This window comes from Bacteroidetes bacterium SB0662_bin_6 (assembly GCA_009839485.1).
Lineage (GTDB): Bacteria > Bacteroidota > Rhodothermia > Rhodothermales > VXPQ01 > VXPQ01.
This window is the reverse complement of sequence record VXPQ01000001.1, coordinates 1-57,671: the sequence shown is the minus strand read 5'-3', so window position 1 is coordinate 57,671 and position 57,671 is coordinate 1. Positions and strand designations below refer to the sequence as shown.

The window sequence follows — 57,671 nt, the reverse complement described above, 5'->3', positions numbered from 1 at the left end:
GACGGCGATAACAATCTTGTCATCGAGTTCGACGCGAACGGCAACGGCATGATCGACAGCGGCGAGGCGATGACAAAGAACGAGTGGTTTATGACGGCGCGCGATTCGTTGTTCGATACGTTCCAGCGAGCCATGAACACGTACAATGGAGGCCTGAATGCGCCGCATCCGCCGGCGCCGCCCACGTCGTTTATCGTGACGTCCGGTACGGATGAAATCGTTCTGGACTGGACTGCTTCGTCGACCCCGGCTGCGTGGCAGGTGTGGCGGGCGCAGAAGCACTATTCCGGGATTGTTTCGGTGCTTGAGGAGGGCCCCGGCGGAGTGGGCGTTCCGGACATGGCGCGCGACTATTCGCTCGCTGCGGAACTGCCGGGCAATGCAACGAGCTACCGGGACACCGAGGTGGTCCGTGGCGGTTCGTACTACTATTACCTGACAGGGATAGGAAGCGACGGCTCGAGGACCAGCCGCTATTATGCGCAAACCTACAACCCGGCGACGCTGAAGCGTCCACCCGGACAGTCGCTGAGCGAGGTGCGCATCGTGCCGAATCCTTATCATATCGACGCCGACCCCGCTGTGCGTCTCGATGTGCAGGATCGGATGGCTTTTTACGAGCTTCCGGGCGAAGCGCGCATCCAGATATTTTCCGAGTTGGGCGAGTTGATTCGGACGATCGATCACCTTGACGGAAGCGGCGACGAGTTCTGGGATCTGACGACTTCTTCGCGGCAGGTGGTGGCAAGCGGCATTTACATTGCCGTGGTTACCGATCTGGCCTCGGACGAGCAGACAATCCAGAAATTTATCGTCATTCGGTAGACACGCCACGAAGCGCTCCCCGGCCGCTGCCCTTTGCGGCGGTTGCCGGGGGTGCTCTCAGGAGCCTTAACCAAAAAGGATGCAATGACTTATCACCGCTACACAACCCTGATCGCCATTGCGGCGCTTGCCGTGTTTACCGCGTCCGGAACGTTCGCACAGATCACGACGGAAGATGTCGGCACGGACAAGCTTGCGCAGACGAACTTCAAGTTCCTCGAGATATCTGTTCATCCGCGCGCGGCGGCGCAGAGCGACGCCATGACCGCCAACGAATTCAATTCGTCGGCAGCCATGTTCTATAACCCGGCGGCAATGGGCTGGATGGAAAACCGGTTCAGTGCGGGCTTCGGGATTACGAACTGGATTGCGGATGTGACCTACAACAGCGCGAGTGCCGCCATTCGTACGAATTACGGGGTGTTCGGGGCTTCGCTCCTGTTTGCCGATTACGGGGGGGGTATCATCGGCACCATCGCGGCGACCAACGAGAGGGGATACCTGGAATACGGTGACCTGGGCCTGAGCAACCCCGAGCCTTCCGCCATGGCGATCGGCCTCGGGTATGGGGTCGGCGTAACGGACCGGTTCAGCGTCGGCGGCAACGCCAAGTACGTCTTGCAGGACCTGTCCGATGCGGTTGTATCGTCGGACGGCACGACCGAAGCCAATTCCACGTCTACGGTGGCATTCGACTTCGGCTTGATGTACAGGACCGGTTTCCGCAGCCTGAATCTTGCCATGAGCGTTCGGAACTTCGCGCGGGAGTTGCGCTACGTGCAGGAAAACTTCGAGCTTCCGCTCACCTTTAACGTGGGCGTCTCCATGAACATGCTCGATCTGACCTCCATGGATCCGAATGTGCATGCCTTGCGGGTTTCGCTGGAAGCGGAGCGTCCGCGTGACTTTTCGGAGCAAGTCAAGGCGGGCGGAGAGTACACGTTTATGAACATCGTATCTCTGCGCGCGGGATATACGTATCCGACGGATGAGCAGGGCGTCAGCTTTGGGGGCGGTCTGAAGTACGATACATCGGCTATAGGTTTCGCTGCAGACTATGCCTTCACGGAGTTCGGGATTTTTGGCGCCGTCCATCGCATGGGAGTTAGTCTGTCCTTCTAAGCGCATTGCATCTTGTGCATTTGCGTTGCTGTTGGCTGGTGGCTGAGCGTTTCCCGAAGAATGCATTTGCACAATGCTGCTGTTGGAGCGCTTGTCGCCGTTGCCGTGACCTTTGCGGGCGGGTGCGGGGGCAATGAGCAGGGAAATCCGCCCGAGGAGCTTCAGCCCATTGCATTTCATAACGTAGCGCCGGAGGCCGGTCTGGGCGATTTCCGGCACGAGAATGGAAGCGAAGACCGTTTCTGGTTTCCCGAACAGATGGGCGCCGGGGGCGGTTTTGTGGATTACGACGGGGACGGCTGGGAAGACATCGTATTGGTGGGCGGGGGCAGTTTGTCGCCGACGGGACCGGCGGATGTGCGCGCCCTGCGCCTTTTTCGAAACAATCAGGACGGGACGTTTACGGACGTTACTCTCGAAACGGGGCTGGACGATGCCCGCGCCTGGGGAACCGGGGTAACCGCTGCCGACTACGACAACGACGGCGATCAGGATATTTTTCTTGCGACCTTCGGAGAGAATCTGCTTTTCCGCAATGATTCCGGTCCGTCGGGCGCGCGTTTTTTTACGGAGACAGGGCGTACCGCAGGCGTGGCGGGTCCCGCCGGATGGCGCAGTTCGCCGCTCTTTTTTGACGCCGACCGGGACGGGCATCTCGACCTCTATGTGCCCGGGTATGCCTTGTGGTCGGTTTCCAGTGACATGGAATGTTTTCGGGCGGACGGACGACCGGATTATTGTCGTCCCGCCATGTACCCGGGCGCGCAGAGTCATTTTTACCGTAACAACGGAGACGGTACGTTCACCGAGCGTACGAACGAAAGCGGTTTGTCGATTAATCCCGGCAAGTCGCTGGCCGTTGCCGAATGGGATTTTAACGAGGACGGCTGGTCTGATCTGGTGGTGGTGAACGACGGGGAGCCGGACCTGTTGTATATCAACGACGGTCGCGGCGCTTTCACCGAGCAAGGGGTTTCCAGTGGTATTGCGTATGGGGAACACGGGGAAGCCCGCGCCGGGATGGGTGTGGACATCGGGATCGTGGATACGACAGGCATGCCATCGGTTTTCGTGGGTAATTTTTCCAGTGAAATGATCGGGGTATACCGGCGTACGGCGAGCGGGTGGTTTACGGATCGTGCAGCGGCGTCCCGTATCGGAAGGCCCAGTCTGACCACGCTGGCTTTCGGGGTGCTGCTCCTTGACGCCGAACTGGATGGCGACCTTGATCTGTACGTCGCGAACGGGCATGTGTACCTCGATCCGATCGATGGGTCGGCATACAGGCAGCCGCCGCACCTGTTTGTAAACGAGGGGGGCGGAACGTGGGTGGATATGGCCGATTCCATTGGCGGCGTATTCAGGGAAGCCATGGTGGCCCGGGCTGTGGCAAAGGCCGACTATGACCGGGATGGGGATGTGGACCTGCTGGTGACCGAGAACAATGGCCCGGTTCGCCTGTTGCGCAACGATTCGTCCGGTGGGGGCCATGTGCTGCGCGTACGCCTCGAAGGGCGTCCGGAGCATGGGACGAGCAGCCGCGACGCGCTGGGCGCCGAGGTGACGATCACGGCGGGCGGTGTGCGGCAGATGCGCCGGGTGCGGACAGGTTCCGGGTACCTCTCACAATCGGAAAAGACCCTGACGTTCGGCCTGGGGCCGGCGAATCAGGTGGATACGCTCACAGTGCGTTGGCCGGATGGTCGGATGGCGCGTTATACCGGACTGGAGGCCGGTCATGAGGTATATTTGCTTGAGGGCGAGGGCATCGTGTCCCGGACTGCATTGCCTGTGGTCCCGTAGCAACCGTCTCCGTAGCGTCTGCGTTTGGATATGCAACGACCGGTGGGCGGCAGGTTGATTTTTCCGAAGGAGTCTCATGCGTAACGCAAGTACATGGACAGGAATCCTGGGATTCTGCATTGTCTTTACGGCAGGAGGGTGCGGCCCCGAGGCGGATGCCCCGTCCCGGACGGAACTGGTGCGCCGGGACACTGACCCGAAAGCCGTGGGATTCCTGCTCGACGCCCAGCAGGCATTCGAGACAGGGTATTACAGCGCGGCGCTTGTGCTGGCGGACAGTGCAGCCGGCTATGCACCCGACCTTGCCGATATCCCATTCATGCGCGGCCGGATATTCACGGCGCTCCGGCAGCTCGATCTGGCTACCGAAGCCTATGAAAAGACGCTCGAACTGGACCCGGAGTATCCGGGCGTGTGGTTCAATAGGGGAAATAGCGCCTATATGTACGGAGAACCGGCAGAGGCCCTTGCGCTCTACCGCAAGGAGCGCGGCGTAGCGGAAACGACGGATTACCTGACGCAGCTCGGGCGGGCCTATGCGGACACGGGTAAGCCTGACAGCGCCCGCTGGGCGTACGAGCGGGCCATTGCAGCGGATTCCTCCAATCCAACGGCGTACATGTGGCTTGGGCAACTCTATGAAGACGCAGGGGACTTCACAGAAGCCCTTTCGTACTCCGAACAGGGCATTGCACTGGATCCGGACAATCTGAACTATGCCTATGTGTATGGGGTACAGCATTTGCGCAACGGAGAGCTCGAAGCTGCTGCAGAAATCCTGACACGCGTGGCCGATGGGATTCCATGGCACTATCCGGCGCATTATAACCTCGGACAGGCGCTGAACGGCCTCGGGCAAACGGAACGGGGCGCGCAGTACCTTGCCCGCGCCGATACGCTGCTTGCCCTCCAGCGGGACGTCGAGTTGTGGGTGGAACGGATCAAGACCCATAGTATGGAACCCCTGCTCTGGGTGCAATACGGCGAGTCATTGCACCGATCGGGTCGTATGGAAGAAGCTATCGAGGCGCTTACGGTAGCGATTTCCCTGCGTCCGGGCTGGCTGGAACTGCACAATAACGTTGCCAATCTGTATCTTGCGACCGGGGATACCACCATGGCGCTTGAGCGGTACGAAGCGCTGTTGCAACTCGCCCCCACCCAACCCGATGTCTGGCTGAATCTGGGTACGCTCCACGCACTGTCAGGGAACTACGAAGAAGCCCGTACAGCCTGGGAAACGGTGCTCCGACACGCCCCCGACCACGAGGAAGCCATCTACTATCTGGCGCAACTTCCTTCTCCGCACCGTACGCCGTGACCGTTTGCTCCCGTATGATGCTGTTCGCCGCGTGCATGCTCGCCACGGGCGGGTGCGGGACGGACAATGAGGCCCCTGATGGGCAAACGGATATTTCCGGGTCTCCATCGGATGCGCTTCGGTTTACCCGTGTTACGCAGGAAGCGGGGCTGGGGGCATTTCAGCATGTTACCGGCGCATTCGGCGAAATGTGGTTTCCCGAGACAATGGGCGGCGGGGCAGGTTTTCTGGATTACGACGGGGACGGCTGGCAGGATATTGTACTGGTTGCAGGTGGCGTATGGCCGGATCGCGGCGATGCCGGGCTGCCTGCACTCCGCCTGTATCGGAACGAAGGAGGGCATTTTACGGAAGTCACGGAAGAAACGGGCCTTGCCGGTTTGCGAGCCTACGGCATGGGTCTCGCCATTGCCGACTACGACAACGACGGCGATCCGGATATTTTCCTCACCGCGGTTGGGCGGAATCTGCTGCTTCGAAACGACCGGGAGGCGGCCCCCGGGGGGCGTGTCGTGTTTACGGAGACAGGACAGGCTGCAGGTCTTTCGGACGATGCCGCGTGGAGTACAGCGGCCATTTTTTTCGATGCCGATCGGGACGGATATGTCGATTTGTACGTGGGGAATTACGTCGAGTGGTCCCCGGAAAAAGACATGTGGTGCACTATTAACGGGGAAGACAAAACCTATTGCACGCCAAAGCTTTACGAAGGCACTCCAGGTCGTTTTTACCGTAATGAGGGAGGCAAATTCAGCGATCGTACCGCCGAAGCCGGATTTCTGCCTGCTCCCGGCAAGACATTGGGCGTGACCGAATGGGATTTCAATGAGGATGGCTGGTCGGATCTGGTGGTGGCGAACGATACGCAGCGCGATTTGCTGTACATGAACGACGGGACGGGCGCATTCGTCGAGCAGGGAGTGGCGAGCGGCATTGCGTATGACGAGGAGGGACAGGCGCGCGCGGGCATGGGCGTGGATGCCGGGATACTGGATCACACGGGTGCTCCGTCGGTCGTTATCGGGCATTTTGCAAACGAACCGGCGGGTTTATACCGTCAGATATCTCCGGGTCTTTTTTTGGACCGGGCAGCCCAGTCTCAGGTGGGGCTGCCGTCGCTTCCCACGCTTACTTTCGGGCTGTGCCTCTTCGATGCCGATCTGGATGGGGATATGGATATTTTTCTGGCGAACGGGCATATTTCGCCGGATGTGGAAGGCACTGCGGAAGGATTGTCTTATCGGCAGGAGCCGCAGCTTTTTCTGAATGCCGGGGATGGGCATTTTTCCGAATACGAGTACCCGATCTCCGAACCGATCATTGCCCGTGCGGCGGCCATCGCCGATTATGACCGGGACGGCGATGAGGATGTCCTGATTACGGAGAATGCCGGGCCGGTCCACCTCTTGCGTAACGAGGCGCAGGGAGGCGCTTTTTTGCGCGTGCGCTTGCAGGGTGTACACGGGAACAGGGATGCCCTTGGCGCCCATGTGACGGCTGTGGCAGGCGATCGACGGATGCAGCGGCGTGTGCGGACAGGTTCGAGTTACCTTGCTTCTTCGGACAAGGCGCTGACGTTCGGGTTAGGAGAGGCTGCGCAAGTGGATACGCTTGTGGTGCGCTGGCCCGGCGGAGAGACCGCGCGGTATGTGAACTTGCCCGCTGGCAGCGAGGTACATATCGTGGAAGGGTCGGATGCCGTAGAAACCATTGTTTTGGGAAACCAACCTCGTCCGTAACACCCCGGTATGTATACTCCAGAGACGCTTCCAGCAAACGCAGAGTGTGAGAGATTGCGCTCATACATACACAACAGCAAGGTGTTCGATGTAATGCCCTTATTTTGACAGGATCCCTGTCTGCAGGGATATCCCACAGAGGATCGTTCCCGCGAGTCCATTCGTTATGCCCGAATCTTCCCCGATCATATCTGTAACAGGGTGCTTGTTTGCATTGCTGGTGCTCGCAGGGTGCGGGAAACCGGCGCAGACGCCAGCGGAACGCCTGCAGGCGGCCGATGAAGAAGTTCGAAGTCTGCTTGTGAAGGCGCGAGAAGAAGAAGAGGCAGGGCGGTATACGGAAACTCTTGCACTGGCGGACAGTCTGCTGAGTCGGGCGCCCGACCTGCCGGAGGCGCACATGCTTCTGGGGAGCCTTCTGATGCATACATACCAGCTTGCTTTAGCCGACGAAGCCTTTGCGCAAGCGGTATCCCTGGATCCGTACCTGCGCGACGGCTGGTTTCGGCGCGGGCATGTCGCGTTTGAAGAGGGTCAGTACAGTGAGGCAATCCGCCGGTACCGGCTTCAGCGGGAAGCTATCCTGTCCTCGCCGGAGCATATCCGGGCGTTTTACCGGCGAACGGATGCCGCCATGTTGTCCCAGGCATGGGCGCAGACGGGCCGCACCTACGAATTGCTGCACCTGCCCGACAGTGCGGCATGGGCATATGATGAGGCGCTTATGCATGATTCGACCAATGCGCAGGTCCACGCCTGGCTGGCTGAGTTGTACGATGAAGAGGGGCGGACAGAAGAGGCGCTTCCCCATGCGCGCAGGGCATGGGATTATGATGGGGGAAATGCCGACTTTGCATACCGGCTCGGCGCGTTATTGCTCAAAACCGGCGATGCGGAGGATGCGCTTCCCTTGCTGGAACGTGCGGCGTATGCGAAACCCTATGAGTCCGCTTTCCGGTACAACTATGGCCGTGCGCTGATTGCGCTTGGTGATGTGGAAGAAGGCCAGCGGCATGTGGACGCCACGGAAGCTTTGCAGGAACTGGATAGCCAGATCGGGTTGGCCCGCGCCGCTGCCGCATATTCTCCCGACGATCCGGCCAAGTGGCGTGCACTCGCCAATTGGCTTGCTCTTGCCGGGCGTCACGCCGAACAGCAACAAGCGCTTGCGGTGGCCCGGGTCGCCTCCCGGGCCGCTGCTGCCCGGAAGCGTGCGGAAGAAGTGACGATGGAAGAACCCCCCTGATTGTGGAATCACGAATGGGTTCGGAGGGTCTAACCCCCGAACCTCGCCGGAAATCCGGAAACGATGCAGCTTCGCCCCCTACGGTCATTCATCTCCTGGGAATCATCCGCACTTGACGCCGCGAACAGATAACATTATGCGAGGCATCGTATCCTTGAGTGCGTCGCGCAGCCGGTGGATTGCATCGTGCCTTGCTGTGGTATGCTGTCTGCTATGGGCAGGAGGATGCGCGAACGAACCGCGCCCGGAGGAAACCCTGAACGGGCAGGGGGCGAATGACGCCCAGCCGATGTCCCCCGCCGCCGCGCATTTTATCCGGTTGAGCAGCGAAGCGCTGGAACGGAACGATTTTGCACAGGCTTTTGCCTTTACGGACAGCGTGGCCGCTTTGGCCCCGGAACTTGCGGACATTTCGTTTTTGCGCGGCCGCATTTATGCCGGATTGCATAGACCCGACCAGGCGGATTCGGCGTATCGGGTAGCGCTTTCGATTCGCCCTGCCTATCCTGGCGTATGGAATAATCTGGGCAATACGGCCTGGCTCCGGCAAGAGTATGGGAAATCTGTGGGATACTACCGTCGCGAGCTGGAGATCGCCCCTGATCCGCGTCCCTGGCTGGGCATTGCCCGCGCATATATCGAGTTGGGCAAGGCGGACAGCGCCCGCTATGCTTTCGGACAGGCGCTTGCTCTCGACAGCACCTTTGCCCAGGCCCATTTCGGGGTGGCCCTGTTACTGGACGACTTTGGAGACTTCGAGGGGGCGCTCCGCAGCGCCCGGCGTGCGCTCCGTCATGCGCCCGATAACCACGAATATCGGTACCATGCAGCTTCCTTTCTCGTCAAACTCGGGCGGTGGGAGGAGGCGCTGGCTCCGTTGGAAGCCGTTGCCCGGGAATGGCCCTGGCATCAGGGCGCGCATTACAACATGGCCCAGGTTCTGATGCGCCTTGGTTATGCGGAAGAGGCAGAGGAGGTTCAACGATATGCCGAGGAACTCCGTGCGCTCCAGGCGGAAATTACGAACCTGACGACGGCCTCCCAAACGTATGCCGAGGACCCGTATGCGCATGCCAGACTGGGGGCGTCCCTGAGGAAAGCCCGCCGGTACGACCAAGCCATGCAGGCCTACAGCGTGGCGCTGTATCTGGCTCCCGGTAATCTCGATTTTCGGAACAATGTGGCCGTGCTGCATTTGTTGCAGGGGGATACCCTTTCCGCGATCCGATCGTTTCAGACGATGGTGCAGGCGGATACCACGAATGCCCATGCTTTAATCAATCTGGGAAGTTTGTATGCGTTGTCCGGGGATCCGGAGAATGCGCGCCGGGCATGGGAAGCCGCCTTGCGTATCGAACCGGACAATCGCATGGCGCGCAGTTCGTTGGCCAGCCTCTCGTCCTCCGGACGATCTTCCCAACCTTAGAGCCTTCGATCATGACGTTACGCGGCATGAACAGCAGGTATATTCGCCGGTGGATACTGGTGGCTGTGGTGCATGTCATCATGGCGGCGGCTCCGGGGCTGTTGCTTGAAGCTAGGGCGCAATCCGCTTCTGTGCGCGGTTTCGTTACGGCGGATCCGGGTGGAGAATCGCTTCAGGGCGTCAATGTGTCGATCGATAACATGACCGGCGGGTTGACAGGAACGGTTTCCAACGGGGACGGATTTTTTCTCATAGGCCGCATCTCGCCCGGGCAATACATACTCCGCGCTTCCTTTATCGGGTTCGTTACGTATGTGGATACGCTGGATATCCAGGCCGACGATCGCTTACTGGTCAATATCGTGCTCCGGGAAGATGCGGTGGAGATGGAGGGCATTTCCGTGGAGGCGGAGCGTGAAGATGGCGCAGCGCGCGTGACCGCCGGACAGCAAACCATCCGCCCCGAGGATATCGATCTCATTCCCTCGCCGGACGTTTCGGGCGATCTGGTTTCCTACCTTTCCACGATTCCCAGCGTAGTGCTGATGGGAGACCGGGGTGGACAAGTGTTCATCCGGGGCGGTGAGCCTACGCAAAACCTGACCCTGCTTGACGGGATCGAGATTTACCAGCCCTTTCACGTGCTGGGCTTTTATTCGGCCTTTTCTTCCGAAATCGTCAGCCGGGCCGATGTGTACGCAGGCGGATTCGGAAGTGAATTTTCGGGGAGAATATCCTCGGTCATCGATGTGCATTCTCGGAACGGAAACAAGCGTGGATTCAATGCTTCTGCGGCGTTGTCGCCGTTCACGAGTGCAGGACATCTCGAGGGCCCCATCCTTCCCGGTTATATATCTTTTCTGGCCGCCGGCCGTTTTTCGATGCTGGACCAGTTGGCCTCCAGGTACATGTCCACAGCGCTTCCCTATGTGTTCAATGACGCATTCGGAAAAATACATGTGCGCCTGGGGCCGAACCGGCAGCTTGCCGTGACGGGATTGAAGACGTTCGATCGCGGCACGCTTACCCCCACGGACGATGTATTCCGGCGGGACGATGAGGTCAGTTGGAGTAACACGGCGCTCGGCGTACGCTACCTTGTAGCGCCTCGGATTCTTCCCATTCTGAGCGAGGTGCTTGTGTCCGTTTCACGTCTTGAAAGTTCCTTCGGCCCCCGGGGGGAACCGACACGGATCTCCGACCTTGAGCAGTTCAACCTCGCCGTCAATATGACGAATTATGCCCGGAGCTCGGAAGTCAAATGGGGCTTTTTCCTGCGTACGCCGCTTACGGAAACCGTGCTGGGCGGCCTGTTTCAGAATCTCACGGTAGGCCGGGGCGCTCCTACGAATGTGGGCGCATATATCCAGCCCGAGATATACACGGGCGGCGGGCTGTACGTGCGGCCCGGGCTTACCGTCCAGACGATGGGGAGCACAGGCGATTATTTCGAACCCCGGTTACGGCTGCGCCTGCAGCGCGGTATCCATGAGTGGAGTGCGGCGGCGGGCATCTACCGGCAGGTGACCGTGGGTCTGAGCGATCGCCGCGACGCGACCAATATTTTCACCGCCTGGGTGCAAACACCCTCCAGCGAAGCCATGCGCTCCATGCATGCGTTGCTTGGATACCGGGTGGAACCGTTCCCCTGGCTGGAATGCTCCATCGAGGGGTTCTACAAGAACATGGACAACATCTTCATTGGGGAGTGGACTGCGTTTCCCGGCTTCACCACACGGTTGCAGGAGGCCCATGGCGATGCATTCGGATTTGATCTGCGCATGGAAGTGCGGCGGCCCCGTTTTTACGGGTTTGTGAACTACGGGTTGTCTTCCACCCGGTACGAGATCGATCCGGAAAGTCCGGCGGTAAGGAATCCCGGGCGATTCCGTCCGCCCCACGACCGGCGCCACCAGATCAATGTGCTGGGCAAGGTGGTCGTGTACGGTTTCGATATAAGCGCCCGGTGGCAATTCGGGTCCGGATTGCCGTTCACGCCGGTCGAGGGTTTCGATGGATTCGTGCTGATGGACGGTCCTGTTGCCGTCAGAAATGTGCGGGGATTTCCCCGTGTTATCTACGAGAGCATTCCCTATCGGGCGGTGCTCCCGACCTATCACAGGCTGGACGTTACCGTGGAACGGGTGTTCGATATGCCCCTGGGAGTGGAAATGACCGTGCAGGCCGGGGTAATGAACGCCTATGACCGGGCGAATCTTTTTTCTCTGGATTTGCTTACTGCCCAGCGTACCGATCAATTGCCTGTTGTGCCTATCGTTGGCCTGAAGGTCGCGTTTTAGGATATTTCCTTGAATGATATGCGAAACAGGGTGTTTATCCGGCTTTTCGCCATGGTAGTGTTGCCGGGCTTGCTGCTGGCGACTACCGGTTGCGAGGAGAGTGTGGATGCGATTATCGGGACCGAAATCCCCTTCACGGTCTGGGGCTTTCTGGATGTCGCCGCCGACACCCAGTATGTACGGGTCTTTGAAGTTACGGATCAACTGATTCCCGACCGGGATAGGAAGATCGATGCGCGTGTATTCTCCACGAATCGCACGACGGGCGAGCGCCTCGAATGGACGTATCAGCGCGTGCATTTCGACAGCCTGATCACCGGACATTTCTTCATGGCTCCGTTCCGCCCGGAGCATGAGGTGCGCTATCTGCTCGAGGTGGTACGCTCGGATGGGGAAACGGCCAGTGCTGAAGTGACCGTGCCGCCCGCCGCAAATTTCACCCTCGAAACCGGCGAGTCGAGTGTCCTCATTCCTGTCTTTATCGACGGCGACGTGCCGAACCTCATCGGGTTGCGTGTGACGTACCATGCGATCAATGTTCCGCCGCCCCAGGCCTGGCCGCAGGGTACGCCGGTGGCCCCGGCTGTGCAATTGCCGGTGATTGTTTCGTACGATGATCGAGTCGAGCGCATCCCGGGGGGGTGGCGTTTCACGATAGATATGGAGCGGGATTTTGAGATCGTTCGGGCGGCCTATCAAATCAATTGCCTGATTACCGATCCCGAAGAAAGCGCCCCCTACGTATGGCTCCGGAAGATGGAATTCTCGGGCCTGCTTGCGGATTCGTCCTGGTCGCCGCCCGGCGGGGTGTTCGATGCGAATCTGCTTGCGGTGCCGGGTACGTTTTCTAACGTGAAGAACGGTTACGGTTTTTTCGGGGCCGGAGAGGGGATAGGCAGGGAATGGACCCCTGCAACGGAAACGAGTCTTGAGGCCGGCTATAATTTTCAGCCCAGATGCACCGGGCTGTTCGCCACGGACACACCGGAGTGTCACAATCCCCCTGTGCCCTGCATTAGCGAGATATTTCAGGGGATTGAGGGATTTGCCCGGGGAAAGACCGGAAACGTGTTGTATCCCGGCGGCCAACGCCGTTAACTATACGCCGAGGAACCTCTGATTAAATCCGCATGGGCGAGAACCTTGGGACGCGCATTCTCTCAAAACATAAACGTGCGGTTGGCCGCGAGTTTGCAGGATATCCCGGGCCCTATGTTTTGTTCGAATGCGCGTCCCAAGGTCCCTTTTCCCGGTTGCGATTTTGCGGTTCGGCGTTGGATGGTCTTGTTGCGCGCTCCAGGACTCAATCATTGCTTAAGCAGCCTCTGAACTTTGCGGATTTAATCAGAAATTCCTTAATTGGACGGGCGGTATGGTCGCCGCCCGATCTGTTTTTGCGTTGGGTCTGTTTACGATTCGTATGAAACATATCCTTAACCCCGATATCTACGATGTTGCTGTGGTCGGTTCAGGCGCCGGAGGGGGCATGGCGGCGTACGTGCTCGCCGAGGCGGGCGCTAATGTGGTGATGCTGGAGGCCGGCCCGATGTGGAGCGCGGCCACGGACGGCGACATGTTTACCTGGAACTATGCTTCGCCGAGGCGCGGAGCCCGTTCGAAAGAGAAGCCGTTCGGGGAATTCGACGGGTGCATCGGCGGCTGGGAAATCGAAGGCGAGCCGTACACTCACGCACCCGGCACGGAATGGGATTGGTTCCGGGCGCGCATGTTGGGCGGTCGTACGAACCACTGGGGGCGCATTTCATTGCGGTTCGGTCCGGATGATTTTCGCGGATACAGTCTCGATGGCCTTGGAGACGACTGGCCCATAGGGTATGAAGACATTGCGCCGTGGTACGACAAAGTGGATCGGCTCGTCGGGATTTTCGGCAACCGGGACGGTTTTTACAACGAGCCCGACGGCGACTTTTTGCCGCCTCCGGCGCCGCGTTTGCACGAACTGCTCGTGATGCAGGGGGCGGCGAAGATGGGTATCCCTGTTCTGGCGAACCGCCTTTCTATCCTGACAAAAACGCACAATGGCCGACCTGCTTGTCACTTCTGTGCGCAATGCGGCCGCGGCTGCGCCACGGGTTCGAATTTTTCCTCGCCGACGGTGTTGTTGTCTCCGGCTCTGGGTACAGGGCGGTTGACCATTGTGGACCATGCCATGGCGCGGGAGATCACCACGGATCAGGAGGGGCTGGCCACCGGCGTGTCGTACGTTAACCGGAACGACATGCAGGAATACACCGTCCGTGCGCGCACCGTGGTGCTGGCGGCCAGCGCATGCGAAACGGCCCGGTTGCTTCTGAATTCGACATCGCCCCGGCACCCGGCCGGCCTCGCCAATTCAAGCGGCGCCGTAGGGCGGTATCTCATGGATTCCACGGGCGCCAGCGTGGCAGGCATCTTTCCTCAGCTTGTGGGGCGTATGCCGTACAATGAAGACGGCGTCGGCGGGGCGCACATCTACATTCCCTGGTTCGGGTATGACCAGCAGCGCGATTTTGCCCGCGGATACCATCTCGAGATATGGGGAGGACGCCAGCAGCCCGGCTATGGCTTCATGGGCGGCATTCACACAGTCAATAACCTGTTCGAAGATCGTCCCCGGGGCGGGGGCGGCTATGGAATGCAACTCAAGCAGGATTACCGGGATTTGTACGGGTCCGTAGTGGGTTTCTCTGCCCGGGGCGAGATGATCGCGCGGTACGAAAACTATTGCGAAATCGACCCTGATGTGGTGGACAAGTACGGCATCCCCGTGCTTCGTTTCCATGTGCGCTGGAGCGACGAAGAGTATCTGCAGATTAAACATGCCCAGGAGGCGAGCCGCAGCCTTGTGGAAGCGATGGGGGGTGAAGTGCTGACGCCCATGCCGTCCAGAGAAGAGGGGTACGGCATTCTGGCTCCGGGGCAGATCATCCATGAAGTGGGCACGGTGCGTATGGGAGACGATCCGGCAAAGGCCCCGCTCAATGCATGGTGCCAGGCGCACGATGCAAGGAACGTCTTTGTAACGGATGGAGCACCGTTCGTGTCCCAGGCGCACAAAAACACGACATGGACCATTCTGGCGTTGGCATGGCGCACGGCGGATCATATTGTCGGACTCCGCAACGCAGGCGCCTTATAGCTCGGAAACATTGTTATTGACCCGATAGAAGTTGCCCTATGGATCGCCGCGAATCGCTTAAATTGCTGGCCCTGGCCTTGTCTGCCACCGCACCTGGCGTACTGACGGCAGCCGGATGCCGGTGGACCGCTTCCGATGTCGAACGTGCTGCTCGAGAGGCCGAAGAGGCCCGTGCGCGCGGGGATTTTTCCCTGCAGTTTTTTACGGACGAGGAGTACGGGACGGTGCGTATTCTTGCGGACATGATTATTCCGGCGGACGACCATTCGGGCAGTGCGACAGATGTGGGGGTGCCGGAATTCATGGACTTTATTGTGACGGATATGCCGGATATGCAGGACCCCATGCGCCAGGGATTAGCCTGGCTGAATGCCTGGTCCCGGGAACGGTTCGGGGCATCGTTTGCGGCGTGTTCCGATCCACAGCGCGTTGAGCTGGTCGATGCGATCGCCTGGCCCGAGGATGCCGACCCGGCGCTTCAGGATGGCGTAAACTTTTTCAACTTCTTCCGCGATCTGACGGCTTCGGGATTCTGGACGACGGAAGCGGGGATGGCCGATCTGGGCTATATGGGGAACGTGTTTGTGGCCGAATGGACGGGCGCCCCGAAATCCGAGATCGAACGGTTGGGCTTGTCGGAAGCGTCTTGGGAGACATTGTGACGAGGCCGGCGGGGGATAGGAGAAGGCCGGATGGCTTCCGGACCACTTGAACGTTTTTTGAACCGAAATCCATACAACCATGCAACGACGTCGTTTTCTGCGTTCCTTTGCAGCTGCCTCGGCGGCGCTTCCTTTCGCCCATGCGGGCCTCGCAGCCGGTTTATCAGGGGTGTCCACACATTCCGGTTTTTCTGGAACCCGCCCCGAATTCACGCTCGACTATGCCCCGCATTTCGGCATGTTCAGGCATCATGCAGGGGACGATCTGCTCGATCAGCTTCGTTTTATGGCGGAGATGGGGTTCCGGTCGATGGAAGACAACGGCATGTCGGGCCGCACCCCCGAGATGCAGGAGGCTATTGCGCAGGAAATGACCCGGCTCAATATGCGGATGGGCGTGTTCGTTGCACACAGGATCGATTGGCAGCAAGCCAATCTGGCGGGTGGCGATCAGGCCAGACGAGAGGAATTTCTGGATGACATCCGTGGCGCCGTGGAAGTGGCGAAGCGCGTCAACGCTACATGGATGACGGTGGTGCCCGGTCGGGTTGACCAGCGCCAGGAAATGGAATACCAGACCGTGCATGTGGTGGAATCGCTGAAGCGCGCGGCGGAGATTCTGGAGCCGCATGGTTTGGTTATGGTCCTGGAACCCCTGAACTGGTGGTCAAACCACCCCGGCATGTTTCTAAGTCGGGCGCCCCAGGCATACATGATTTGCAAGCATGTAGACAGTCCTGCCTGCAAGATCCTCTTCGATATCTACCATCAGCAGATCAGTGAGGGGAACCTGATCCCGAACATCGAAAAATCATGGGATGAGATCGGCTATTTCCAGATCGGCGACAATCCGGGCCGGAAGGAGCCGACGACGGGCGAAATCAACTACCGCAACGTGTTCAAATATATCCACGAACGGGGGTATACGGACATCCTCGGGATGGAGCACGGGAATGCCGGGCCCGGCAAGGAAGGGGAGCAGGCGCTGATCGATGCGTATGTTTCGGTGGATCCGTGAGATTCACGGTTGCGCGAAGACCAGCGTCCGGTCGGAGAGGCTGGCGGAAAGCCGATGCGCTTCGGGAAACTCGATATCGACCGGGGTTGGAGCTACAAAAACGCTACGCCGCCCTTCGATGACAATGCCTTTTGCGCCCACCGTGACAAAGGCGAACAACGGGTCCCGGTATTCAGCCATATGACCATACCCTTCGCCGACCCAGTAGTACGAGGCACTATTAACCTGCACATAATGGATGCCGTCGATCGTGCTGTGCGCGTCCAGATGATGATGACCGGAGAAACACGCAATCACCTTTTGGAAACCGGCCTGTTTGTTCGCTTCGGCGAAGATCCGGCGAACCGCCCCGCGATTCTTGGCCAGTCCTCCATTCCAGATCTCATCCAACGCCTGATGTGTAAGTACGATGGTCTGCCGATCGGTTGAAGCCAGTTCGTCTTCGAGCCAGTCAAGCTGCTCCGGGTGAATGAAGGTGCGGAGTGTATTGTCCACGTAGAAATTGCCGTGCTCGTAGTCCACATACGCACCGTCGACGTGCAAAAAATTGCAGTCGAGCACTACGAAATGATAGGCGCCTGCATCAAAGGAATAGGCGTTGTGTTCCATCTGCCAGAGGTCCATGATCTGCCGTTTGGTGCCCAGGTCCATATCATGGTTGCCAAGCACATGGTAGCGCGGCGCGTTGGCTTGCTCCCAGAGCTTGACGAAGGCATGCGCGTCGGGGCGTGGGTGACAGAAATCGCCCAGTTGAACGACAAAGTCCAGGTTGCGCTGGTTTGCCTCTTCCAGAAAAGCTTCCAGCCGCTCTTCGGCCTTCGGCATGAGCCCATGATGCACGTCGGCAATCATGCCAAACCGCAGCAGCGGGTTGGCTCCGTCACGCCAGGGATTGAAAAAAGGCGCTCCTGTCGCATGGCCGGCCAGGCCCGTTACAAGGCCGCTGCCCGCCAGTTGTAAAAACCGTCTCCGATCGAAGGTCTCCGACTTGTTCATGGTTTGAGGCGATTTCTATTCTGTTTTGCGGATCTCGAACCGATCAAACAGACGCCCGTCCAGGTCGATAGCGTTGAATTGCAACGTGCCCTCATGATTGTCCAGGACCGTGTAGACTGGCATGCGCCTCATCAAATCTGCTGCGGGGGTAAAGAACTCATGACGGACCCATCGTACGTACCCGTCACATGATACCAGCCACCCGACTCGACGGGTGTGGGGCGTCCATGTAGGTCATAAACGCCATCGCCGTCCTGATCGGCGCCCGTGCTGGCCAGCGCGAAAGTGAAGCGGCTGTCAGGTTTCCATGGTCCCTCTGTTGCCATAGCGTGTAACGAAATGGTTGTGCGTGCAACGATTCTTTTTCGTTCAAAACTGGTGAAACCTTTGCGAGACAAACTCCAGAACCACAGGTAAGCTTTCGCGCCAGTACGTCCAGGTATGGCCGCCATCGCGAATACGAAATTCATGAGGAATCTCCCGTTTTCTTAGGGCGATGTGGACCAGCGAATTGCCTTCGTAGAGAAAGTCGTCGTCCCCGCAATCGATGAACCAGCGTACGGATTTGAGGTCGTCCTCGGGCAGGCTTTCGATCAGGGAAATGGCGTTGTGCCGGCTGATGTATTCTTCAATTTGCGAGTCGGAGATTCCCGTAATATCGACACCCCTGCGCTCCATCTGCGCCTTGTATTGCTGAACCGACCGGGCGCCTGTGGAAGCGCTCAGCGGCGCAGCCGACGAAAAAAGATCCGGTCGATGAAGGGCATACATGAAGGAGCCGCCGCCGCCCATCGAGAGACCGGCTACGGCCCTGTAGCGCTTTTCGCTTTTAATTCTGAATTCTTCTTCCACGTGCGGCATCAATTCTTCAAAGAAAAAGTCCTCATACCGCCACGTATTGGTAATGTCATTGAAATATCCTCGCTGGCCTGTGCTGGCATCCGGCATGATAATTACCATTGGGGTTGCCTTGCCTTCCCGGATCGCTTTATCGGCAATATGATGCACTTCGCCGAATTGTATCCAACCCGTTTGGTCGTCTCCTCCTCCGTGTAAAAGGTAAAGCACGGGATAACTACGCTCGGATGAAAAGTAATCCGGCGGCAGGTAGACCGCATATTTCTTTTCGGAGTCGAGAATTTCGCTCGTTATCGAAAGGTTGTCGTACACCGTTCCGTGCTGTGCATTCGCTGTAAGCGTAAGGCCGCACAGCAGCACAAGGAATACCATGCCCGATTTCTTCCTCCGCTCCTTACACATCCACCCACCTCCCGTTGCGGTCGATCGAACGATAGATCGCCTCGATCACTTTCATGTCCTTCAGCCCTTCTTCGCCCGAAACCCTGCTCGTTTCGTCTTCCGTGATGCACCGGGCGAAGTCGTCTATTTGCAGTGCTTGCTGCGTTACGTGCGGATACCCCATCGGGCCTTCGTTCGTCTCTCCGGATACGCTGTTATACATGAAGGCCGGCTCGATTCTCGCCCAGCCCCGCGGGGCCATCATATACAGGCGATTCACGTTGGCCGAATAGGAGGTGCTGTGGCTGGACACCGCGCCGCCGGGGAATTCCATTTCCCACAGAATGGTCTCGTAAATCTCCGTAAAGATGTCCGGGCGCGTGTTGTAGCCTGATGCCCGGACGCGGACCGGCTCTTCGCCGATCGTGTACCGGGCGCCCTGGATGGCGTAGACGCCCACGTCCAGCAAGGCGCCTCCTCCCGCCATTTCCTTGCTGAATCGCCAGGCCTCGGTGTTGCGCGAGGTAAAACTGAAACTGGCCTCGACGACAGTGACCGGTCCGAAGACCTGTTCCTGCGCCAGGCGCATGATTTCCTGGTGATGCGGTTCGAAGTGGAGGCGGTATCCCACCGAAAGTTTTACGCCGGCCTTGTCGCACGCCTCGATCATGCGCTCGCAATCGCGTACGGAGGTTGCCATAGGCTTCTCCGTAATGACCTGCTTGCCTGCTTCGGCAGCCCGGATCGCATATTCCGCATGCATGCTGTTTGGCAACACCACATACACGATGTCGATATCCGGATTGTCCGCAATCCGGTCGAAGGTCTCGTAATTGTAGACGTTTTCCCCCGGGATATTGTATTCGGCCATCCACTTGTCGGCCTTGGCGGGCGTACCCGTGACAATGCCTGTGAGGCGGCAGCGCTCCGTTTCCTGGAGAGCGGGAGCCAACTGGTTCGTAGCGTAGTTGCCGAGACCCACGAGTGCTACGCCGAGGGGATTCATACCCGGAGGCAGGGGGGTGCGCCTTTGCACACTTTGGGTGCTTGCAAGCGTAGCGGCCGGGGTGCCGGACAACGCAAGTCCGCCCAGCAAGGCGCCGGTTTTCTGCAAAAAGGTACGCCGCGTACGGCGAGAATGTATAGGAGCCATAACAGGTTCGGTGTGATGGGATGCACCCGGTTTAGATTTCGAACAAGGCATCGTCATATTCGATGCGCGTTCCCTGAAGGATGGCCTCGTTGGCCTTTATAGTGATGACGGCCATTTGGAAACCAACCTCGTAAGACGCTGCCGGCGGATATGGTCCAAAGGCATGGTTGTCGATGAAGTCACGTATTGCGTACCAAAGGGGCGTCTCGAGATTGGGATCATCTTCGGTCGGTGAGATATCCTGGGCATCCAGTTGGGTAGCATTCGCCACCAGCGCAATACCGGTTTCCTTATAGAACTTGTCTTTTCTGGCGTACACTTCCCATCCGAGCAACGGGGCATCGACTTCCTTGAACATCCAGGCCCGGTGGTCGCGGAACATGATGGTGCTGTCGCGTCCCGAGTAGGTGTCGTAGGCGGCGTCGAACGAGCTCGTAAGGGTAGCGTCGTACAACATAGGTACGCCGCCGTCCTCCAGTTCGAAGACGGCCTGGATCGTATCGGGTACCTGGCGCCCGTCATTCCATAACATGATCTGCCCCAGACCGGTAACCGCTGCCGGACGTTTGCTCAGAAACCACAGGGCAGGATCGAGCTGATGCGTGCCTACCTCGCCGATGAGTCCGGTAGAGACCCCTGCGTCAAGCCGCCAGTTTAGTGCGATCTCGCGTTCCCGGTTAGGCGAGGCCCTCCGCCAGCTTTCTTTTGTATGCCACTGGGAACGGGTCATTGTGGCCTTTCCAAGGGCCCCGCTACGGATGAACTGGAAGACGGAACGATAATTCGGATGCGACCGGGCATGCAGTCCTACCTGAAAAATCAGGTTGGGATTGTCACGGGCGGCTTGCGCCATGACCCGCGCATCGTCGATGTTCGAGGCCATCGGCGCTTCTACGTATACATGCTTGCCGGCAGACAAGGCATCGAGCGCAATTTGTTTGTGCAGGTGCGTGGGCGTGGCGATAAAGACCGTGGAAATGTCCGGATTATCCAGTACCTCGCGGTAGTCTTCGAATGTGGCCGCTCCCGGCGCCGAGCGTTGCGCTCTCCGCAGCATGACGTTGTAGGTGTCCACTACCGCAGCAAGATCCACCTCGGGGATGCGTGTCAGCGTGGCGGCTATGTCCCGCCCCTGCGGGCCGAAACCGATTATGGCGGCCTGTACCTGTTCCTGGAAGGTTGCCCGGCGCGCATCTGCACCGATGGCGGGGGCCTGTGCAAGCAGGCCTGAAAGAGGGATCAGGGAGCTCCGTTTCAGAAAATTTCGACGACTCAAGAGGCCGCCGTAGGTATGATCTTTCATAGTGCGGTGTTCAGGCTGGGTGTTGTTGCCACGTTGTAGCATGGCCGTTCAACACGGGTGCAGGGGGTGGAGCGGGAGTCTTTTTCGATGTATCGCACAGGGGGATCCCGTGGTGCAGAATGCGATGGGGAAGAGGGCCTTCATCGTCCGGTTGAATGACCAGGGACCGGTATTCGGGCAGGGGGCGGGCATGTACGAGCAGGGCGGTCGAAACGGCATCGGCGGTAGTGGCCGATGAAGTAACGGTCGCCGCCAGCAGCGCTCCGCGAACGGGTTTTCCAAGGCGGGGGTCCAGCACATGGCCGTAACAGGTTCCCTCAACCTCGAAGGATTTACCCGAAACAGCCGAAACCGACAAGGCCTCGTCCCGAATCGCTACGACGGCGACGGGTTCGTCCGGTGCCCGGGGGTCCACAACGGCCACGTTCCAGGAGTCGGCGTCGAGCGGCTGTCCGATTCCGTACATCGTGCTGGTGCCGCCGTGCAGGAAAGCCCGCTCCACGCCGGCCTCTCTCAATATGCGTATGGCTTCGTCCACGGCGTATCCCTTGCCGATGGCCCCGAAATCCAAAGCAACCCCTTTGTGGGCAAAACGCACCGTACAATGCGCCTCGTCCAGTTCAACGAGGTGCATGCCTGTACGCAGGCGGGCCTGGGCCAACTCGTCTGCGTCCGGTACACGCCCTCCGTCGCCGTAAAACCCCCACACCTTCATGAGTGGGCCGATCGTCAGATCGAAAGCCCCGTCCGTGCAACGGTGCAGATCCAGGGATTGCTTCAATAAATCGAACAACCACCGCTCGACCGGCACGGCTTCCTCGGAAGCGTGCGTATTGATGCGGGATACGTCGGAGACGGGAAGGAATCTGGAAAGACGTGTTTCCAGTCGTTCGATTTCCCGGAGCGCTTCCTCGCCGGCAGCCCGTAGCCGCAACTCGTCCTCGCCCTGGAGGACAAGTTCAAAGCGACAGGCCATCGCCATGCGCGCCAATCGAACGGTACCCATCCCCGCCTCCGCCGTTTGACTGCTACGACAGTTCGAGCGTGCCGTACGTGATCGGCTCGATCTCGCGTCCGCCGCCTGTGGTCATTTTGCGCGTTTCCTCGTCGAAGTAGAGCATTTCACCCAGGCGGTCCGACATCTCGGCCATGCAAATAATCGTTTGCGCCTTGATCGACAGGTCGATGTTTCCGTTGGGTTGCGTGTTCTCGCGGATCGAGGTCAGCCAGTTCTCCACGTGTGCGGGTACGCTTACGCCAGGCTCGACATTCTCTTCCATCTGCTGGTCAACCAGATCGGCAAAAGGCCGTTCCGGACGCAGTTCGATGGAGTTGCCGGAGAAGTACAGCGTACCTTCGTGGCCCCGGATCACCTGCCCGAGTCCTTGCTCGTTGACGGTGCTTCCGATAACCAGGAGGGTCAGGCCGCTGGCGAATTCGGCCAGTACCTGTGTGTTATCGGGTACGTCGCGGTCGGGTGTGACCTTGCGTGTGCCGAGCGAGGCAACCCGCACCGGAAATTCAGGGGCCCCTGTTGCAATCATCAGCGGGTGGATACGGTGGGCGAGCAGATCACCGAGGATGCCTGCACAGTACGGGTAATACTTGCGCCAGCGATGATACTCGTCCGCGCTGAACGGACGGTCGGAAACGGGTCCGAGCCAGGAGGCCCAATCAATGTTTTCCGGAGAAGAATCTTCGTCGATTCCGTAATTCCACTCGCCGTCGGGATTGTTGCGGCAGTAGGAATCCTGTCCCAGCACGAGGGGACCGATCATGCCTGCCTGGATCATTTCTGCGGCACGGTGCCACTTGCCTTCCGTACAGTACTGGGAACCGATCTGGAAAATCTTCCCGGTTTCCATGGTTTTGTCGTAGATGTCGAAGGCCTCGTGCAGGTAGCGCGTCATCGGCTTTTCGCAGTAGACATGCTTGCCGGCATCCATGGCGTCGGTAGCGATGGCCGAGTGCCAGTGGTCTACGGCGCCAATGAAGACAGCATCCACATCATCCCGTTCAAGCAGGGCCCGGTAGTCGTCGTATGTATCTGCATCCGTGAGGCCGAGTCTTTCGGCCGCGCGATCCCTGCGCTTGTTGAAAACGTCGCAGACAGCCACACCGGCCGCATTGAATTCCGCGCCATGATTGTCGATGGTGCCTATATGGGCATTGTAGCCCTGGCCGCCCACGCCTATGAATCCGATGTTCAGACGGTCGTTTGCGCCAAGGACCGTGGCCGGCGCCGGTTTATGGACGATAGTTTTGCGCTGCGGGGTCTTGGCCATGGCCGGCGTATATCCTGCCAGCATGGCGGCAGCTCCGAGCGCGCCCTTTTTGACGAATTCGCGCCGGGATGCACTATCGGTGGGAGTTTTTTTCCTGTTCATGATTGGGGATGGTTTGATAAGGATGTTGTTCGATGCGTTTATCGTGACGAAACGATGGTATGGAGTAGACCGGAAGCCCTTTCAGCGCAAGGCTGTCTGCGGAGCCTCGTTCTATGTCCGGCCCAGATTTTTACCCGTGTGCCTGATCCGGTTTGTTTCGGGAACGTACTAGCCTTGCAAAGTTACTAAATAGTAACATATGTTGCGTACAGTACGTACAGTAATTTGAGGGTCAGGCGGAGATTAGGGCCTGTTGACACCATGCAGCGGGTTCCGTACAAGGTGTTTTATACAGGCGGCTCAGGGCGTTTTGCAACAACCTGTGCCGCAAGGTGTCTTATTGAAAAAAACCGGAAGGGATCCATGAAACACACGATGATCTGGATAGCTGCCTTCTTTGCGATGGCGGCTTTCGTACCGGCGGAAACCGCCGAAGCGCAAACGCTGGCCTTGACGCCGGAAAGTTCGATCTGGATTGACGGCACGTCGAATCAGAGTGACTGGACCGTATATGCGAAAGAGATGACTGGAGGAGTCCGGATGGGAGAAGCGGGAATGCCGGACAGTCTGGTGCTCACCGTGGTTTCCAGACAGATCAAGAGCGACAAGAGCACGATCATGGATCGCAAGATATCCGATGCGCTGAAGGCCCGCGAACATGCGAGCATCGCGTATCAGTTGGTGGGGACAGCCGTTTCCGAGGGCGATGCGAACATGCTTATGACCCAGGGAAGCCTCACCATTGCGGGTGTAACGAAGGACATCGAGATGGAGGTGTCCGCAGAGCATCTCGAAGGCGGGTCGGTGCGCTATACCGGCATGACTGCGCTCCAGTTTACGGAGTACGGGATGAAGCCGCCCACGGCATTGTATGGAGCACTTCGCACGGGGAATGATGTAACCGTGCATTTCGACGTCACCTTCGCGTCGAGCGAATAGGCGGGAATATTTCCGGAATCGATCAGGAAGTTGCGCCGGGTTCCATCCCGGCCTGTTTGCCCACTTCGATTCCCGATAGCCGCTCGAGCGCTTTCACAAGGGCATGGTTGCCCTCGCTCCCGAGGCCGTTTCGCTGGAGCGAGCGGTAGAGGTGAAAGCATGCGCCTGCACCAATCAGGGGTACTCCCAGTTCGTCGGCGGCATCGAGGACGAGGCGCAGGTCTTTTAGTTGCAGGTCGATGGTGAATCCCGGGCGCCAGTCTCTTTGCGTACATTGCGGCCCCCTGTTGGCCAGCATCCAGCTGCCTGCTGCTCCGCCGGTTACCGCTTCCAATGTTTTTTCGAGGTCCAGTTCACCGGCCTCTGCAAACGTGAGCGCCTCCGATACGGCGAGCATGTTCACGACAACCAGGATCTGGTTGACAAGTTTGACGGTTTGGCCGGCCCCGTGCCCGCCGACATGCGTAATCGTTGTACCCATGGCTTCGAAACAGGGCATGGCCCGCGCCACCTGATCCGACTCGCCTCCGATCATAATGCTGAGCGTGCCGTTTGCGGCTCCTTCGCTGCCTCCGCTGATGGGGGCATCCAGCATATGCATATTCCGGTCCGCCAGTTTTCCGGCCAGTGTTCTCGTTACGGACGGGCTGATCGTGCTCGTGTCGATGAAGAGCGTGCCGGGGCGTGCCGACGGGATCGCTTCTTCGATGACAGCGGCTGCATCCGGAGTATCGCTAACGCACAGAATGACGATAGGGCAATGCGCAGCCAATTCCCGGATCGATGCGGCTACCCGGGCGCCGGCTTTCTCAAGAGGTTTCGTTCTGGAGGGAGTGCGATTCCAGACGGTCAGGTCGAGGCCGTGCCTGATGAGGTTGTGCGCCATGCCACGACCCATTACGCCAAGGCCGATAAAGCCGACGGGTTCGTTCAGGTTAGGGCCTGTTAGCACTATGCAACGATGCTCTGTTTCGTCAGGCACGGCGTCAATCAACTGCCGGTCGCTTTCCTGTCGGGGATGTACAAATGGATGCCGCACTCTGTTTTTTCATGCCCCTGCCATCGTCCAGAGCGAATATCCTGGCCGTTCTTGACAGGTTTTGTGCAGGGCATGCAGCCTATACTTGGGTAGCCCTGGTCATGCAGGGGATTGTAGGGAAGATCGTGCCGGCGTATGTATTCCCGGACTTTTGTTTCCGTCCAGGAAGCCATCGGATTGATCTTGACCAGATTGTGCGTCTCGTCCCACTCCACGATGGCGGTATTCCTGCGAGTCAGGGCCTGATCGCGCCGGATGCCGGTAATCCATGCATCTTTTGACGCAAGGAATTGACGGAGCGGCTGCACTTTACGCAGAAAGCAGCAGCGATCCGGATCGGAACGCCAGAGAGTTTCTCCTTCCCAACGAGCCTGTTCCTGTAGCGAGAGGCCGGGATGGATGCGGACGATTTCAATATCCAGGCGTTCTTCCAGTTTGTTCTTCAATGCGTAGGTCTCAGGGAAAAGCAGGTCGGTATCCAGATAGAACACGACGGCTTTTGGCTGGACCTTCGCCAGCATGTGCATAAGCGCCACGCCGGATAAGCCAAATCCTGTGCCGGTGACAATATTGTCGCTGAATGCGTCAAAGGCCCATGCAAGCACTTCTTCAGGCTGAGCATATTCCAAACGCATGCTCGCCGAGTGAATTTCGCCTGACGTCAAATGCATAATGCGCAAGCAGATACGGGTTGATGTGCAACGAAGTAAATCATACGATACATTTCCTAAAGATACGAGACGTTTGTGCAATCATGCTATTCGGCGACAACGGACCGGCAAATACAATAAAAAAGATGCGTCGATGTGTTCTATTTCTTACGTTTACCATGCCGGGATCCGGTCAGAGGGGAGGCGGGAGGAAGGATATTCGGTGCTTCGGATTTCCGGCGTATTGGGCGCATTGCCTGAATCGCGGGCTTTACTAACGCACATTGTGGAGACATCATGAAAAAGGGGAATTTTTCTCGCCGCACCTTTCTTCGGAACGCCTCGTTGACGGCGGCAGGTGTAACTATCGTGCCCAGGCACGTGCTTGGCGGCGTGGGGTATCGCGCTCCCAGCGATCTCCTGAACGTTGCAAGCATAGGCGCCGGCGGCATTGCAAATCAAAATCTCGGGAATGTGGAATCCGAGAATATCGTGGCGCTGGCCGATCCCGATTGGAACCGGGCTTCCAGAGCCTTCGAGAAGTTCTCGCAAGCGGTCAAATACAAGGATTTCCGGCGGATGCTCGACGAGAGCGGCGATGACATCGACGCTGTGATCGTGGCGACGCCGGATCATACGCATGCCGTGGCGGCCAGTATGGCCATGCAACTCGGCAAGCATGTCTATGTGCAGAAGCCGCTCACGAGGACGATCCGGGAGGCTAGGCGTTTGCTCGAATTGGCTGAACAATACAATGTAGTCACGCAGATGGGTAATCAGGGGCATTCCCATGATGATGGCCGCCGTCTAATCGAATGGGTGCATGCCGGTGCGATCGGGACGGTCCGGGAAGCACATATCTGGACGAATCGTCCTATCTGGCCGCAAGGCGTACCGATCCCCCAGGAAAGCATGACTCCTCCGGAGCATATGGACTGGGATGTCTGGCTGGGACCTGCGCCCGAGGTGCCGTATCACGATTCGTATGCGCCGTTCACGTGGCGGGGCTGGGTGGATTGGGGCACCAGCGCGCTGGGAGACATGGGCGCCCATCTCATCGACCATGCGTACTGGGCCCTCGATCTCGATTATCCCGATTCGGTCTGGACCAGTTCGACGCCGTTTGAGCGTGAAGACCATGCCGCGTGGCCTCAGTCCCAGATGACGCAGTACGAATTTACCGGCAAGGACGGACAGGCTATCCGAATGATGTGGTATGATGGGGGGCTCATCGCCCCGAGACCGGCGGTGTTGCCCGACGATGTAAGGCTCATACCGGGGGGCGGTGCGCTTCTGGTTGGCGACAAGGGCGTGCTGCTGTACGATACGTACGGCCACAATCCGCGCCTGTACCCGGAGACGCTGATGGAAGAATATGCGGATGTTCCTCAGACGCTTCCCCGGATTCAGGAAAGCCACGAGATGAATTGGGTGAATGCATGCAAGGGGCTTGCCGAAGCCACTTGTCCGTTTTCCTATGCCGTACCGCTCACCGAGGTGATGTTGCTGGGCGTTGTTGCCTTGCAGCACAATGGGTTGATCAAGTACGATGCGGAAACGATGACCATCCCCAATGTTCCGGAGGCTGAGCAGTATCTGCATCGTCCGTATCGCGAGGGCTGGGAGATATAGCGGATGTTTGCGGTTGTTCTGGGGCGGGGGAAAAGGCTCCTCCGGTTTGTTTTGCCGGTACCGGCGCTCGCTGTGCTCGCAATGTTTGCGAATGTGGAGCGTGGCGGGCCGGGCGACTTGAGCGAAGGTCCCCCGTACGAACCCGTCGAGGCGCTCGCCACGCTCGAAGTGGTCGAAGGCTTCCGGGTCGAAACCTTCGCTGCGGAGCCGTTGATTGCCGACCCGGTAGACATGATGGTGGACGAAAACGGCCGCCTTTATGTCGTGGAAATGCCGGGATATCCTCTGGACACCGGGGGTACGGGTCGGGTGATGCGGCTCATGGATACGGACGGCGATACATATCCCGATACGAGCGTCGTATTTGCCGATGGCCTCACGTTGCCCACCGGCATTATGCGATGGAAGGATGGGGTGCTGGTTACCGATGCGCCCGACGTCATCTATCTGGAAGACAGGGACGGCGATGGCAAAGCGGACCGCAGGCAAGTCGTGCTGACGGGTTTCGCCCTGTCGAATCCTCAGCACAACTTCAATAATCCGCTGTACGGCCTCGACAATGGCATTTATCTGGCCAATAACGGGCCGATATACACCACGGCCCATGCCGACCGGTTCGGCGATTTCGGAAGCGGCGTACATTTTCCCGATCGTCCGGAAGGGTCTGTCCTTGCGCGCAACGCAAGCGGACGAAATGTGCGGTTCCGCCCGGACACGGGACAGCTGGAAGAACTCTCCGGCGCTTCGCAGTTCGGGCACGCCTTCGATCCATGGGGTCGGCATTTTCTGGTCAGTAATGCCCGTCCCCTGTTCCACGAGGTCATTGCCGCGAGGTATTTGCGCAGGAATCCCGGGCTTCCGGTGCGCGAGGCGGTGGCCTATTCGTCCGATCACGGAAATGCTGCGGAAGTGTTTCCCGTTACGATCGGCCCGGAACACCAACTGCTTACCGATCGTGGCGTGTTTACTTCGGCGGCCGGGCTGACGTACTACACGGGCGGCGCTTTTCCCGATCCGTTCGACCGGGTGACGTTCGTAACCGAATCGGTGCATAATCTGGTGCATGTCAATGTCGTGGAAGACGCCGGGGCGACTTTCACGGCAAAACGCCTGTACGAGGGAAAAGAATTTCTGGCTTCCACGGATAGCTGGTTTCGTCCGGTGAACACGTATACGGGGCCGGACGGCGCGCTCTATATCGTGGATTACTATCGAAAGATCGTCGAGCATCCCGAGTGGATGGATAAGGAAACGATCTCGTCCGGGCAGTTGTACGCCGGCAATGACCGGGGGCGCATTTATCGTATCGTTGCGCAGGGGGCGCCGGAGGGCGACTGGCTGGACGCGGTGGACATGACCGGCATGTCCGACGCGGCGTTGGCGAGTTTGCTGGGGCATGGGAACGCATGGTGGCGCCTGCATGCCCAGCGGTTGCTTGTGGACAGGCGGGCGATCGGGGTCGGGCCTGTGCTGACACGCATGGTGCGGGCAGACGGAAGCGCTCTTGCCCGTTTGCATGCGCTCTGGACGCTGCACGGGCTTGGGTTGCTGCAAGCGGATGTGCTCCGGGCAGCGTTTTCGGATGCACACCCCGGCGTACGAGCCCAGGCTGTCCGACTTGCAGAAATCCTCGACGAAACGCATGGAGCAGCGTTATTCGAGGATGACCTGATTGCGATGGCGGACGATGCGGATCCGAAAGTGCGTTTTCAGTTGTTGCTGACGCTGGGAGAGTTTTCCACGGACCGGGCGGCTGTCGCGCGGGATCGCTTGCTGGAACGGGACTTGAGCGATCCATGGGTGCAGATAGCGTCCCTTACCGCAGGCGCAACCTCGAATTTCGAAGCGATTGTCCGTGCTGTGCGGGCGTTCGGCGATCGGGTCGAAGGGCGCTCGTACATACGGCGCGTGGCGGCGCTTACGGGCGTTGCAGGGTCAGAAGCGGATGTCCGCGAGGCCATCCGGTTTGCACTCGTATCAGGAGGCAACAGCAGCTCCGAAGTGCTTGAAGGGCTTGCCGATGGATTGGGTCGGCGCACCGGACGCAGGTCGGGCGGCGGTGCGCCGGGTATCGACAGCGAGGGGCTCCTGCAGACCTTTTATGAGGAAGTTGATCCGGATATTCGCCGGGGATTGCTGGCTCTACTGCGTCGTGCTGCTCCTTTTGACACAGAGCCAACCCGGGCTGTGGCGCTGGCCGCTTCCCGGGCGGAGCCGACTCCACGTCGCACAGACATGCTGGCACTGGTGGAAATGGGCGATGCCGGCAAGGTGGTTCCGGCGTTGCGTGATATGGTGACCCGATCTGCTTCGGAGGCACAGGTGCAGGAAGCAGCTGTGCGTGTATTGGGGCGTGTGCCCGGAGACGATGTGGGGCGGTTTCTGCTGGACGCGTATCCCCGCCTTTCCGCCGGCGCCCGCGGAGAAGCGCTGAATGCCCTTTTGCGATCCGAATCGCGCATGCATCTGCTGCTCGACGCGGTAGAGGCAGGAGACATAAGCCGTCTGGCCCTTGGCTGGAATAGGCGTGTGCGCCTGATGCGGGATACGGAAGGTGCGGTGAAGGCGCGTGCCCGGGGTTTGCTGCGTGCTTCGGATGCCTCCCGCGTCGATGTGATGCGCGCCTATGAAGCGGCCCTGGACCTGTCCGGCGATGCCGGACGGGGGCAAGCCGTGTATTTTTCCGTATGCGCCCGATGCCATGGAGTCGCTGTTTCGGAGAACGCCGGTTCGAGTGTTCTTTTCGGTCCCGACCTGGGTACCGTCCGGCACTGGCCGGCCCGAGCGCTACTGGAAGCCATCCTGGTTCCGGAGAGGACGATTGCGGACGGCTACGAACTATGGAGGTTGGAGCGGCGGGGCGATGCGCCAATTACGGGGATTCTACATGCAGAGACTCCTTCTTCCGTCACGCTGATCACGGAAGAAGGCCGCGAGGAAGTAGCGCTGCGTACGGAGATCGAACTGTTGCGCCGTCTCGATGCATCCCCGATGCCGGCTGGCCTTGAGGAGGAAATTGATATACAGGAGATGGCCGATCTCCTGACGTTTTTGCGAAGATAAGGGCGGCTACGCCGCGTTTTCCAGTGCCTTCCGCATGGCGTCTGCACTCGTGAATTTTACCCGGGGGCGTCCGGTTTCCTTGCCCCGAGCGGTTTCCAGTTCGTCGAGGCGCATCCAGTCTTCGTAACTGAAATAATCCGGACACCGGGTACAAATCATGCGCTCCGCCTCTTCAGCCGATGGGGCTTCCGGGGAAAGCAGGATCCCGTTTCGTACATCTTCCAGCATACAGGTCGCTGTTTCCACGGAGTCGGCCTTATTCGTACCGATGACCCCTGAAGGTCCCCTCTTGATCCATCCCCCGGCGTATTCGCCGATCACATGTTTGCGGGTGGCAGGGTTCACCACGCGGCCTTTTTCGTTAGGAATAACATTCCACTGTTCATCGAAGGGAACGTCAGCCAGCGGAACGCCCTGATACCCTACGGATCGAAAGATCAGCCCGGCGGAAATCGTTTCGAAACGCTCGGTGGCGCGCGGGCGAAGGCGACCGTTCTCGCTCAGGTGCAATTCGTTATGCACTACCCGTATTGACGATACCCGGCCTGTTTCGTCCCCGATGATTTCGGTGGGTGAGACGAGGAAGCGTATGTGAAGGCGTTTTTCTTTTCCGGAGGGATCGCGTTCGGCAATTTCCTGAACGATTTCCACGTTGCGGCGAATGCGGCGGCCTGCGGATGCGAGTACCTCCTCGCTAAGCGGGTCAAGCGCCGCTTCTTCCGGGCGCACGATGGCGTCGGCGCCTTCCAGCATTCCCAACTCCTTCGCCTCGGGAGGAGTGAATGCAGCCTGGACCGGACCGCGCCGGCCCAGCATATGAACCTCGCGGACCTGGCTTTCGCGTAACTTTTCGAGCGCATGATCGGCAATGTCCGTGGCTGCAAGTTCTTCCGGGGTGCGGCACAATATGCGCGCTACGTCAACGGCGACATTTCCGACACCGATGACGACAACGGATTTCGCGGACAGATCGAATTCGAGATGCCGGTAGTCGGGATGTCCGTTGTACCATGCCACGAATTCGGTCGCCGAATGGCTGCCATGCAGGTCTTCGCCGGGAATACCGAGGGAGCGATCCGTCTGCGCCCCCGTGGCATAAAAAATCTGATGGTAATGCCGCTGCAGGTCAGCGCGGGTCACGTCCGAGCCGAAACACACGTTTCCAAAGAAACGGAACCCGGGCCTGGAGGCGGTTTTGTGGTAGACCCGGGTAACGTTCTTGATACTCTGGTGATCAGGCGCAACGCCGCCCCGGACCAGGCCGAAAGGAGTAGGAAGCCGGTCGAACATGTCAATCTCGACATGCAGATCCTGTTGCTTCAGCATATGATCGGCTGCATAGAAAGCGGCCGGGCCGGCGCCGATAATAGCGATACGAAGGGGGTGATTTTCGGTGCCCGGTGCGGCCATGGAGCTTGGAGAGCTATGAGTCAGGTACTGTATGGGGGTGCGTATCCGTTCCGTATGCCATGTACCCATTCTGAAATAAACAGGCATTCCACCGTATAGGGGATCCCGTGAGTACATCATATACTGAACCATATCCGGGTAAAATACGAACAGTACAGGATACTCTGATCAAGTCCGCAAATCTCAGAGGCTGCGGGGGTCGGGCTGCGGCCGTTTGCCGGGCAATACCGCAATGCCTATCATGCAAAACACTTTTTTGTTTGTCCTGGAATTCCCTTATCGGGGTATAACAGCACGTGTTTGCAGCTACCGGTTCGTCATCGACAGCATCCGCTCTTCACTTCAGGCAGTGGGTCGGCCTCGGCGCAGGTGTGCTTTTATGCGTGGTTTTGCTGTTTATGCCTCCCCCCGCGGATATGCCGCTTTCCGCCTGGAGGACGGCGGCTGTGGGTATCCTGATGGCCGTCTGGTGGATGACCGAGGCCATTCCCATATCCGCTACGGCGCTTTTGCCGCTTGTGCTTTTTCCCTTGTTGGGTATTGCGGATATACGCGCCGCGGCATCCCCCTATGCGAACCCACTGGTTTTTCTGTTTCTTGGCGGCTTCCTGATTGCGGCGGGTATGGAACGGTGGAATCTTCACCGTCGCCTTGCCTTGCGCATCATTGCCATGATGGGGCCGCGTCCCTATGCGATTCTGGCCGGGTTCATGATCGCGGCCGCGTTTTTGAGTATGTGGGTCAGTAACACGGCGACCGCACTGATGATGCTGCCGATCGGATTATCCGTGGCGGAACTTGTGCGCCAGACCGATTCGAAGGAGGTGGAGCATTTTACGATAGGACTCATGCTGATCATTGCGTATTCGTGCAGCATAGGCGGTATCGCGACCCTGGTTGGAACTCCTCCGAATGCGTTTTTTGCAGGATTCATGCTGGAGACGTACAACATGTCCGTCGGGTTCGTGGAGTGGATGCAGATCGGCGTACCCATGGCCCTGATTGCTCTTCCGCTCATGTATTTTGTGCTGACAAGGGGAGTCTATCCGGTCAAAATCCGGGAAATTCCCGGGGGGGCGGCATTCATTCATTCCGAACTGGCCGCAATGGGGCGCATGAGCCGGCCGGAAAAAATGGTGATGGCTCTGTTCGTTACCGCGGCCGTCTTGTGGATGACGCGCCCCCTGCTTACCCCGGTGATTCCCGGTTTATCGGATGCAGGAATTGCTATGGGAGTGGGCTTGCTGTTTTTTCTATTGCCGGTCAATGTCCCGAAAAGGGTGTTTTTGCTCGAGTGGAACGATGCCGAACGTTTACCCTGGGGATTGCTCATTCTGTTCGGCGGCGGGTTGAGTCTTGCCGCGGCGATCAATGATACCGGGCTTGCGGCCTGGCTCGGTGCGCAGGCCGGCCTTATTGAGAAATGGCCGGTGTTCCTGATTATTCTGGTCATAGCGACCACGATCATTTTTCTGACGGAATTGACCAGCAATATCGCAACGGTTGCTGCATTTCTGCCGATAGTGGCTTCTGTTGGGGTGGGTCTCGGCGAGTCTCCCCTGGTGTTCACTGTACCCGCGGTACTTGCTGCAAGCTGTGCATTCATGCTTCCCGTAGCGACGCCTCCCAACGCCATCGTATATAGTAGCGAGTATGTGACGATTCCTCGTATGGCGCGCGCCGGTATTCTTCTGAATATCCTTTTTATTTTTCTGGTCACCCTTATAGGCTATGCCCTGGTTCCTCTGGTGAATCTCGGATAGCGGGGCATGCTGCGGTGCTTGTTTGCTTGCGGCTTGTTCCGATCCGTTGCCTTGCAGGATGCGAATCGCTACATTGGCTTCCTGATGCACACAGTCCGTGCGAGCCAGGCGCCCGCTGGGCACTATGTAACGATTCCATAACGAACTATCATGAATCTCATAGCAACCGGAGCCGTTTGGTGGAAAAAATTGCACTGGCAGATACTGATCGCGATGGTGATCGGTATCGGGGCTGGTATGATAGGAGGAGAACCTCTTGCCGATAGCGTGGAATGGATTGGACAATTGTTCATGAAGTTGCTTCGCATGGTCATCGTCCCGCTTGTGTTCACATCCATTGTTGCAGGGGTTGCATCGGTGGGCAGTGGGCGCGCCGTGGGGCGGCTCTTCTCCAAAACCCTCGGGTATTATGTATTGACGAGCCTGCTGGCCATCACCACCGGCCTGATTCTGGTGAATATCTTTCGTCCGGGCGAAAAGACCGATGTGGCGAATGCCATCCAGGCCGATATGCCTGACATCAGGACGCCCAGTTCCCCGGTGGATATCCTCATGGATATCGTACCGGCGAATGTGATCGAGGCGGCGGCGGGCGCCCAGATGCTTGCCGTTATCTTCTTCAGCATCATCCTGGGTCTGGCCATTGTAGGGTTGCCGGAGAAGCCCCAGACCACTCTGAGGAATTTTTTCGATGCGGCGTTTCAGGCCATGATGAAGATCACTACCGGCGTGATCATGGTGGCGCCCATTGGCGTTTTCGGCCTTATTGCCACGCTGGTGGGCCGCACGGGGTTTGAAACGTTCGGGGCGCTGGGGCTCTATATGTTCGTGCTGTCTCTGGGGTTGACGATTCACTTGTTTGTTACACTGCCTCTGGTGCTTTTCTTCCTCGGGAGAATAAACCCGATCATCCATTTCCGGAATATGATCGAGCCGCTCGTTACGGCGTTTTCGACGGCTTCGTCGGGCGCCACGCTTCCTGTGACGATGCAGACGGTAGAAACGAGGGTAGGCGTGTCGAACCGCGTATCGTCGTTTACATTGCCGATGGGCGCTACGATAAATATGGATGGCACGGCGCTCTATGAGTGTCTCGGGGCCATTTTCATTGCCCAGGCGCTGGGCGTGTCCCTGGGTTTCACGGACCAGGTGGTTATCGTGTTCACCGCATTACTGGCCTCGATAGGGGCTGCCGCAATACCCTCTGCAGGCCTGGTGGTCATTTTTATTGTGCTGGAAGCCGTGGGGCTGACCGGTGCAGGCCCGGCATTCATCGTGGGCGCCATGCTCGCCATCGATCGTCCGCTCGACATGTTCAGGACCGCCGTGAATGTGTACAGCGATTCGTGCGGGGCAGCGATTATCGCCCGTTCGGAAGGGGAAGAAAATGTGGACACGCACGTCGTTACGTAGCTTGGGGTGTACGGCGGCGGCGCCTTGCTTCCCCACGCCGTAGCGGACACTGTTACCGACTTGTCGGGCGCGTCTGCCGAAAGGTGTGCACGGGTCGTCGGATACTTGCTGTTGTTTTTCCGGCGACAGGCCTGCCTGGCGTGGCCTATGATCTTTGCAGAACCGGCCCCCCGGCGAGCATATCCGGGGATGCCTTGTCCCTGTACCGTTCAAAATTTTCTGCGAAACGGTTCGCCAGATCGCGCGCCTGCCGGTCATACGCTTCTTCGCTGACCCAGGTTGTGCGTGGGGCAAGGAGGTTGGCGGGCAGGCCGGGGCATGCGGTCGGTACGGCAAATCCGAAGACCTGATCGGTTCGCATGGACTGTTCGCGCAGCGTTTTGTCGTGGATCGAGTCGATTATCCGGCGTGTGTGGGCAAGGGCAATGCGCTTCCCGATGCCGTACGGTCCCCCGGTAAATCCGGTGTTTACGAGCCATGAGTCGGCGCCGTGTGCACGCATCTTTTCGGCCAGCAACTCTGCATATTTGCCGGGGTGCCATACCATGAACGCTGCGCCGAGACAGGCGGAAAAAGTGGCCTGGGGTTCCTTCACGCCTTCCTCGGTGCCCGCCACTTTTGCAGTGTATCCGCTGATAAAATGGTACATGGCCTGTCCGGGGGTCAGTTTGGCTACCGGGGGCAGGACACCGAATGCATCATAGGTCAGAAAGATAATATTGTGCGGATGCCCCCCGGTACAAGGTATCTTTGCATTAGCGATATATTCGACCGGGTACGACGCTCGCGTATTGACGGTGATGCTCGTATCGGCAAAATCCACCGCCCGTGTTACTTCGTCGTATACCACATTTTCGAGAATGGTCCCGTAGCGGATCGCCTCGTAAATCTCCGGTTCTTCTTCCGGGGATAAATTGATGACCTTGGCGTAACAGCCGCCCTCTATGTTAAAAATGCCGTTTTCTCCCCATCCATGTTCGTCGTCTCCAATCAGGCTACGGCGAGGATCGGCGGAAAGCGCGGTTTTGCCGGTGCCGGAAAGTCCGAAGAACAGGGTGACGTCCCCATCCGAACCCTCATTGGCCGAGCAGTGCATTGACAGCACGTGCTCTTTCGGCATCAGGTAATTCATGATGGTGAAGACGCCCTTTTTCATTTCTCCCGCATACGCGGTTCCGAGGATAACCATTTCCCGATCCTCGAAACTGAGATCGACGCTCGTTTTCGAGGTCATATGCGAGGTGAGCCGGTTACAGGGAAATTCGCCGGCGTTGAAAATCGTATAATCCGGTTCGCCAAAATCCGGCAAATCTTCCTCAGGAACCCGGATGAGCATATTGTGCATGAAAAGGGCATGGTACGCCCGTGAACAAACGATGCGCACCTTGATCCGGTGATCCGGATCCCATCCGGCATACCCGTCGAGGACATACAAATGATCTCTTGTGTTAAAGAAATCGATGGCCCGTTCCCGATTGACGAGATAGGTATGGTGATCCAGTTCGATGTTTATGGGGCCCCACCAGATGTTGTGGATGCTGTCGGGATGTTTTACAAGCCGCTTGTCAGCAGGGCTGCGCCCCGTCTTGTCACCGGATCGGATGGCGATGGCCCCACTGTCCACGATAGCAGCGGGTTCCTGTCGGATGATATGCTCGTAAAGCTGCGCAGGGGCGAGATTGCGATATACCGGATCCACGTGTATCCCGGCATATTCGAGCGAAATCTGATGGCGCATGCTGGTTTTTGCTGATGAACAAGGCGAATATTCGTTGGCCAATGCAATCGGGGGCAGGCATGGCAGATCCATGCCCCGCGTATTTTACGAGCCGCCTATGGTGCGGAAAGAAGCGTGCAGGGCAGGGTAGAGGTCGCAGTATGCACGATAAAAGGGACGATAGCGCGCCGCCGTTTCCGGGTTTTTTGGGGTATTCCCCGTCACGTGGATGGTAGCGCTGCAAGCCTCGTGGACATCGCGCCAGGCTCCGACGCCCGTGCCGGCAAGCAGCGCAGCGCCGAATGCCGCCCCTTCCGTAGTATTGACTGTGACCAATTCTGTTTCCAGCACGTCCGCAAGAATATTTCTCCAGAGTGCACTGCGGGCGCCGCCGCCGGATATTCGCACCTGATCGATCGACGTCAGACCGGCGCTCCGCATAATCTCGAAGCTGTCTCGCAGGCCAAAGGCCACGCCTTCGAGAACGGAGCGAGTCATATGTTTGCTTTCATGGCGAACCGTTAATCCGACAAAGGCGCCGCGCGCCATGGGATCGGCATGGGGGGTTCGCTCTCCGGTCAGATAGGGAAGAAAAAGGAGCCCTTGCGCGCCGGGTTGCACATCCCGTGCAGGGTCAAGCAGATCGTCCCATGACGTGTTCGGGAATAGCGTGTCCCGGTACCATCGCAAGCTCCCCGCTGCCGAAAGCATGACGCCCATCAGGTGCCAGGTATCCGGCGCCGCGTGACAGAAGGAATGCAGGCGCCCATCCGGGTCGATAAAGGGTTTGTTCACCGAAGCAAACACTACCCCGGATGTTCCGAGGGTAAGCGCCACGATGCCTTCCTGTACCGCTCCGACCCCCACGGCCTGCGCGCTCTGGTCGCCCCCGCCTGCGACTACCGGAGTCCCGACTGCCAGCCCGGTAGCTTCCGCCGCCTCGGCTGAAAGCGTTCCCGTAATGTCCGGGCCTTCGTGTGTAGGTGGGAGCCATTGGGAGGGGATGTCGAGTCTTGCAAGCACTTCGTCTGACCAGTCGCGCTTGCGCACATCGAGCAACAATGTGCCTGCTGCACCCGCCCGATCCGTGGCGTACTCGCCGGTAAGTCGGAAGCGCACATAATCTTTCGGGAGAAGCACTTGCCGGATTTTTTCGAAGATCGCTGGTTCGTGCCGGCGGACCCAAAGGATCTTCGGGGCAGTGAATCCGGTCAGCGCATCGTTGCCTGTACGGGCAATCAGTTCTGTGCGCCCCACCCGCTCAATGATTTCGTCGCATTCGGCGGAGGTGCGCTGATCGTTCCAGAGGATCGCGGGGCGAAGTACGCGGCCCGCGACATCCAGTAAAACAAGACCGTGCATCTGGCCCGTCAGTCCGATGGCGGTCACCTCCTTGCCGGGGATATCCGCTCCGGCCAGCGCCTTGCGTATACTTTCCGTTGCACCATGCCACCACAAGGAAGGGGCCTGTTCGCTCCATTGTGGGTGCGGGGTGTCGAAGGCATACTCCGTGGATGCCGTTTGTATGACTGTGCCTTGTTCGTCGATCACGAGCGCCTTCGTCGCTGTGGTCGAAACATCTATGCCAACGAAATACGACATGGCTTGCCTGGTGAGGAAGGGATACTTGCCGGAATGTACGAGAAATGGTCCGAAAAAGTTGGACAGTCTTTTCCGAGGGCTTCGCGTAGCGCCCGGGCCGGCGTGCGGTCCTTCGGGCGCCCCGTTGCCGGATCGTGCCGGTTCAGACTTTCTGCAAACAGGTCCCCAAAAGGACACGCCTTGCTTTAGACGGCGCAGAGTCCTAAAATGCAAATCAGGTCAGGCGCAACACTCACCAATAACTGAGGAATGTACAATGGCTGTCGAGGCAAAATGGGAACAGAAGGAAGGAATCGCAATTGCTCAAATTTCGGGACGCATTGATAGCACCGCTGCTTCTGGATTTCAAGGTGCTTTGGAGTCCGGGCTCCATGGTAACAACCGGATCGTGGTGCTCGACTTCGAGCAAGTAAACTATATCAGTAGTGCGGGCTTGCGGGTTATCGTGGCGATTGCCAAGCAACTCAGGGAACAGGATGTGAAACTTGCGCTCTGTTCCCTCTCGAAGCCGGTGTACGAAGTCTTTTCGATCAGTGGCTTTGATCAACTCATAGCAATTCGCGCTTCGCAAGCTGAGGCGCTCGGTCAACTCGATGATAGCGGTAGCGGGGAAGAAGAGACAGCATTGGCGCCGGCAGATCTTGAAAGCTCATTCGACACCGATATTATAGCGGATAACATGCGCGATATAGCGGCCTTTACCATTGAGAAATACGAATTCAGGCATGACTGTACACTCTCTGAGGAGGTGCGCGAGAGGGCGAAATCAAAGATAGAAAGAGCATTGTCGCAGCGGGTTGGGAATATGCAGCAGTTGCACCAACGCATTCTGAGAGCAATGTTTATCTTGGCGGACGAAACCCTTGATGAGCTGGTCGGCGGTAAGGACTGAGAAGAGCCGCGGGTCTCGTCGGAGTTTGTGTGAGGTGTTCGCTTTCCGGGAACTCCTTCCAATGAACAACTTACCCGTGGATGTCACGATGCGTTATCTCCACTCCGGATCCGGAGATGGGGACAGGATGCGGGCCTTGCTTTCCGAGGAGGAGGTCCAACGTGTTGAGTCATTTACCGATCCGAAGCGCCGCAGGGAATTCGTGTTGGGTAGGGTGGCTGCCCGTTTGCTCTTGTCAGAGCGCCTTGCTGTGGCGCCCTCCGAGGTGGGACTCAGGGTGGCGGAGAGCGGCGTTGTGGAGGTCGCTTCGGGTGGATTGTATCTTTCCATTTCCCATTCCGGGGATTGGGCTGTTGCTGTCGCATCTCCACGCCGGGTCGGGGTGGATATCGAACGGATAACACCGCGGCTTCCCGAACTTGAGCAATACATGTTGCATCCCGACGAACCATCCCTGGCGGATGTACTTCCTCTCGACAGGGAACGGGCGAATATTTTATGCTGGACCCTGAAAGAGGCGACGCTCAAGGCCATGCACAGGGGACTGGCTTATTCTCCGAAGAAACTTCGCCTCGATGTGGGTTTAGAGGAGGGCCGGGCGACCGTTCGGGATGCCGATGGTCGTCTTTGGGAAGCCTGGTTCGAAGAGCGGGATAGCTATTATGCGGCGGTATCGGTTGCCCCGCAAGCAGCTATGCTATCGGATATTAAAGGTTGAATACATCGATCACAAAGGTGACATTCCGTAAACCTGTTTTTTTGAATGGGGTATGAGCGGGGCAAGGGAATCGTTTCCATCTTTTGATAAACACGCCGAGGCGGCACCCGGAAAGGTTGTTCTGGGACCCGGATGGAACGGATGCGGAGGGGTGGTTCTGCAAGGGCTGCAGAAAACATTCGCGGCCTATGCGCTCGACGAAGTTTCTCCCATGCTGGACAAGGCCTGTCGGGCGGCGGAAGACGGATTGCATGTGGCCGGTTTTGTGGCATACGAGGCGGCGCCTGCATTTGATCGGGCGATGCGATGCAGACTTCCTCGCACCCCCCTGGTCTGGATGGCTGCCTTTTCCGACCGTGAGGCATGGGCGCCCGGTCCTTGCCCGTCTGATTTTGTCTCCTTTCCTGTTCCGATTCCTGCGCGCTTTGCATACGATCCGGCACACTACCTTTCTCTTGTAAAGACTGTCCGGGAGCATATCCGGGAAGGCAATGTCTATCAGGTCAATGTCACCGGCCCGATGTCTTTCACTCCCCCCTGTGAGCCATGGCCCCTGTTTCAGGCCCTGTTGCGTCGCCAGCCGGTGCCTTACGCAGCCTGGCTTGACGTCGGATCCTTCCGGATACTCAGTTGCTCGCCCGAATTATTCTTTGATCGCCGGGGCGATTGCATAACGACCCGGCCGATGAAAGGCACGGTGGCCAGGGGTCGCAATGCTTCGGAAGACACGGCATTCGAGCAGTGGCTGGAAAAGGACGAAAAAAACCGCGCCGAGAATGTCATGATCGTTGATTTGCTCCGCAACGATTTATCCAAATGCTGCGAGCCGGGCTCGGTGCGTACCGCGGACCTGTTCAGAACGGAACGGTACGAAACACTTATGCAGATGACCACGTCCGTTCAGGGACGTTTGTCCCCGGGTGCGGCCACACAGGATATTTTTGCAGCGTTGTTTCCATGCGGCTCCGTGACAGGTGCGCCCAAGATACGGGCTATGGATATTATTCATCGCTGCGAACCGGAGCCGCGCGGTGCGTATTGCGGCGCTGTAGGGTATATGCACAGGGATCGTGCGGTTTTCAATGTCGCGATCAGAACGGCCGAGGTGCTGTCCGGGGAGGCGCGGCTCGGTGTCGGCAGCGGTCTCGTGTGGGATTCCGTTCCGGAAGAAGAATACGAGGAGTGTTTGCTCAAGGCCGGATTCCTGACCGGCTTGAATGTGTCGTCGACGGTGTACGGTTCTTCCGTCGCTTCGTCTCCTTCGGTGCTGTTACGGGAGCCCGAACCGGCAGGGGATATGCTTCCCCCTTTGCTGATAGAAACCATGCGCTGCGGAGATGGCGCCATTGCGCTTCTTGAGGGACATGTGGATCGCCTGCGTACGTCCTCCCAAACGCTGGGATACGATTTTGACGAACAGGTCTTTCGCCGGCGTGTGGCAGATGCCGCCTGCTTACAGGAAGTATGCAGGATCCGCGCCACGCTGGATGCTTCCGGGCGCATCGAAATCTCCGTGCATGCGCTTGACGAGGCGCATGCGCCCGGGGCATTGCGTCTTTGTCTTGCCGGCGTGCGTATCGATTCCTCCGATCCGTACCGCCGCCACAAAACAACATACCGGGAGCACTACGACCGCCTGCACCGGGAGGCGGCGGGGCAGGGATTCGACGAGGTGATTTTTTTGAACGAGCGTGGAGAAGTGGCCGAGGGCTCACGCACAAATGTCGTAGCGGAATTCGGCTCCCGGCGCATTACTCCCCCGGTGAATTCAGGTGCGCTTCCGGGAGTATACCGGCGTTTCCTTTTGGAGACGTGCAGCGATCTGGAAGAAGGCGTGCTGTTTCCCGAGGATTTGCACCGTGCGGACGCGCTCTATGTATGCAACGCCGTGGCGGGATACGTCCAGGCCCGCTTGGACGAGATTTCAGGAATCTCTGAATAAATCCGCAGGGCGAGGACCTTGGGACGCGCCTTCTCTCAAAACATAAACGTGCGGTTGGCCGCGAGTTTGCAGGATATCCCGGACCCTATGTTTTGTTCGAATGCGCGCCCCAAGGTTCCTTCAATGCATTCCCGCGCATTCCGTATGTTACAGGGCCGTACCACGAAACGGATAAACAATCGATGAGCGATCAGGTAACTGCTGCGTATTCCGGACAGGCTGATTTGTATCCGACGTCCGATGCCTTCAGACAAAGAGCATGGATTTCCTCTCGCGAGGAGTACGATACCCTGTACCGTCGGTCTATAGCCGACCCGGAAGGATTCTGGGGAGAACAGGCTGCCCGCATCGACTGGTTTCGTCCCTTCCACACTGTCAAAAATGTTTCCTGGGCAAGCAGCGATCTGTACATTCGCTGGTACGAGGGGGGAACCCTGAATGCATGCTACAATTGCGTGGACCGGCATCTTGCCGAACATGGGGATCGCACGGCGTTTATCTTCGAGCCGGACGATCCGGATGAGGCTCCGCGCCACATTTCCTGGCGCGAACTGCACCGTGAAGTGTGCGTATTCGCCAATGTGCTCAAGCGTGTTGGGGTGCGGAAGGGGGATCGCGTGACGATCTATTTGCCCATGATCCCGGAAGCTGCCTACGCGATGTTGGCGTGCGCCCGGATCGGTGCGGTACACTCCGTGGTGTTTGCGGGCTTTTCCCCGGACTCTCTCGCAGACCGCATTCTTGATTGCGACTCGACGGTGCTTCTTACCGCCGACGAAGGGGTGCGCGGCGGCAGGAAAGTCCCGCTCAAGCAGAATGCCGACAAGGCGCTTGAACGCTGCCCGGATGTAGAGGCGGTTGTGGTCGTCCGGCGTACCGGATCGGGGGCTTCACTCGTTGAAGGACGCGATCACTGGTATCACGAAGTGCGCGAGCATGTGGATGCCGATTGCGATCCGGAGGAAATGGATGCGGAGGACCCTCTTTTCATCTTGTATACGTCGGGTTCTACCGGTAAGCCGAAAGGCGTACTGCATACCACCGGCGGCTATCTGGTGTATGCCTCGCTAACGCACCAGTACGTGTTCGATTGCCACGAGGACGACATTTTCTGGTGCACCGCCGACGTGGGGTGGATTACGGGACATTCCTATATGGTCTACGGCCCCCTTCTCAACGGTATTTCCCAGGTGTTTTTCGAAGGTACGCCGACCTGGCCCAACCCCTCGCGGCTCTGGGAAGTGGTGGACAGGCATCAGGTCACCATTTTTTACACGGCCCCGACCGCTATCCGTGCGCTGATGCGTGAAGGCGACACATACGTTACGCGTACGGATCGGGGTTCGCTCCGGGTGCTGGGCACCGTAGGCGAACCCATTAATCCGGAAGCATGGAAATGGTACCATGATACGGTGGGACAGGGGCGTTGTCCGGTGGTCGACACCTGGTGGCAAACCGAGACCGGCGGTATCATGATTGCGCCGTTGCCTGGGGCCATCGACCGGAAACCCGGTTCGGCAACGCTTCCTTTTTTTGGTATCCGCCCCGAATTATTGAATCCGGACGGCGTCGTGCAGGAAGGCCCAGGCGAAGGGTTGCTGGCCATCGGGGATTCGTGGCCGGGTCAGATGCGCACGGTCTACAAGAATCACGACCGGTTTGTCCAGACATATTTCAGCCGGTTCGAGGGCAAGTATTTCACGGGGGATGGATGTCGCCGCGACGAGGACGGCTATTACTGGATCACGGGCCGTGTGGACGATGTCCTCAACGTGTCGGGGCATCGGATGGGCACTGCGGAGATCGAGAGTGCGCTTGTATCACATGGTCAGGTAGCGGAAGCCGCCGTGGTAGGGTTCCCCCACGAGATCAAGGGGCAGGGTATCTACGGATTCGTGACGCTCGTGGCGGAGACTGATCCGAGCGAGGTGTTGCGCGACGAACTCGTGCAGCATGTGCGCAAGGAAATCGGCCCTATTGCCAGGCCCGACCGCATTCAATTTGCGCCTGCGTTGCCGAAAACGCGGTCCGGCAAGATTATGCGCCGAATTCTTCGTAAAATAGCAGCCAACGAATATCAGAACCTCGGCGACACGTCCACTCTGGCTGATCCGGGTGTGGTCGAGGAACTGGTTGCAGGCAGTCAAACCCGGTAATCCTATGAAGCGAAGAACATTTCTCAGAACAGGAGCCGCCGTGGCCGCCGGTTCCACCCTGGCGGCGCCAACGGTTCTCGAAGCCTCCGGCAACTCTTTCCGTGCTTCATCCCGTGCACGCAATGCAGGCCTTAAGCATTCCGTATGCCGATGGTGTTATTCCGGCCTCACGCTGGAGCAATTGAGCGCCGGCGCTCAGGCTATCGGCATGCACTCTGTAGAATTGCTGAACGTCGAGGAATTTCCTGTCGTCAAGGAATATGGCCTCGTTTGTGCGATGGCGAACGGGCCGACTTCGATCCCGGACGGGTTTAACCGTACGGAGTTTCACGAACGTTTCATAGCCGGATTCAAGGAACTTATTCCCAAAGTGGCTGAGGCCGGCTTCCCGAACATTATCTGTTTTTCGGGCAATCGCCGGGGCATGGATGACGAAACGGGGCTGGAGAACTGTGTCCAGGGTGTTCAGCAGGTTGTGGGCGATGCGGAACGGCACGGTGTCACGATATGCATGGAATTGCTCAACAGCAAGGTGGACCATCCCGATTATATGTGCGATCATACGGAATGGGGCGTCGAACTGGTGAAACGGGTTGGCTCCGAACGCTTTAAGCTGCTATATGACATCTATCACATGCAGATTATGGAGGGGGATGTCATTCGCACGATCCGCGAAAATCACGAATACATCGGGCATTATCATACCGGGGGCAATCCGGGCCGAAACGAAATAGACGAAACCCAGGAGTTGAACTACGCTGCCATCATGCGGGCGATTCGCGAAACAGGGTACACCGGCTATGTCGGTCAGGAATTCATTCCCTCGCGCACGCCGCTCGTCAGTTTACGCGAGGCGGTTGCGCTTTGCGACGTGTAACGTTTTCTCAAACTATCTACTTGCTATGACTTCCCGAAGAAAATTTCTGACCCGGATAGGCTCGGCGATAGCCGCGCCGGCCGTACTGCCTCTCGTCGGCTGTGGCGAGCAGGAAGAAAGCACTGCTCCTGTTCCTGAGCCCGATGTGATCGCTTCCGGCGGGATCGATACCCCCATCGGGGTGCAGTTGTACAGCGTTCGGAACGAGCTCGACATGGATCTTGCCGGCACGTTGCGGGCCGTTCGGGAGGCGGGCTTCGATCGGGTAGAAACCTACAGTTTGCACGACATGCCGGCGGTCGATTTTCGGGCCTTGCTGGATGATTCGGGTCTTACGGTGGGAAGCATGCATGCTTCGTACGAGCGTGTCGCCGGCGATATTGGAGCGGTTGCGGAGGAAGCGCATATCCTGGGATCTCCCTGGGTCGCCGTCGCATGGATCCCGCACGAGGGCGATTTCGATGTGGACGATATCGATCGTGCTATTGCTGATTTTACGGCAGCCGGCGAAGCGCTCCGGTCGGAGGGGCTGCGTTTCGCGTATCATTGCCACGGCTACGAATTTCGCGAGGCGGAAGGAGGCGGCACACTCTTCGATCGCTTCATGGAGCACACCGAGCCGGGCGTAGTGGACGTGGAGCTGGACGTATTCTGGGTCAAGTGGCCCGGTTTTGACCCGGTGGCGCTGATCGAAAAATATCCGGGGCGTTTTCCGCTGTATCATATGAAAGACATGCGGGAAGGCACGGAGCTGGGCGATCTGAGCGGCCATGCACCGCTTGACACGAATGTACCCTTGGGCATGGGGATGATCGATTTGCCGGCGATCGTCCGGGCGGCCGAAGCAAATGGGGTAGAGGAGTATATCATCGAGTACGAGCATATCGATGCACTGATTTCCATCCAGCAGGGTCTCGAGTATCTGCAATCGCTCGAGGTATAGAGAGAGGATCCCTATGCATGTCGCCAAGGCTTACTGGCGCCGACAGCTTCGGCGAACCGGTCTGTTACTTCTTGTCTGGGCTGTTGCCGGATTCGGGTGCAGCATTCTCTTTGTCGAGCAACTCAACCGGATATCCTTTGGAGATATGCCGTTTGGTTTCTGGATGGCGCAGCAGGGGGCCATTTATGTGTTTATCCTGTTGATCTTTCTGTATGCGCTGCTCAGCGGGCGCGCTGACCGCCAGGCGACCCTTGAAGCCGATACCGAAGAGGATGCGGCGCCACTATCGGCAAACGAGGGATAGACCATGGGTATTCAAGGCTGGACCTGGGTTACGGTCGGCGTTACTTTTGCCGCCTATTTGTATATCGGCTACCGGAGCCGGGTCATGTCCACCAAAGGCTTCTATGTGGCCGGACAGGGCGTTCCCGCTATCGCCAACGGGGCTGCAACCGCCGCAGACTGGATGAGCGCGGCCTCGTTTATTTCCATGGCCGGCCTGATCTCGTTCATGGGCTATGACGGGGCGGTCTATTTGATGGGGTGGACGGGGGGATATGTGTTGCTGGCTCTTCTTCTTGCGCCGTTCCTGCGCAAGTTCGGACAATACACCGTGCCCGATTTCGTCGGCGTACGGTACTATTCGAAAGCGGCGCGTGTAGTTGCCGCCATCGCCGCCATTTTCGTGTCCTTCACGTATGTTGCCGGGCAGATGGCAGGCGTCGGCGTGGCGTTTGGGCGTTTTCTGGAGATCCCGTTCGAACTGGGCGTGGCCATCGGGATGATTGTCGTGGCGTTTTTTGCGGTGCTTGGCGGTATGAAAGGCATCACGTATACGCAAGTAGCACAGTACTGCGTGCTCATTTTTGCCTATACGGTTCCGGCCATTGCCATTGCGCTGCTGCTCACGGGAAATCCGGTGCCCCAGCTCGCCATGGAAGAGATTCTTCCCAAGCTGAACGCCATTCAGCACGATCTGGGACTGTCGAGTTACTCGAATCCGTTCACAGGCCTTTCCAAGCTGAATGTATTTGCCATTACGCTCTGCCTGATGGCCGGGACGGCGGGGCTTCCGCACGTCATTGTCCGGTTCTATACGGTAAAGAATGTGAAGGCGGCGCGCTGGTCGGCATTCTGGGCCCTGCTTTTTATCGGAATCCTCTACACGACGGCTCCTGCGGTGGCCATGTTCGCCAAATACCACATTTTGCAGCAGTTTGCGGAAATGGGTCCGGCCATCGCTGAGCAGAGCTGGATGCAGAATTGGGCGGCTACCGGGTTGGTGACGATTCCTGAGGGGGGGATACAAACGGCGGAACAACTTCTTGACGCCATCAATCGTGACATCATTGTCCTTGCAACGCCCGAAATCGCAAGGTTGCCGGCAATTGTCGTTGCCCTGGTGGCGGCAGGCGGACTTGCGGCGGCGCTATCCACGGCGTCCGGTCTGTTGCTTGTTATTTCCTCGGCGCTGGCGCACGACATTTACGGGTCGGTCATAAACCCCGAAGCCTCGGAAAAACGCCGTCTTTTTGTAGGCCGGCTCATGATTTTTCTCGCGGTTATTGTGGCGGGTGTGTTCGGGGTATATCCGCTGGGATTCGTAGCCGAGGTAGTGGCTTTTGCCTTTGGGCTGGCCGCCGCCTCGTTTTTCCCGGTAATTGTACTGGGTATTTTCTGGAAGCGTGCAAACAAGCAGGGTGCGATCGCCGGTATGAGTGTCGGCCTGGCCTTTACCTTCGTGATGATTGCACTCATGCGGGCGCAAAACGTGATTCCGGGGATGGACGAGCCGATTCTTGACCACTTCCTTGGAATTGGTGCGCAGGGGGTCGGCGTGATTGGGATGCTGCTTAATTTTGCGATCACGATAGGGGTCTCTTTGTGTACCCCCGATTCTCCGATTTCCGTCAGGGAACTTGTCGAACGTGTTCGCTATCCGAACGAATAAGCTGCGGTGCGTCAGGCGCTCGTTCCTTGTTCCGAACCTGCGAGCCCTTCGCCTTGCGTCATGTCATTTGCCATACGCCATGCGCCGATGACGGGTCGGTTCAGTGGCTGCATGCATTCCCATCCGGACAGACGCTCGAGTAGTGCACTAGAGAGGCGTTTGCGGTAGAAAGGATTATTGGCCAGTCCGCCCAGCAGAGTTATCCGGGGGCGTATGGCCGAGCACCGATCGGCGAGCCAGCATACTTGCTCGGTGAGCAGGGCGATATGTTTCCGGACAATTCTTTCAGCCACAGGGTCCCCGTCGCACGCTCCCTGTATCACGATACGGGCGAATCGTTGCAGAGGTGTTTTTTTCTTGTACACCACCTCGAAGAGATCTTCCTTACTCGTTACATCTCCGGATGCCGCGAGAAGGTCGCATAGCGCCGTGTCCGGTCCGCCGTCGAATGCATGTGCCACGGCACGCAGGCCGTCAGCCCCGAGCGCATAGCCGCTTCCCTCATCGCCTATGAGGTAGCCCCATCCTCCAGCCCGCAAGAATTCGCCCGAGTTTGTACGTGCCAGGGATACAGTGCCTGTACCGGAAATCACCATAATTCCACTCTCTCCTTCGAAGGCGGCTTCCAGAGCGATGAGACTGTCGTGCGTAACCCGCACCGGAACGTCGCGCGCCGATGTGGGGATGCGATCCTTTAGCCGGCTCCGAATGCCTTCATGGAGCAGGTGCTGATCCTTCGGGCGTCCTGCCCCGGCGACGCCGGCACATACGGAAGCAATGGACTCTCCCTGAAGACGTTCGACAGCCTGTACTATCAGGTCTGTTATTACATCCGCCGAGTCCTTGAATCCCACACGAGCGGGGTTTCCGCAGGGGCCAAACAGGTTGAGGAGTTCTTCCTCCTGCATTTTTGCGGCGACTAACTCGGTTTTTGAGCCGCCGGCGTCTATGCCTACATATATGCGTGCGTTGGACGGCATGCTATTGTTCGGGAAAAAGTGTGATGTCGTATCGTATCGGTTCCTGTCTTTCCTCTTGCAGCATATCTGCATGCAGGACAGCGGACTCGGGTGCACTTTCCGGAACGAGATATTTCCCGAAGGGGCGGTTTACCGGAAATCGGCGGGTCCGGTAGTGAAAGACATTCCATTCGGAGGTGGACATCCATGCTTCCCATCGGGCCGGGGCGGGCGGCTCCCTGTCGGATAGTGATGTACCGTACTGTAACGTGGTGACATGACCGGATCCGGGGATGAGTATCGGTGCGTATCGGGCTGCAGCAGTGTTGCCCTTCTTTTCAACGGACACATTGCTCGCAGACCATACAGGGAAATAATATCGGTGCGGCTGTGCTTTTTCCCATCGCCATTCCTCCAGCCCGCTTCCGAATTGTGCGGTGAGATGGGTCACTGTCCGCTCCATGATCCGGTATTCAATTTCATGTGCTTCCGGACCGGATTGCCCGCCAACAGCGCCATCCGGCCATGTTCCCGTACTGTCGAAATACAGGCTGGTCCATGTGTCCATGATCGTCGCAGGGATACTGGCTTCATCGAACGTGTATTCCCAGTTTCGCAGGTAGGTCAGTGCGTCTGCAACAAGAGCAGAGGGAGTATCTGCTCCGTCAGCCGGGATGATATCGATCAGCCGAGGCGTAATGTTTGCCGCCCATGCGCTCCGGAGATCGCGTACCCCGAACAGGTTTTCCATGGACTGCGGCTCGCTGGTTGCAAGTTGCGCAAGACGTTTTGCCGCCAGGTCGGACCATGGGTTGTTACTTATGGCCGTTACCCCGGAATCCCGGGTAACGAACAAGGGGGTTCCTGCAATGTAGACTGAGTCGTTTTCGGATATGACGAGCCCATCCCCGTCCTGTAGGGTAAACGGCGCATCCGAGCCGGACAATAAGCCGAACCAGGCTGCAGCGTCGCTTACGGGCTCCCAGCCCGGCCACGTTAAAAACAGACCGGTCGTCGTGCTATCCGGGGTTTCACGCATATCCCCGGAAAAATCCGTCACCGGAAGCAGGGAATCCGGTGCGAGAAAAAGGCCGCCCCGGTCTCGCCGGAAGCGCATAACCACTTCCTGCCCTTCGGCGATTCTCCATTTCTCATATTCGTATGTGGGCGCCGGGGCATTATCCGTGGACGAATGCAAGGATACGGTACTTGCAGACAATATCGCCCATGACCGGGCGTTTGTCCGACCAGCGGGCATAAAGGGTGTACCGATCCAGGTAGCCCCTATGGCGGTTTCTTCCGGATACGTCATCCTTACCTCCTGAAACAGGGGTAACGCAGAGGCTCCGTACACATGCCGCTGGGCCAGATGCGTTCCAAGGCTGTCCGTTATCGTCCAGGCCATGCTGCGGTCGAATCCGTGCAGATGCAGCCATTTCTTCAGCAGGCGGTTTTCTTCGTGAAGCGTACGCAGCGTTGTCCGGGTATTCTGAAGTGAGTCGGGATGCGGCAATTCCGTGGCAATCCATGCAAGGAGACGTTCGATCGCAAGGGGAAACCAGGGTTCCCACAGTTCCGGAACACTGCGAAGCAAGAGGAATTCGTGCAATTGCGCCGGGCGGCGCTGGCCGAGTACGACATTAACCCCTTGTACATAGGCGTCAAGGATGTCCCGGTCTTCAGGGGATAGCGCTGCATACGCTGCTTTGCTCATCGAGGCTAACTGGAGGCGTTTGGTCAACCCGTCGAGTACAAGCAGTTCTTCGCCGAGCCATGCTGACAGGTTGCCCCGGGCGGTCTGTTGCCACAGATTCATGGTCCACGCGTGTTCCTGGGCATGCAGATATCCAAGCCCCGTGTATGCATCGCGGGCCGACTGCGCATGGATGGCCGCCGATCCGTTTTCATAGACGACGATCCGGGTTGTTTCTTCCAATCCCGGTACATATGCTCGCGCCGGGGGGGCAGGCAGCCTGTACGATAAATACACTACGACACCACCGCCGATGACGAGGCACAAGACGACCGTCGCCGGGATGACGATCAATTTTCTCATGTCAAATGGTTTCGTAGCTGTGCCGGGATCGTTTCCTGTCGAGCCAGGATGAAAATTCGTCCAGGCCTTTCGCATTCAGGCACTGTTCAGGGGTAAGCCATCCTTTGCGGGCGATCGAGACGCCCAGTTTCATATAATCCAGTTGGTCAATGGCATGCGCATCGGGGTTAATGGAGATAATAACGCCGCGTTCCGTTGCATGCCGTATCCAACGCCAGTCAAGATCAAGCCGGTATGGATTGGCATTCAGTTCAAGAGCCACCCCGTTCGCTGCGCAAGCGTCAATGACTTTTTCGTGATGGATGGGATACCCTTCCCGCCTCAGCAACAAACGGCCGGTCGGATGCGCAAGAATCATCGTGTACGGGTTTTCGATGGCCCGGATCAATCGTTCGGTCGCTTCTTTTTCGGACATTTCGAAGCGGGTATGAATGGCTGCCACGACCAGATCGAACGAAGCCAGCACGTCATCAGGATAATCGAGTGATCCGTCTGCGAGTATGTCGCATTCAGTACCGCTGAATATCCGGAAGTCATTTCCGTACGCCTGGTTCAGTTCGCGAATTTCTTTCTGTTGTTCATGCACCTGCTCGATGCTGAGCCCGTTTGCAATCACCAGGGATTGGCTGTGATCGCATACCCCGTAGTACGAATATCCTCTGGCGTATGCTGCGTCGATCATCTGCCGCAGGGTGTGCATTCCGTCGCTCCAGGTAGAGTGGTTATGCAGTGTCCCCCGAATATCTTCGTACTCGATCAGGTCCGGTAGTTCATTTTGTGCAGCAGCCTCGATCTCTCCCGTATTTTCCCGGACAGCCGGATCTATGAATGGAATCCCGGCGGCTTCGAACAATGCGTGTTCGGAGTGTGCTTCAGCGGGAAGGTTAAACCGGTTCCGGACAGCGGCCACATGCGCTTGGGATCCGGTTGCTTTCCACAGGGTTGCTCCATACTGCTCCGGAGTCGTTACATGAATGCGCAGAGGGAATCCATCAGGAAGCGCAGTCAGGAGGATGTGTTCTTTGCCTGCATCCTTCTCTAAAGCCGTCCACCAGCCGGCCAGTGCACGGCAAGCTTGTTCGGGGTCGGCAGCCACGGCTACAATGACTATACGGTCTACCGTGTCGAGGCTTCGGCGGAGTCCCCCCGCCAGATGGGCTTCGAGGATTTCGTCTATGCCCCGGATTGCTTCGAGACAATGCAAGGCTTCTGTCAGGGCCTGATCGTATCGCCGCCGTCCCTCATATTGTTTAAGGAGGCGAATATTTTTGAGAATTGTTGCCTGTATTTTCGGGCCGAATCCGCTCAGATCGGCAAGGCGCCCGCTGGTAGCGACTTGTTCCAGTTCCTCTACGGAGGTAATATCCAGTTCCTGCCAGAGTCGCCTCACTTTTTTGGCCCCAAGCCCCTTGATACGCAGGATGTCGGGAAGCCCGGGCGGGATGGCGCTGAGCAATTCCTCATACAGATCGAAAGAGCCGCGTTCGAGAATCTCTCCTATTTGCGCCGCCAGGCCGGTCCCGATGCCGGGCAATTCCTCAAGCGAGTCATTGGCGGTGAGTGTTGCTACCTCCTTTTCCAGCCGCCCGATGGCCCGGCTCGCGCTTGCAAAAGCACGGGCCCGGAATACGTTGCCGCCGGTAATCTCGATGAGTGCGGCGGTTTCTTTAAGAAGGCGGGCAATCTCTTTGTTGGTGGTCATAAAACGTTCACGAACGAACCGGGTATGGGATCCTGTGTAAGGGCTTCCTGTATCACAAACGCTGCCTTTCTTTAACAGACCCTGGCGTATTATGTACTGGCAGGAAGCGGTGCGCTGGCGCTCCTGCTTTTACGCGGGAGTCTTTGTGGGGATTAAAAAAAATGTTCACACTTTTCGGTGCGGGAGATTTTTCCCACCGGAACGAAGGGATCGACCATGAAGCAGTATCGGAAGGTGTTGACCTTCGGCTCCGTCGTTTTGGCCGTGGGCATAGTGCTTGGTTTCGAGCTGGATTCCGTTATCTCCTGGGATAATACGGCTGAATCGCTCAGAAAACTCGAAGACGCGTACCTCATGATCAATGAGCGTTACGTGCAGGAGGTTTCTTCGTCGCAGTTGACGGAAAGCGCCATCCACGGCATGCTCGATGAACTCGATCCCCATTCGATATATATCGATGCGGAAGCGATGACGAGGGTGCGGGAGGATTTTGAGGCCTCATTCGATGGGATCGGCATCGCGTTCGAGATTATTGCCGGGCCGAATGGTATGGATACGGTGGCGGTGCTCAATCCATTGCCCGGCGGTCCCAGCGAGACGGTGGGTATGCTCTCCGGGGACCGGATCATCGCCGTAGACGATTCGTCAGCCATCGGTTTTTCTTCGGGAGATGTGGAACGTACTCTGAAGGGGCCTCGAGGCACCAGGGTAAAAGTCACGGTACGCCGCCCCGGCTACGAAGAGCCGCTCGATTTTGTGATTACGCGCGACAGGATTCCTTTCTGGACTATGGACGCGCACTACATGCTGGATGACGAGACAGGATACATTCGCCTTAACCGGTTTGCACGAACCACCTATTCGGAGTTCATGGAAGGTATGGACGTGTTGCGCCAACAAGGTATGCGGCGTCTGGTGCTCGATTTGCGTGACAATGCCGGCGGATTCATGGAAATGGCAGTGCAAATTGCCGACGAATTCCTGAAGGACGGACAAATGATCGTCGAGGCTCGTAGCCGCCATGGCGAGTACAACCAGCAGAACTATGCCCGCACGGGAGATGGCTTCGAGCAGGGGCCGCTCATGGTTCTCGTCAATGAAAACTCCGCCTCGGCCAGCGAAATTGTGGCTGGTGCGGTCCAGGATCACGACCGGGCGCTCGTGGTCGGGCGACGCACGTTCGGCAAGGGCCTTGTTCAGAAGCAGTTTCCCCTGCCTGACGGCAGCGCATTGCGTATTACGATCTCGCGCTTTTACACTCCCTCGGGGCGTCTTATCCAGACACCCTACACCACCGGGCAATCCGACGACTATTATGCATCGAAACTGGATCGCTACCGGCTCGAGAAAACGCTGACCATGTCGGAGATTCAGGATACCGTGCCCGATTCTCTCAAGTATACGACTGCCGGAGGGCGAACCGTTTTCGGAGGTGGAGGGATTCTGCCGGATGTGATCGTATATCCGGATTCCCTGTCAGGTTTTGCCCGGGCGGTCATCGGACAGTCGCAGGATAATGCCTTTGCCCGGGCATGGCTCGACCGGAACGGGGTTGCCTTTCAGGAAGAATGGGGGGCGCGGCGAGATGATTTTGTAAAGGATTTTGCCTTCGCTCCGGGCGAATTCGACGCTTTTCTGGTTTTTCTTGATACCCATGGCATACATGTTGCGCCGGATGGCAGCCCGGAGCTTTTCCGCACCGACGGGGAAGGACGGTGGTTCAGCCGATCAGAAGTAGCGCGTGATCGGGAATTACTGATGACTCGTATCAAGGCGCGCATTGGACAACGCACGTACGACCGGGGCATGTGGTACGAAACGATAAGCGATGCCGATCAGGTATTGCAGGAAGCAATGCAATTGTGGGGTCAGGTCGAGGGGGCGTCCTTGCGGTAGCATTGATTTCTTGCTGCAGGGGTTTCCGTACAAAAAAATCGCAGGAATGACTGTGTTTGGCGTTCCCTCGTTGACACTTCGCTTTGCAATAGGTATACTTGCTTGTTACGGCGATTCGGGCATCGGCGTGTTTCGGCATAGCGATGTCCGGCAAGTGTTCCTTATAACATTGCACAGGCGCCGGATATCGGGGGTATTGCACATAATGCGCCGCCTTCCATACATTCATACTTTGTAACCGAAACACCGTGTTTTCCGGAGGAACCAATCCATGACTCTTCCCAACTTGATGATATTGCTTTTACAGGACGCGGCCTCCTCGGACGGGGGCGTCATCAACGTTCTTGTAGAGCGCTTTAATGAGGGCGGCCAGTGGATGTGGCCCGTTTTGATCTGTTTGATCATCGGACTTGCTATTGCGTTTGAACGCATTATCACGCTCAACCGGGCCGACATCAACACCCGCAAATTCATCATTGGCATCAAGCATTCGCTCGATGACGGTGGTGTTGCTGCAGCCGAGGAAATGTGCGCAAAGACGCGCGGCCCTGTGGCCGCCGTGTTCCAGGCAGGTCTTTTGCGTCACGAGGAAGGCATTGATGCGGTTGAAAAGGCAGTGGTGTCCTATGGCTCGATCGAGATGAGTTTTCTGGAGCGTGGACTGGTGTGGCTTTCGCTTTTCATCAGCCTTGCTCCGATGCTCGGGTTCCTTGGAACGGTTGTCGGTATGATCGAGGCCTTTGACGCCATTGAGTCGGCAGGCGACATCTCGCCGAGTCTTGTGGCGGGGGGTATCAAGGTGGCGCTTCTGACCACGGCGTTTGGTCTTATCGTAGCGATCATCCTGCAATTCTTCTATAACTACGCTGTGTCGAAGATCGACCGGATCGTAGTGGAAATGGAAGATGCTTCCATCGAACTTATTGATTCGCTGGTGCTGTTGCAGGCGGGTCGTCCGGTGGCGCCGCACGTTCCCGATGCCGGTGATTCCGACGAGTCCGTCTAACTGCAAACGTTTTTAGACCATGGAAAACATAGTTCCCATCGCCATTTGGGCCGCTGCGATTATTCTGGGGCTCGGTTTGCTCGGGATGGTGCTGTTCGGTATCCAGAGCATCATCAACGGGAAGATCAATCTCGTTACGGGCGCCATCATACTCGTTCCGGTGGTTCTGCTGCTTATTCTTGGTCTTATCGTCGGAGACTGGGCAGTTGCGGGCATCTGGACGCTGGTTATCATGTTCGTACTGGCAGTTCTGAGCCTGCTGGTATCCGGAATCAGAGGATTGTTCAACTGACCCGGGCTTTTGCGCTGCTGCCGGTATCCGAGACCGCTTTCTGAATCCAAGTATCCATAACCACAAGTACGCAAAGCGTCATGGCTGGATTACTCAAAAAGAAAAAAGAGCGAGAAGGAGGGGAAATACCCACTGCATCCATGGCGGATATCGCCTTCCTGCTGCTCATCTTTTTCCTCGTTACGACAACCATCAATGTGGACACGGGCATTGGTATGACCTTGCCCCCGAAACTGGATGAGAACCAGGAGCCGCCTCCGGTCCGGGAGCGCAATATGCTCAAGATTCTCGTCAATGCCGAGGGGCGCGTGTTGATTGAGGACAGGCCTTCGATCGTTCCAAGGGTCAGGGAGGAAGTCAAGAAGCATACGCTGAATGAGGGGGAGGATCCCAACTATGCCGAATCGATGGCCAAGGCCGTTGTTTCCCTGAAAACGGATCGTCAGACGCCGTACGATATCTATATCGCCGTGATTGACGAGATATGGATGGCCTATTTCGAAATGTGGGATGCTGAAGCTCGTACGATGGGTTTTCCCGATTACGCCACCTATCGGGATTATATCGAGGAGAACGATGAAGAAAACCAGATTCGCAAGAAGATCAAGGCACAGATCTCTATCGCGGAGCCGGATGCAGGAGGGGGCGGATAAGCCGGAATCGACCTGTTTCTGATACGACAAGCAATCAAGCGACCGAGGGCTTATGTCCACACACTTTCAGAAAAAAAGCGCGAAGTCGAATCCGACGATCCCGATGGCGTCCATGCCGGACATCATCTTCATGCTCATCATTTTTTTCATGGTGACGACCGTACTGCGAGAGACGGAGATACAGGTGCGCAACACGTTACCGCGTGCCGAGGCGCTTACCAAGATTGATCAGAAGCGCCTTGTTTCGTACTTGTATATCGGTCCTCTCAAATTGGCCAACAACCAATTGGGAGATACCTCCATTCAGATTGACGATGCGCTTATCGAGGAGTTAACGGCGGTTCGCAGCGTCATGTACCGAAAGTTGCTTGATCAACCGAAACTCATCGTATCTCTTCGTGTGGATCAAGCATCGGAAATGGGAATTGTAATAGATGTGCAGCAGGAATTGCGCGAGGCCGGTACGTTACGTATCAACTATTCCAGCAAGCCCGAAATATTATAGGCCGTACGTGCCTGACGTATGCATGGAAGTTCCTGAATATGCTGAAAAGCCTCGCCGGGCCCGGCGAGGCTTTTCCTGTTAATAAAGGATACTCTGATTAGGGCCTGTTAGCACTATACAGCGATGCTCTGTTCCGTCAGGCACGGGGTCAATCAAGGCGTGAGGAGTGAAGTTTGGTGGTTCCAAATGAGCGACGAGCAACGAAGAGTGACGCCG

At 57.9% G+C, this 57,671-nt stretch carries 45 protein-coding genes (1 of these 45 running past the window's edge); 30 read left to right on the top strand and 15 right to left on the bottom strand.

Features of this window, described 5'->3' with window-relative positions; translation table 11 throughout:
- The 12 genes from F4Y00_00225 to F4Y00_00170 form a co-directional block, all read left to right on the top strand.
- Positions 1–825: the final stretch of a hypothetical protein gene (locus F4Y00_00225; protein MYE03395.1), read on the top strand. Its footprint begins 1,422 nt before the window's first position; the window shows 825 of its 2,247 coding nt (coding positions 1,423–2,247); its start codon lies off the left edge, out of view; the stop codon is at positions 823–825.
- 84 nt (positions 826–909) lie between these two features.
- Positions 910–1,947 (top strand): PorV/PorQ family protein, encoded by a 1,038-nt coding sequence (locus F4Y00_00220; GenBank protein MYE03394.1) that lies wholly within the window; start codon positions 910–912, stop codon positions 1,945–1,947.
- 60 nt (positions 1,948–2,007) lie between these two features.
- On the top strand, positions 2,008–3,750 hold the full coding sequence (locus F4Y00_00215) for a CRTAC1 family protein (protein MYE03393.1): 1,743 nt from the start codon (positions 2,008–2,010) through the stop codon (positions 3,748–3,750).
- A gap of 76 nt (positions 3,751–3,826) precedes the next feature.
- Positions 3,827–5,071: a tetratricopeptide repeat protein gene (locus tag F4Y00_00210; protein ID MYE03392.1), complete on the top strand. Its 1,245-nt coding sequence runs from the start codon at positions 3,827–3,829 to the stop codon at positions 5,069–5,071.
- Between the two features lie 14 nt (positions 5,072–5,085).
- Complete coding sequence (locus F4Y00_00205; GenBank protein MYE03391.1) at positions 5,086–6,810, top strand: CRTAC1 family protein; 1,725 nt, start codon at positions 5,086–5,088, stop codon at positions 6,808–6,810.
- A gap of 166 nt (positions 6,811–6,976) precedes the next feature.
- Entirely contained in the window at positions 6,977–8,056 is a 1,080-nt protein-coding gene (locus tag F4Y00_00200; GenBank protein ID MYE03390.1) for a tetratricopeptide repeat protein, read from the top strand.
- Between the two features lie 136 nt (positions 8,057–8,192).
- Positions 8,193–9,482 (top strand): tetratricopeptide repeat protein, encoded by a 1,290-nt coding sequence (locus F4Y00_00195; GenBank protein ID MYE03389.1) that lies wholly within the window; start codon positions 8,193–8,195, stop codon positions 9,480–9,482.
- Positions 9,389–11,782: a TonB-dependent receptor gene (locus F4Y00_00190; protein MYE03388.1), complete on the top strand. Its 2,394-nt coding sequence runs from the start codon at positions 9,389–9,391 to the stop codon at positions 11,780–11,782. The genes F4Y00_00195 and F4Y00_00190 overlap by 94 nt, the downstream gene beginning before the upstream one ends.
- An 18-nt stretch (positions 11,783–11,800) precedes the next feature.
- Positions 11,801–12,880 carry a DUF4249 family protein gene (locus F4Y00_00185; GenBank protein ID MYE03387.1) on the top strand — a complete coding sequence of 360 codons (1,080 nt, stop codon included), beginning with the start codon at positions 11,801–11,803 and terminating at the stop codon, positions 12,878–12,880.
- A 322-nt stretch (positions 12,881–13,202) separates the two neighbouring features.
- Positions 13,203–14,921, top strand: coding sequence for a GMC family oxidoreductase (locus F4Y00_00180; protein ID MYE03386.1), 1,719 nt, complete (start codon positions 13,203–13,205; stop codon positions 14,919–14,921).
- Positions 14,922–14,959: 38 nt separating this feature from the next.
- On the top strand, positions 14,960–15,583 hold the full coding sequence (locus F4Y00_00175; protein MYE03385.1) for a gluconate 2-dehydrogenase subunit 3 family protein: 624 nt from the start codon (positions 14,960–14,962) through the stop codon (positions 15,581–15,583).
- A 79-nt stretch (positions 15,584–15,662) separates the two neighbouring features.
- The gene (locus tag F4Y00_00170; GenBank protein MYE03384.1) at positions 15,663–16,601 is read left to right on the top strand and encodes a TIM barrel protein; all 939 of its coding nucleotides are present in this window, start codon (positions 15,663–15,665) and stop codon (positions 16,599–16,601) included.
- A 3-nt stretch (positions 16,602–16,604) separates the two neighbouring features.
- Here the strand turns inward: F4Y00_00170 and F4Y00_00165 are convergent, their stop codons facing one another.
- From F4Y00_00165 to F4Y00_00135, 7 genes are all read right to left on the bottom strand, one after another.
- Positions 16,605–17,597, bottom strand: coding sequence for a metallophosphoesterase (locus tag F4Y00_00165; GenBank protein ID MYE03383.1), 993 nt, complete (start codon positions 17,595–17,597; stop codon positions 16,605–16,607).
- Positions 17,598–17,728: 131 nt separating this feature from the next.
- The gene (locus tag F4Y00_00160) at positions 17,729–17,923 is read right to left on the bottom strand and encodes a LamG domain-containing protein (protein ID MYE03382.1); all 195 of its coding nucleotides are present in this window, start codon (positions 17,921–17,923) and stop codon (positions 17,729–17,731) included.
- A 43-nt stretch (positions 17,924–17,966) separates the two neighbouring features.
- Entirely contained in the window at positions 17,967–18,827 is an 861-nt protein-coding gene (locus F4Y00_00155; GenBank protein ID MYE03381.1) for an esterase family protein, read from the bottom strand.
- Positions 18,828–18,849: 22 nt separating this feature from the next.
- Positions 18,850–19,989, bottom strand: a complete 1,140-nt coding sequence (locus F4Y00_00150; protein ID MYE03380.1) for a Gfo/Idh/MocA family oxidoreductase — start codon at positions 19,987–19,989, stop codon at positions 18,850–18,852.
- A 31-nt stretch (positions 19,990–20,020) separates the two neighbouring features.
- Positions 20,021–21,334 (bottom strand): Gfo/Idh/MocA family oxidoreductase, encoded by a 1,314-nt coding sequence (locus F4Y00_00145; protein ID MYE03379.1) that lies wholly within the window; start codon positions 21,332–21,334, stop codon positions 20,021–20,023.
- Positions 21,303–22,298, bottom strand: coding sequence for an FAD:protein FMN transferase (locus F4Y00_00140; GenBank protein MYE03378.1), 996 nt, complete (start codon positions 22,296–22,298; stop codon positions 21,303–21,305). The genes F4Y00_00145 and F4Y00_00140 overlap by 32 nt, the downstream gene beginning before the upstream one ends.
- 22 nt (positions 22,299–22,320) lie before the next feature.
- Positions 22,321–23,679, bottom strand: coding sequence for a Gfo/Idh/MocA family oxidoreductase (locus F4Y00_00135; GenBank protein MYE03377.1), 1,359 nt, complete (start codon positions 23,677–23,679; stop codon positions 22,321–22,323).
- A gap of 261 nt (positions 23,680–23,940) precedes the next feature.
- On the opposite strand from F4Y00_00135, the gene F4Y00_00130 reads away from it, so the two are divergent.
- Complete coding sequence (locus F4Y00_00130) at positions 23,941–24,618, top strand: YceI family protein (protein ID MYE03376.1); 678 nt, start codon at positions 23,941–23,943, stop codon at positions 24,616–24,618.
- 22 nt (positions 24,619–24,640) lie between these two features.
- Here the strand turns inward: F4Y00_00130 and F4Y00_00125 are convergent, their stop codons facing one another.
- Together F4Y00_00125 and F4Y00_00120 are read right to left on the bottom strand one after the other, a co-directional pair.
- Positions 24,641–25,552 carry an NAD(P)-dependent oxidoreductase gene (locus F4Y00_00125; protein MYE03375.1) on the bottom strand — a complete coding sequence of 304 codons (912 nt, stop codon included), beginning with the start codon at positions 25,550–25,552 and terminating at the stop codon, positions 24,641–24,643.
- A gap of 56 nt (positions 25,553–25,608) precedes the next feature.
- Positions 25,609–26,328 carry a phosphoadenylyl-sulfate reductase gene (locus F4Y00_00120; GenBank protein ID MYE03374.1) on the bottom strand — a complete coding sequence of 240 codons (720 nt, stop codon included), beginning with the start codon at positions 26,326–26,328 and terminating at the stop codon, positions 25,609–25,611.
- A gap of 276 nt (positions 26,329–26,604) precedes the next feature.
- On the opposite strand from F4Y00_00120, the gene F4Y00_00115 reads away from it, so the two are divergent.
- Both F4Y00_00115 and F4Y00_00110 read left to right on the top strand, forming a co-directional pair.
- Positions 26,605–27,939 carry a Gfo/Idh/MocA family oxidoreductase gene (locus tag F4Y00_00115; GenBank protein MYE03373.1) on the top strand — a complete coding sequence of 445 codons (1,335 nt, stop codon included), beginning with the start codon at positions 26,605–26,607 and terminating at the stop codon, positions 27,937–27,939.
- A gap of 3 nt (positions 27,940–27,942) precedes the next feature.
- Entirely contained in the window at positions 27,943–31,002 is a 3,060-nt protein-coding gene (locus F4Y00_00110) for a c-type cytochrome (GenBank protein ID MYE03372.1), read from the top strand.
- A gap of 6 nt (positions 31,003–31,008) precedes the next feature.
- Here F4Y00_00110 and F4Y00_00105 read toward each other — a convergent pair whose 3' ends face one another.
- On the bottom strand, positions 31,009–32,412 hold the full coding sequence (locus F4Y00_00105) for an NADP oxidoreductase (GenBank protein MYE03371.1): 1,404 nt from the start codon (positions 32,410–32,412) through the stop codon (positions 31,009–31,011).
- A 296-nt stretch (positions 32,413–32,708) separates the two neighbouring features.
- Between F4Y00_00105 and F4Y00_00100 the strand changes: the two genes are divergently transcribed.
- Both F4Y00_00100 and F4Y00_00095 read left to right on the top strand, forming a co-directional pair.
- Entirely contained in the window at positions 32,709–34,175 is a 1,467-nt protein-coding gene (locus F4Y00_00100; protein MYE03370.1) for a DASS family sodium-coupled anion symporter, read from the top strand.
- A gap of 150 nt (positions 34,176–34,325) precedes the next feature.
- Entirely contained in the window at positions 34,326–35,588 is a 1,263-nt protein-coding gene (locus F4Y00_00095) for a dicarboxylate/amino acid:cation symporter (protein MYE03369.1), read from the top strand.
- Between the two features lie 145 nt (positions 35,589–35,733).
- Here the strand turns inward: F4Y00_00095 and pckA are convergent, their stop codons facing one another.
- Positions 35,734–37,326 (bottom strand): phosphoenolpyruvate carboxykinase (ATP), encoded by a 1,593-nt coding sequence (gene pckA, locus F4Y00_00090; GenBank protein MYE03368.1) that lies wholly within the window; start codon positions 37,324–37,326, stop codon positions 35,734–35,736.
- An 84-nt stretch (positions 37,327–37,410) separates the two neighbouring features.
- On the bottom strand, positions 37,411–38,907 hold the full coding sequence (xylB, locus tag F4Y00_00085; GenBank protein ID MYE03367.1) for a xylulokinase: 1,497 nt from the start codon (positions 38,905–38,907) through the stop codon (positions 37,411–37,413).
- Between xylB and F4Y00_00080 the strand changes: the two genes are divergently transcribed.
- From F4Y00_00080 to F4Y00_00045, 8 genes are all read left to right on the top strand, one after another.
- Complete coding sequence (locus F4Y00_00080; GenBank protein ID MYE03366.1) at positions 38,831–39,799, top strand: STAS domain-containing protein; 969 nt, start codon at positions 38,831–38,833, stop codon at positions 39,797–39,799. The genes xylB and F4Y00_00080 overlap by 77 nt on opposite strands.
- Entirely contained in the window at positions 39,774–40,517 is a 744-nt protein-coding gene (locus tag F4Y00_00075; GenBank protein MYE03365.1) for a 4'-phosphopantetheinyl transferase superfamily protein, read from the top strand. The genes F4Y00_00080 and F4Y00_00075 overlap by 26 nt, the downstream gene beginning before the upstream one ends.
- A gap of 52 nt (positions 40,518–40,569) precedes the next feature.
- A complete protein-coding gene (gene pabB, locus F4Y00_00070) occupies positions 40,570–42,459 on the top strand; it encodes an aminodeoxychorismate synthase component I (GenBank protein ID MYE03364.1) in 1,890 nt (629 codons plus the stop codon).
- A 182-nt stretch (positions 42,460–42,641) separates the two neighbouring features.
- Positions 42,642–44,615, top strand: a complete 1,974-nt coding sequence (gene acs / locus F4Y00_00065; GenBank protein ID MYE03363.1) for an acetate--CoA ligase — start codon at positions 42,642–42,644, stop codon at positions 44,613–44,615.
- A 4-nt stretch (positions 44,616–44,619) separates the two neighbouring features.
- On the top strand, positions 44,620–45,492 hold the full coding sequence (locus tag F4Y00_00060; GenBank protein MYE03362.1) for a TIM barrel protein: 873 nt from the start codon (positions 44,620–44,622) through the stop codon (positions 45,490–45,492).
- Complete coding sequence (locus F4Y00_00055; GenBank protein ID MYE03361.1) at positions 45,416–46,435, top strand: sugar phosphate isomerase/epimerase; 1,020 nt, start codon at positions 45,416–45,418, stop codon at positions 46,433–46,435. Before F4Y00_00060 ends, F4Y00_00055 begins: the two co-directional genes overlap by 77 nt.
- Positions 46,436–46,448: 13 nt before the next feature.
- On the top strand, positions 46,449–46,739 hold the full coding sequence (locus F4Y00_00050; GenBank protein ID MYE03360.1) for a DUF4212 domain-containing protein: 291 nt from the start codon (positions 46,449–46,451) through the stop codon (positions 46,737–46,739).
- 3 nt (positions 46,740–46,742) lie between these two features.
- Complete coding sequence (locus tag F4Y00_00045; protein ID MYE03359.1) at positions 46,743–48,386, top strand: cation acetate symporter; 1,644 nt, start codon at positions 46,743–46,745, stop codon at positions 48,384–48,386.
- An 11-nt stretch (positions 48,387–48,397) separates the two neighbouring features.
- On the opposite strand, the gene F4Y00_00040 is transcribed toward F4Y00_00045, so the two are convergent.
- From F4Y00_00040 to polX, 3 genes are read right to left on the bottom strand one after another with little or no spacing between them, the layout of a single operon-like run.
- The gene (locus F4Y00_00040; GenBank protein ID MYE03358.1) at positions 48,398–49,438 is read right to left on the bottom strand and encodes an ATPase; all 1,041 of its coding nucleotides are present in this window, start codon (positions 49,436–49,438) and stop codon (positions 48,398–48,400) included.
- Positions 49,368–51,476 carry a penicillin acylase family protein gene (locus F4Y00_00035; GenBank protein MYE03357.1) on the bottom strand — a complete coding sequence of 703 codons (2,109 nt, stop codon included), beginning with the start codon at positions 51,474–51,476 and terminating at the stop codon, positions 49,368–49,370. Before F4Y00_00035 ends, F4Y00_00040 begins: the two co-directional genes overlap by 71 nt.
- Positions 51,403–53,103, bottom strand: coding sequence for a DNA polymerase/3'-5' exonuclease PolX (polX, locus tag F4Y00_00030; protein ID MYE03356.1), 1,701 nt, complete (start codon positions 53,101–53,103; stop codon positions 51,403–51,405). Before polX ends, F4Y00_00035 begins: the two co-directional genes overlap by 74 nt.
- A 216-nt stretch (positions 53,104–53,319) precedes the next feature.
- Between polX and F4Y00_00025 the strand changes: the two genes are divergently transcribed.
- The 5 genes from F4Y00_00025 (at position 53,320) to F4Y00_00005 (ending at position 57,455) form a co-directional block, all read left to right on the top strand.
- Complete coding sequence (locus F4Y00_00025) at positions 53,320–54,999, top strand: S41 family peptidase (protein ID MYE03355.1); 1,680 nt, start codon at positions 53,320–53,322, stop codon at positions 54,997–54,999.
- Between the two features lie 271 nt (positions 55,000–55,270).
- A complete protein-coding gene (locus F4Y00_00020) occupies positions 55,271–56,005 on the top strand; it encodes a MotA/TolQ/ExbB proton channel family protein (GenBank protein ID MYE03354.1) in 735 nt (244 codons plus the stop codon).
- A 19-nt stretch (positions 56,006–56,024) separates the two neighbouring features.
- Positions 56,025–56,297 (top strand): hypothetical protein, encoded by a 273-nt coding sequence (locus F4Y00_00015; GenBank protein MYE03353.1) that lies wholly within the window; start codon positions 56,025–56,027, stop codon positions 56,295–56,297.
- Positions 56,298–56,377: 80 nt separating this feature from the next.
- Positions 56,378–56,950, top strand: coding sequence for a biopolymer transporter ExbD (locus tag F4Y00_00010; protein ID MYE03352.1), 573 nt, complete (start codon positions 56,378–56,380; stop codon positions 56,948–56,950).
- A 52-nt stretch (positions 56,951–57,002) separates the two neighbouring features.
- Positions 57,003–57,455 carry a biopolymer transporter ExbD gene (locus F4Y00_00005; protein MYE03351.1) on the top strand — a complete coding sequence of 151 codons (453 nt, stop codon included), beginning with the start codon at positions 57,003–57,005 and terminating at the stop codon, positions 57,453–57,455.
- The last annotated feature ends 216 nt before the right edge of the window (positions 57,456–57,671 follow it).

Bases quoted from the DNA above. Each gene is read 5' to 3' on its own strand.
- F4Y00_00220 (MYE03394.1), top strand. From the start codon at position 910: ATGACTTATCACCGCTACACAACCCTGATCGCCATTGCGGCGCTTGCC.
- F4Y00_00215 (MYE03393.1), top strand. From the start codon at position 2,008: ATGCATTTGCACAATGCTGCTGTTGGAGCGCTTGTCGCCGTTGCCGTG.
- F4Y00_00210 (MYE03392.1), top strand. From the start codon at position 3,827: ATGCGTAACGCAAGTACATGGACAGGAATCCTGGGATTCTGCATTGTC.
- F4Y00_00205 (MYE03391.1), top strand. From the start codon at position 5,086: ATGATGCTGTTCGCCGCGTGCATGCTCGCCACGGGCGGGTGCGGGACG.
- F4Y00_00200 (MYE03390.1), top strand. From the start codon at position 6,977: ATGCCCGAATCTTCCCCGATCATATCTGTAACAGGGTGCTTGTTTGCA.
- F4Y00_00195 (MYE03389.1), top strand. From the start codon at position 8,193: ATGCGAGGCATCGTATCCTTGAGTGCGTCGCGCAGCCGGTGGATTGCA.
- F4Y00_00190 (MYE03388.1), top strand. From the start codon at position 9,389: ATGGGAAGCCGCCTTGCGTATCGAACCGGACAATCGCATGGCGCGCAG.
- F4Y00_00185 (MYE03387.1), top strand. From the start codon at position 11,801: ATGCGAAACAGGGTGTTTATCCGGCTTTTCGCCATGGTAGTGTTGCCG.
- F4Y00_00180 (MYE03386.1), top strand. From the start codon at position 13,203: ATGAAACATATCCTTAACCCCGATATCTACGATGTTGCTGTGGTCGGT.
- F4Y00_00175 (MYE03385.1), top strand. From the start codon at position 14,960: ATGGATCGCCGCGAATCGCTTAAATTGCTGGCCCTGGCCTTGTCTGCC.
- F4Y00_00170 (MYE03384.1), top strand. From the start codon at position 15,663: ATGCAACGACGTCGTTTTCTGCGTTCCTTTGCAGCTGCCTCGGCGGCG.
- F4Y00_00165 (MYE03383.1), bottom strand. From the start codon at position 17,597: ATGAACAAGTCGGAGACCTTCGATCGGAGACGGTTTTTACAACTGGCG.
- F4Y00_00160 (MYE03382.1), bottom strand. From the start codon at position 17,923: ATGGCAACAGAGGGACCATGGAAACCTGACAGCCGCTTCACTTTCGCG.
- F4Y00_00155 (MYE03381.1), bottom strand. From the start codon at position 18,827: ATGGTATTCCTTGTGCTGCTGTGCGGCCTTACGCTTACAGCGAATGCA.
- F4Y00_00150 (MYE03380.1), bottom strand. From the start codon at position 19,989: ATGGCTCCTATACATTCTCGCCGTACGCGGCGTACCTTTTTGCAGAAA.
- F4Y00_00145 (MYE03379.1), bottom strand. From the start codon at position 21,334: ATGCTACAACGTGGCAACAACACCCAGCCTGAACACCGCACTATGAAA.
- F4Y00_00140 (MYE03378.1), bottom strand. From the start codon at position 22,298: ATGGGTACCGTTCGATTGGCGCGCATGGCGATGGCCTGTCGCTTTGAA.
- F4Y00_00135 (MYE03377.1), bottom strand. From the start codon at position 23,679: ATGAACAGGAAAAAAACTCCCACCGATAGTGCATCCCGGCGCGAATTC.
- F4Y00_00130 (MYE03376.1), top strand. From the start codon at position 23,941: ATGCAGCGGGTTCCGTACAAGGTGTTTTATACAGGCGGCTCAGGGCGT.
- F4Y00_00120 (MYE03374.1), bottom strand. From the start codon at position 26,328: ATGCATTTGACGTCAGGCGAAATTCACTCGGCGAGCATGCGTTTGGAA.
- F4Y00_00115 (MYE03373.1), top strand. From the start codon at position 26,605: ATGAAAAAGGGGAATTTTTCTCGCCGCACCTTTCTTCGGAACGCCTCG.
- F4Y00_00110 (MYE03372.1), top strand. From the start codon at position 27,943: ATGTTTGCGGTTGTTCTGGGGCGGGGGAAAAGGCTCCTCCGGTTTGTT.
- F4Y00_00105 (MYE03371.1), bottom strand. From the start codon at position 32,412: ATGGCCGCACCGGGCACCGAAAATCACCCCCTTCGTATCGCTATTATC.
- F4Y00_00095 (MYE03369.1), top strand. From the start codon at position 34,326: ATGAATCTCATAGCAACCGGAGCCGTTTGGTGGAAAAAATTGCACTGG.
- pckA (MYE03368.1), bottom strand. From the start codon at position 37,326: ATGCGCCATCAGATTTCGCTCGAATATGCCGGGATACACGTGGATCCG.
- F4Y00_00080 (MYE03366.1), top strand. From the start codon at position 38,831: ATGACTGTGCCTTGTTCGTCGATCACGAGCGCCTTCGTCGCTGTGGTC.
- xylB (MYE03367.1), bottom strand. From the start codon at position 38,907: ATGTCGTATTTCGTTGGCATAGATGTTTCGACCACAGCGACGAAGGCG.
- F4Y00_00075 (MYE03365.1), top strand. From the start codon at position 39,774: ATGAGCTGGTCGGCGGTAAGGACTGAGAAGAGCCGCGGGTCTCGTCGG.
- pabB (MYE03364.1), top strand. From the start codon at position 40,570: ATGAGCGGGGCAAGGGAATCGTTTCCATCTTTTGATAAACACGCCGAG.
- acs (MYE03363.1), top strand. From the start codon at position 42,642: ATGAGCGATCAGGTAACTGCTGCGTATTCCGGACAGGCTGATTTGTAT.
- F4Y00_00060 (MYE03362.1), top strand. From the start codon at position 44,620: ATGAAGCGAAGAACATTTCTCAGAACAGGAGCCGCCGTGGCCGCCGGT.
- F4Y00_00055 (MYE03361.1), top strand. From the start codon at position 45,416: ATGTCGGTCAGGAATTCATTCCCTCGCGCACGCCGCTCGTCAGTTTAC.
- F4Y00_00050 (MYE03360.1), top strand. From the start codon at position 46,449: ATGCATGTCGCCAAGGCTTACTGGCGCCGACAGCTTCGGCGAACCGGT.
- F4Y00_00045 (MYE03359.1), top strand. From the start codon at position 46,743: ATGGGTATTCAAGGCTGGACCTGGGTTACGGTCGGCGTTACTTTTGCC.
- F4Y00_00040 (MYE03358.1), bottom strand. From the start codon at position 49,438: ATGCAGATATGCTGCAAGAGGAAAGACAGGAACCGATACGATACGACA.
- F4Y00_00035 (MYE03357.1), bottom strand. From the start codon at position 51,476: ATGCGAAAGGCCTGGACGAATTTTCATCCTGGCTCGACAGGAAACGAT.
- polX (MYE03356.1), bottom strand. From the start codon at position 53,103: ATGACCACCAACAAAGAGATTGCCCGCCTTCTTAAAGAAACCGCCGCA.
- F4Y00_00025 (MYE03355.1), top strand. From the start codon at position 53,320: ATGAAGCAGTATCGGAAGGTGTTGACCTTCGGCTCCGTCGTTTTGGCC.
- F4Y00_00020 (MYE03354.1), top strand. From the start codon at position 55,271: ATGACTCTTCCCAACTTGATGATATTGCTTTTACAGGACGCGGCCTCC.
- F4Y00_00015 (MYE03353.1), top strand. From the start codon at position 56,025: ATGGAAAACATAGTTCCCATCGCCATTTGGGCCGCTGCGATTATTCTG.
- F4Y00_00010 (MYE03352.1), top strand. From the start codon at position 56,378: ATGGCTGGATTACTCAAAAAGAAAAAAGAGCGAGAAGGAGGGGAAATA.
- F4Y00_00005 (MYE03351.1), top strand. From the start codon at position 57,003: ATGTCCACACACTTTCAGAAAAAAAGCGCGAAGTCGAATCCGACGATC.